At 56.3% G+C, this 55,215-nt stretch carries 58 protein-coding genes and 3 tRNA genes (1 of these 61 only partly in view); 14 read left to right on the plus strand and 47 right to left on the minus strand.

From position 1 onward, the window contains the following. Positions 1-143: 143 nt before the first annotated feature. The 10 genes from KDX30_RS04280 to rdgC form a co-directional block, all read right to left on the minus strand. Positions 144-593: a DUF411 domain-containing protein gene (locus KDX30_RS04280; RefSeq protein ID WP_231675172.1), complete on the minus strand. Its 450-nt coding sequence runs from the start codon at positions 591-593 to the stop codon at positions 144-146. Between the two features lie 191 nt (positions 594-784). Further along, positions 785-2,380 carry a gamma-glutamyltransferase family protein gene (locus KDX30_RS04285; RefSeq protein WP_231675056.1) on the minus strand — a complete coding sequence of 532 codons (1,596 nt, stop codon included), beginning with the start codon at positions 2,378-2,380 and terminating at the stop codon, positions 785-787. Positions 2,381-2,412: 32 nt separating this feature from the next. Continuing rightward, positions 2,413-3,285: an ABC transporter permease gene (locus KDX30_RS04290; RefSeq protein WP_231675057.1), complete on the minus strand. Its 873-nt coding sequence runs from the start codon at positions 3,283-3,285 to the stop codon at positions 2,413-2,415. Continuing rightward, a complete protein-coding gene (locus tag KDX30_RS04295) occupies positions 3,285-4,229 on the minus strand; it encodes an ABC transporter permease (protein WP_027898078.1) in 945 nt (314 codons plus the stop codon). The genes KDX30_RS04290 and KDX30_RS04295 overlap by 1 nt, the downstream gene beginning before the upstream one ends. 28 nt (positions 4,230-4,257) lie before the next feature. Further along, a complete protein-coding gene (locus tag KDX30_RS04300) occupies positions 4,258-5,760 on the minus strand; it encodes an ABC transporter substrate-binding protein (protein WP_122708430.1) in 1,503 nt (500 codons plus the stop codon). After that, the gene (locus tag KDX30_RS04305) at positions 5,757-6,890 is read right to left on the minus strand and encodes an ABC transporter ATP-binding protein (RefSeq protein ID WP_027898076.1); all 1,134 of its coding nucleotides are present in this window, start codon (positions 6,888-6,890) and stop codon (positions 5,757-5,759) included. Before KDX30_RS04305 ends, KDX30_RS04300 begins: the two co-directional genes overlap by 4 nt. Then, entirely contained in the window at positions 6,887-7,894 is a 1,008-nt protein-coding gene (locus tag KDX30_RS04310) for an ABC transporter ATP-binding protein (RefSeq protein ID WP_231675058.1), read from the minus strand. The genes KDX30_RS04305 and KDX30_RS04310 overlap by 4 nt, the downstream gene beginning before the upstream one ends. After that, entirely contained in the window at positions 7,891-8,628 is a 738-nt protein-coding gene (locus tag KDX30_RS04315; RefSeq protein WP_027898074.1) for a FadR/GntR family transcriptional regulator, read from the minus strand. Before KDX30_RS04315 ends, KDX30_RS04310 begins: the two co-directional genes overlap by 4 nt. A gap of 429 nt (positions 8,629-9,057) precedes the next feature. Further along, positions 9,058-10,020, minus strand: a complete 963-nt coding sequence (locus KDX30_RS04320; RefSeq protein ID WP_122397385.1) for a bile acid:sodium symporter family protein — start codon at positions 10,018-10,020, stop codon at positions 9,058-9,060. 146 nt (positions 10,021-10,166) lie between these two features. Continuing rightward, complete coding sequence (gene rdgC, locus KDX30_RS04325; protein ID WP_027901105.1) at positions 10,167-11,087, minus strand: recombination-associated protein RdgC; 921 nt, start codon at positions 11,085-11,087, stop codon at positions 10,167-10,169. A 161-nt stretch (positions 11,088-11,248) separates the two neighbouring features. Between rdgC and KDX30_RS04330 the strand changes: the two genes are divergently transcribed. The 4 genes from KDX30_RS04330 to KDX30_RS04345 all read left to right on the plus strand — a co-directional run bounded on the left by KDX30_RS04330 (position 11,249) and on the right by KDX30_RS04345 (position 13,017). Then, positions 11,249-11,324, plus strand: a tRNA-Val gene (locus KDX30_RS04330). A 20-nt stretch (positions 11,325-11,344) separates the two neighbouring features. After that, positions 11,345-11,421 (plus strand) — tRNA-Asp (locus tag KDX30_RS04335). Between the two features lie 233 nt (positions 11,422-11,654). Then, positions 11,655-12,968 (plus strand): tyrosine-type recombinase/integrase, encoded by a 1,314-nt coding sequence (locus tag KDX30_RS04340; RefSeq protein WP_108574516.1) that lies wholly within the window; start codon positions 11,655-11,657, stop codon positions 12,966-12,968. Beyond that, a tRNA-OTHER gene (locus KDX30_RS04345) sits at positions 12,931-13,017 on the plus strand. The genes KDX30_RS04340 and KDX30_RS04345 overlap by 38 nt, the downstream gene beginning before the upstream one ends. Positions 13,018-13,669: 652 nt before the next feature. Here KDX30_RS04345 and KDX30_RS04350 read toward each other — a convergent pair. Next, positions 13,670-14,152 (minus strand): hypothetical protein, encoded by a 483-nt coding sequence (locus tag KDX30_RS04350; protein WP_231675059.1) that lies wholly within the window; start codon positions 14,150-14,152, stop codon positions 13,670-13,672. 230 nt (positions 14,153-14,382) lie between these two features. Between KDX30_RS04350 and KDX30_RS04355 the strand changes: the two genes are divergently transcribed. Genes KDX30_RS04355 through KDX30_RS04375 form a run of 5 tightly spaced genes read left to right on the plus strand, consistent with a single transcriptional unit; the run spans position 14,383 to position 21,369 of the window. Continuing rightward, positions 14,383-15,387, plus strand: coding sequence for a DNA adenine methylase (locus tag KDX30_RS04355; protein WP_231675060.1), 1,005 nt, complete (start codon positions 14,383-14,385; stop codon positions 15,385-15,387). Then, the gene (locus KDX30_RS04360) at positions 15,365-16,312 is read left to right on the plus strand and encodes an HAD-IIB family hydrolase (protein ID WP_231675061.1); all 948 of its coding nucleotides are present in this window, start codon (positions 15,365-15,367) and stop codon (positions 16,310-16,312) included. Before KDX30_RS04355 ends, KDX30_RS04360 begins: the two co-directional genes overlap by 23 nt. Beyond that, complete coding sequence (locus KDX30_RS04365) at positions 16,309-18,849, plus strand: GGDEF domain-containing protein (protein ID WP_231675062.1); 2,541 nt, start codon at positions 16,309-16,311, stop codon at positions 18,847-18,849. Before KDX30_RS04360 ends, KDX30_RS04365 begins: the two co-directional genes overlap by 4 nt. Beyond that, the gene (locus tag KDX30_RS04370; RefSeq protein WP_231675063.1) at positions 18,849-19,619 is read left to right on the plus strand and encodes a class I SAM-dependent methyltransferase; all 771 of its coding nucleotides are present in this window, start codon (positions 18,849-18,851) and stop codon (positions 19,617-19,619) included. Before KDX30_RS04365 ends, KDX30_RS04370 begins: the two co-directional genes overlap by 1 nt. Then, positions 19,612-21,369: a DNA adenine methylase gene (locus tag KDX30_RS04375; RefSeq protein WP_178087840.1), complete on the plus strand. Its 1,758-nt coding sequence runs from the start codon at positions 19,612-19,614 to the stop codon at positions 21,367-21,369. The genes KDX30_RS04370 and KDX30_RS04375 overlap by 8 nt, the downstream gene beginning before the upstream one ends. A gap of 25 nt (positions 21,370-21,394) precedes the next feature. On the opposite strand, the gene mobH is transcribed toward KDX30_RS04375, so the two are convergent. Further along, the gene (gene mobH, locus KDX30_RS04380) at positions 21,395-23,122 is read right to left on the minus strand and encodes a MobH family relaxase (protein WP_231675064.1); all 1,728 of its coding nucleotides are present in this window, start codon (positions 23,120-23,122) and stop codon (positions 21,395-21,397) included. A gap of 221 nt (positions 23,123-23,343) precedes the next feature. On the opposite strand from mobH, the gene KDX30_RS04385 reads away from it, so the two are divergent. After that, positions 23,344-23,541 (plus strand): DUF7740 domain-containing protein, encoded by a 198-nt coding sequence (locus tag KDX30_RS04385; RefSeq protein ID WP_046035945.1) that lies wholly within the window; start codon positions 23,344-23,346, stop codon positions 23,539-23,541. A 131-nt stretch (positions 23,542-23,672) separates the two neighbouring features. Here the strand turns inward: KDX30_RS04385 and KDX30_RS04390 are convergent, their stop codons facing one another. Further along, the gene (locus KDX30_RS04390; RefSeq protein WP_231675065.1) at positions 23,673-24,632 is read right to left on the minus strand and encodes an ArdC family protein; all 960 of its coding nucleotides are present in this window, start codon (positions 24,630-24,632) and stop codon (positions 23,673-23,675) included. A gap of 131 nt (positions 24,633-24,763) precedes the next feature. Beyond that, entirely contained in the window at positions 24,764-25,093 is a 330-nt protein-coding gene (locus tag KDX30_RS04395) for a hypothetical protein (protein ID WP_231675066.1), read from the minus strand. A 454-nt stretch (positions 25,094-25,547) separates the two neighbouring features. On the opposite strand from KDX30_RS04395, the gene KDX30_RS29645 reads away from it, so the two are divergent. After that, positions 25,548-25,913 carry a DUF3742 family protein gene (locus KDX30_RS29645; protein WP_406643721.1) on the plus strand — a complete coding sequence of 122 codons (366 nt, stop codon included), beginning with the start codon at positions 25,548-25,550 and terminating at the stop codon, positions 25,911-25,913. 8 nt (positions 25,914-25,921) lie between these two features. Here KDX30_RS29645 and KDX30_RS04400 read toward each other — a convergent pair whose 3' ends face one another. The 5 genes from KDX30_RS04400 to KDX30_RS04420 form a co-directional block, all read right to left on the minus strand. Continuing rightward, on the minus strand, positions 25,922-27,478 hold the full coding sequence (locus KDX30_RS04400) for a conjugal transfer protein TraG N-terminal domain-containing protein (RefSeq protein WP_231675067.1): 1,557 nt from the start codon (positions 27,476-27,478) through the stop codon (positions 25,922-25,924). A 10-nt stretch (positions 27,479-27,488) separates the two neighbouring features. Then, entirely contained in the window at positions 27,489-27,797 is a 309-nt protein-coding gene (locus KDX30_RS04405) for a hypothetical protein (protein ID WP_231675068.1), read from the minus strand. A 4-nt stretch (positions 27,798-27,801) separates the two neighbouring features. Then, on the minus strand, positions 27,802-29,184 hold the full coding sequence (locus KDX30_RS04410; protein ID WP_231675069.1) for an integrating conjugative element protein: 1,383 nt from the start codon (positions 29,182-29,184) through the stop codon (positions 27,802-27,804). Continuing rightward, complete coding sequence (locus tag KDX30_RS04415; RefSeq protein WP_231675070.1) at positions 29,181-30,137, minus strand: TIGR03756 family integrating conjugative element protein; 957 nt, start codon at positions 30,135-30,137, stop codon at positions 29,181-29,183. Before KDX30_RS04415 ends, KDX30_RS04410 begins: the two co-directional genes overlap by 4 nt. Before the next feature lie 105 nt (positions 30,138-30,242). Beyond that, entirely contained in the window at positions 30,243-30,497 is a 255-nt protein-coding gene (locus tag KDX30_RS04420) for a helix-turn-helix domain-containing protein (protein WP_231675071.1), read from the minus strand. A 169-nt stretch (positions 30,498-30,666) separates the two neighbouring features. Here KDX30_RS04420 and KDX30_RS04425 point away from each other — a divergent pair, with 169 nt between their 5' ends. After that, positions 30,667-30,924, plus strand: coding sequence for a LasR-specific antiactivator QslA (locus tag KDX30_RS04425; RefSeq protein WP_198798827.1), 258 nt, complete (start codon positions 30,667-30,669; stop codon positions 30,922-30,924). A 37-nt stretch (positions 30,925-30,961) separates the two neighbouring features. On the opposite strand, the gene KDX30_RS04430 is transcribed toward KDX30_RS04425, so the two are convergent. From KDX30_RS04430 to KDX30_RS04470, 9 genes are read right to left on the minus strand one after another with little or no spacing between them, the layout of a single operon-like run. Then, the gene (locus KDX30_RS04430) at positions 30,962-33,715 is read right to left on the minus strand and encodes a conjugative transfer ATPase (RefSeq protein WP_231675072.1); all 2,754 of its coding nucleotides are present in this window, start codon (positions 33,713-33,715) and stop codon (positions 30,962-30,964) included. Continuing rightward, positions 33,715-34,131: a TIGR03751 family conjugal transfer lipoprotein gene (locus KDX30_RS04435; RefSeq protein WP_231675073.1), complete on the minus strand. Its 417-nt coding sequence runs from the start codon at positions 34,129-34,131 to the stop codon at positions 33,715-33,717. Before KDX30_RS04435 ends, KDX30_RS04430 begins: the two co-directional genes overlap by 1 nt. Then, the gene (locus KDX30_RS04440; protein ID WP_231675074.1) at positions 34,094-35,611 is read right to left on the minus strand and encodes a TIGR03752 family integrating conjugative element protein; all 1,518 of its coding nucleotides are present in this window, start codon (positions 35,609-35,611) and stop codon (positions 34,094-34,096) included. Before KDX30_RS04440 ends, KDX30_RS04435 begins: the two co-directional genes overlap by 38 nt. After that, entirely contained in the window at positions 35,601-36,413 is an 813-nt protein-coding gene (locus KDX30_RS04445; protein WP_231675075.1) for a TIGR03749 family integrating conjugative element protein, read from the minus strand. Before KDX30_RS04445 ends, KDX30_RS04440 begins: the two co-directional genes overlap by 11 nt. Next, entirely contained in the window at positions 36,410-37,051 is a 642-nt protein-coding gene (locus tag KDX30_RS04450) for a PFL_4703 family integrating conjugative element protein (protein WP_231675076.1), read from the minus strand. The genes KDX30_RS04445 and KDX30_RS04450 overlap by 4 nt, the downstream gene beginning before the upstream one ends. Further along, positions 37,048-37,461, minus strand: a complete 414-nt coding sequence (locus tag KDX30_RS04455; RefSeq protein WP_231675077.1) for a TIGR03750 family conjugal transfer protein — start codon at positions 37,459-37,461, stop codon at positions 37,048-37,050. The genes KDX30_RS04450 and KDX30_RS04455 overlap by 4 nt, the downstream gene beginning before the upstream one ends. 7 nt (positions 37,462-37,468) lie before the next feature. Continuing rightward, complete coding sequence (locus tag KDX30_RS04460) at positions 37,469-37,840, minus strand: TIGR03745 family integrating conjugative element membrane protein (protein ID WP_046509162.1); 372 nt, start codon at positions 37,838-37,840, stop codon at positions 37,469-37,471. 17 nt (positions 37,841-37,857) lie between these two features. After that, on the minus strand, positions 37,858-38,097 hold the full coding sequence (locus tag KDX30_RS04465) for a TIGR03758 family integrating conjugative element protein (RefSeq protein ID WP_231675078.1): 240 nt from the start codon (positions 38,095-38,097) through the stop codon (positions 37,858-37,860). Further along, a complete protein-coding gene (locus tag KDX30_RS04470; protein ID WP_231675079.1) occupies positions 38,094-38,429 on the minus strand; it encodes an integrative conjugative element protein, RAQPRD family in 336 nt (111 codons plus the stop codon). The genes KDX30_RS04465 and KDX30_RS04470 overlap by 4 nt, the downstream gene beginning before the upstream one ends. Positions 38,430-38,727: 298 nt before the next feature. On the opposite strand from KDX30_RS04470, the gene KDX30_RS04475 reads away from it, so the two are divergent. Further along, positions 38,728-39,309 (plus strand): hypothetical protein, encoded by a 582-nt coding sequence (locus KDX30_RS04475; protein WP_231675080.1) that lies wholly within the window; start codon positions 38,728-38,730, stop codon positions 39,307-39,309. A 20-nt stretch (positions 39,310-39,329) separates the two neighbouring features. On the opposite strand, the gene KDX30_RS04480 is transcribed toward KDX30_RS04475, so the two are convergent. The 12 genes from KDX30_RS04480 to KDX30_RS04535 form a co-directional block, all read right to left on the minus strand. Beyond that, positions 39,330-40,061: a TIGR03747 family integrating conjugative element membrane protein gene (locus KDX30_RS04480; RefSeq protein ID WP_231675081.1), complete on the minus strand. Its 732-nt coding sequence runs from the start codon at positions 40,059-40,061 to the stop codon at positions 39,330-39,332. An 89-nt stretch (positions 40,062-40,150) separates the two neighbouring features. After that, positions 40,151-42,256 (minus strand): type IV conjugative transfer system coupling protein TraD, encoded by a 2,106-nt coding sequence (gene traD / locus KDX30_RS04485; RefSeq protein ID WP_231675082.1) that lies wholly within the window; start codon positions 42,254-42,256, stop codon positions 40,151-40,153. 9 nt (positions 42,257-42,265) lie between these two features. Continuing rightward, positions 42,266-42,781, minus strand: coding sequence for an integrating conjugative element protein (locus tag KDX30_RS04490; protein WP_231675083.1), 516 nt, complete (start codon positions 42,779-42,781; stop codon positions 42,266-42,268). Beyond that, complete coding sequence (locus KDX30_RS04495; RefSeq protein ID WP_231675084.1) at positions 42,778-43,326, minus strand: lysozyme family protein; 549 nt, start codon at positions 43,324-43,326, stop codon at positions 42,778-42,780. Before KDX30_RS04495 ends, KDX30_RS04490 begins: the two co-directional genes overlap by 4 nt. Beyond that, positions 43,308-44,027: a TIGR03759 family integrating conjugative element protein gene (locus tag KDX30_RS04500; protein WP_231675085.1), complete on the minus strand. Its 720-nt coding sequence runs from the start codon at positions 44,025-44,027 to the stop codon at positions 43,308-43,310. Before KDX30_RS04500 ends, KDX30_RS04495 begins: the two co-directional genes overlap by 19 nt. 9 nt (positions 44,028-44,036) lie before the next feature. Continuing rightward, positions 44,037-44,708 carry a chemotaxis protein gene (locus KDX30_RS04505; protein ID WP_231675086.1) on the minus strand — a complete coding sequence of 224 codons (672 nt, stop codon included), beginning with the start codon at positions 44,706-44,708 and terminating at the stop codon, positions 44,037-44,039. Further along, positions 44,705-45,247 carry a PFGI-1 class ICE element type IV pilus protein PilL2 gene (pilL2, locus tag KDX30_RS04510; RefSeq protein ID WP_231675087.1) on the minus strand — a complete coding sequence of 181 codons (543 nt, stop codon included), beginning with the start codon at positions 45,245-45,247 and terminating at the stop codon, positions 44,705-44,707. The genes KDX30_RS04505 and pilL2 overlap by 4 nt, the downstream gene beginning before the upstream one ends. Positions 45,248-45,353: 106 nt before the next feature. Next, on the minus strand, positions 45,354-46,100 hold the full coding sequence (locus KDX30_RS04515) for a DUF5983 family protein (protein WP_231675088.1): 747 nt from the start codon (positions 46,098-46,100) through the stop codon (positions 45,354-45,356). Between the two features lie 52 nt (positions 46,101-46,152). Further along, positions 46,153-46,647, minus strand: coding sequence for a JAB domain-containing protein (locus tag KDX30_RS04520; RefSeq protein ID WP_231675089.1), 495 nt, complete (start codon positions 46,645-46,647; stop codon positions 46,153-46,155). Positions 46,648-46,747: 100 nt separating this feature from the next. Next, the gene (locus KDX30_RS04525; protein ID WP_231675090.1) at positions 46,748-47,005 is read right to left on the minus strand and encodes a hypothetical protein; all 258 of its coding nucleotides are present in this window, start codon (positions 47,003-47,005) and stop codon (positions 46,748-46,750) included. Positions 47,006-47,075: 70 nt separating this feature from the next. After that, positions 47,076-47,657: an STY4534 family ICE replication protein gene (locus tag KDX30_RS04530; RefSeq protein ID WP_231675091.1), complete on the minus strand. Its 582-nt coding sequence runs from the start codon at positions 47,655-47,657 to the stop codon at positions 47,076-47,078. An 868-nt stretch (positions 47,658-48,525) separates the two neighbouring features. Next, on the minus strand, positions 48,526-48,867 hold the full coding sequence (locus KDX30_RS04535) for a helix-turn-helix domain-containing protein (protein ID WP_231675092.1): 342 nt from the start codon (positions 48,865-48,867) through the stop codon (positions 48,526-48,528). A gap of 203 nt (positions 48,868-49,070) precedes the next feature. Between KDX30_RS04535 and KDX30_RS04540 the strand changes: the two genes are divergently transcribed. Then, positions 49,071-49,334 (plus strand): hypothetical protein, encoded by a 264-nt coding sequence (locus tag KDX30_RS04540; RefSeq protein WP_231675093.1) that lies wholly within the window; start codon positions 49,071-49,073, stop codon positions 49,332-49,334. Positions 49,335-49,377: 43 nt separating this feature from the next. On the opposite strand, the gene KDX30_RS04545 is transcribed toward KDX30_RS04540, so the two are convergent. From KDX30_RS04545 to KDX30_RS04575, 7 genes are all read right to left on the minus strand, one after another. Continuing rightward, positions 49,378-51,345, minus strand: a complete 1,968-nt coding sequence (locus KDX30_RS04545) for a DNA topoisomerase III (protein WP_231675094.1) — start codon at positions 51,343-51,345, stop codon at positions 49,378-49,380. 221 nt (positions 51,346-51,566) lie between these two features. Continuing rightward, a complete protein-coding gene (locus tag KDX30_RS04550) occupies positions 51,567-52,037 on the minus strand; it encodes a single-stranded DNA-binding protein (protein ID WP_231675095.1) in 471 nt (156 codons plus the stop codon). After that, positions 52,034-52,552 (minus strand): DUF3158 family protein, encoded by a 519-nt coding sequence (locus KDX30_RS04555; protein WP_231675096.1) that lies wholly within the window; start codon positions 52,550-52,552, stop codon positions 52,034-52,036. The genes KDX30_RS04550 and KDX30_RS04555 overlap by 4 nt, the downstream gene beginning before the upstream one ends. Next, the gene (locus KDX30_RS04560) at positions 52,549-53,304 is read right to left on the minus strand and encodes a PFL_4669 family integrating conjugative element protein (RefSeq protein WP_231675097.1); all 756 of its coding nucleotides are present in this window, start codon (positions 53,302-53,304) and stop codon (positions 52,549-52,551) included. Before KDX30_RS04560 ends, KDX30_RS04555 begins: the two co-directional genes overlap by 4 nt. Before the next feature lie 144 nt (positions 53,305-53,448). Further along, on the minus strand, positions 53,449-54,636 hold the full coding sequence (locus KDX30_RS04565) for an STY4528 family pathogenicity island replication protein (RefSeq protein ID WP_231675098.1): 1,188 nt from the start codon (positions 54,634-54,636) through the stop codon (positions 53,449-53,451). Next, entirely contained in the window at positions 54,633-55,181 is a 549-nt protein-coding gene (locus tag KDX30_RS04570) for a DUF2857 domain-containing protein (RefSeq protein ID WP_231675099.1), read from the minus strand. The genes KDX30_RS04565 and KDX30_RS04570 overlap by 4 nt, the downstream gene beginning before the upstream one ends. Then, positions 55,178-55,215: the end of a ParB family protein gene (locus KDX30_RS04575; protein ID WP_231675100.1), read on the minus strand. 1,546 nt of this gene lie beyond the right edge of the window; 38 of the gene's 1,584 nt are visible here — the last part of the coding sequence; its start codon lies off the right edge, out of view — the gene reads right to left on this strand; its stop codon occupies positions 55,178-55,180. The genes KDX30_RS04570 and KDX30_RS04575 overlap by 4 nt, the downstream gene beginning before the upstream one ends.

The following is a 55,215-nucleotide window of genomic DNA, read 5'->3' on the forward strand; positions in this document are numbered from 1 at the left end:
AAAAAATACCATGTTGGGAGCCGAGCTTGCTCGCGATAAGGCTGGACGCGGTTCACTTTAGATCGCGTCCAGCCTTATCGCGAGCAAGCTCAGCTCCCACAGGATGTCTGTTTGCCTCAATGAAGTGTCAGTCAGGGGACTACTCACTGCGCCGGGTAGTCCGCCACGACCCGCTCTTCACCCGAAGCCGTCAGACCAATAATCTGATGGGCGCTTCTTCGATTACCCGACTCCATACCCGGCGAACCCATCGGCATGCCGGGTGCAGCGACGCCGATCAGGTCTTTCTGGGCCACGAGTTCACGGATCTCTGAAACCGGCACATGACCTTCGACAAACTTGCCATTGATCACGCCGGTATGACATGAGCCCAGTTTCTCGGGCACGCCGAGTTTTTCCTTCACCGCGCTCATATTGTCTTCAGGATGATCATTCACGGTAAAACCGTTTTCCTTGAGGTACGCCATCCACTTGGTGCAGCAACCGCAATTCGGGTCGCGGTAGACGTCGATGGTTTGCGGCGCGGCATGCAGCAGTGCGCTGAAACAGAGGAGGGCGATCAGGCTGGCTTGTTTGATCTTCGAAAGCGTCATGAGAGATGTGCTCAAGGATGTTCAAAGTGCAGAGGCTACACGGGTTGTGAGGGCTGGAAAATACCTTGGTCCGCAGCACCCTTATCGCGGGCAAGCCTCGCTCCCACATGAAAATAACATTCTCCTGTGGGAGCGAGGCTTGCCCGCGATAAGGGCTACAAAGTTTTCAGCTGGATTGCGTTAGCTTAGGCTCAATAAGCCGCCACCAACCCATCCTTCCTCGGATCAGTCCCGCCCACATACCCATGCGCCGTACGCTGGATGATCTGGGCGCCGCCAAAGGCAAACACGCCACTTGGCTCTTCGACATCAATGTCATGACCTTTGGCGCGCAGGGCTTTGACCACTTCAGGGTCAAACGCACGCTCCACGGCAACCTTCAGACCAGATTCGATCCTCCAGCGCGGGGCATCGGCAGCGGCCTGCGGGTTCTGTTTGTAACGCAGAATGCGCATCATCATCTGCAAATGACCCTGCGCCTGCATTGGACCGCCCATCAAGCCGAAGGACATCAACGGCGTACCGTCGGCGTTCATCACAAAGCCGGGGATGATGGTGTGGAACGGGCGCTTGCGCGGTGCCACGTAATTAACGTGCTGCGGATCAAGCGAGAAGCCTGCGCCACGGTTCTGCATGCTGATGCCGGTACCTGGCACAACAACACCGGAACCGAAGCCCATATAGTTGGACTGGATGAACGAGATCATCATGCCGCTTTCATCGGCTGCTGACAGGTACACCGTGCCACCCGGTTTTGGCGAGCCGTGCCCCGGATTCGCAGCCTGATCAGTCACCAGTCCGGCGCGCTCCATCAGGTAGGCCTTGCCCAGCAAATCCTCGGAAGGTACACGCATGTGATCGCTGTCGGCGACGTGTTCGTCCAGGTCAGCCAAGGCCAGTTTCATGGCTTCAAGCACTGGGTGAACGGTTTCAAGGCTGTCCACCGGATGCTCGCCGACACCCAGCGCTTCAAGCATGGTTAAACCGGCAAGCGTTGCAATGCCCTGGCCATTCGGTGGCAGTTCATGAACGACGGCACCGGCATACGGCACTGACAGTGTTTCGATCCAGTCCACGGTGTGCGTTGCCAGATCGTCGAGGCTCATGACGCTGCCATTGGCGTTGGCATGGGCAATGATTGCCTCTGCCAGTTCACCACGATAGAACGCTTCGCCCTTGGTTTGGGCGATCAGTTCCAGGGTGCGGGCGTGGTCCTTGAGTTTGATTTTCTCGCCAGCCAGCGGCGCCTTGCCATCCGGCATGAAACACTCGGCAAAGCCCGGTTGATCCTTGAGCAACTGCGAGCCGCGCTTCCACAGCTCGGCGATGATAGGCGTGACCTGATAGCCATCGCGGGCATAGCCAATCGCCGGTTCAGCCAGTGTGGCGAACGGCAGTTTGCCGTAACGCTCGGACAACTCGACCCAGGCTGATACCGCACCCGGCACGCTGACCGCAGGCCAGCCACGTTGCGGCATCTGGCTCTGGCCAGCGAAATACTCGGGCGTCCAGGCCTGCGGTGCGCGACCGGAAGCGTTCAGACCTTGCAGCTTGTTGCCGTCCCAGACAATAGCGAAGGCATCGCTGCCAATCCCGCAACCAGTGGGCTCGACCACGGTGAGCACCATGGCCGCAGCGATAGCGGCGTCGACCGCGTTGCCGCCCTTGCGCAGCATGTCCAGCCCGGCCTGAGCGGCCAGTGGCTGGGAGCAGGCGACCATGTTGTTGCCCATCACCGGCGAACGTGCCGAAGCGTAAGGTTGGCTGTAATCCAGATCATCGAACATATGCGTTTCTCTTTGGCAGAATAACGAAAGGTTTAGCCTTTGGGGTCCAGCGCATCGCGCAGGCCGTCACCCAGCAGGTTGAAACACAGGACCGTGATGTAGATCGCCACGCCGGGCGCAATCGATATCCACGGAGCCTGCTCCATGAAATTCTTTGCAGTATTGAGCATCGAGCCCCAGGACGGCGAGGGTGGTTGCTGGCCCAGGCCGAGGAACGACAGGCTGGCTTCGGCCAGAATCGCCGAAGCAATGGTCAGCGTTGCTTGCACCACCAGCGGCGACATCACGTTGGGCAGCACGTAACGCAGGATGATCCAGCGATCCGGCAGGCCAATAGCGCGTGCACCTTCCAGATAATCCTCGTGCTTGATCGACAGCACCTGACCGCGGGTCAGCCGGGCGAAGATCGGCATGGCGGAGAGGCCGATGGCGATCATCGCGTTGGTCAGGCTTGGGCCGAGAAACGCGCCCAGTGCGATGGCCAGTACCAGAAACGGGCAGGACAGCAGCGCTTCCATGACCTGGGAAATGATCATGTCCAGCTTGCCGCCGAAGTACCCGGCCAGCAGGCCCAGGGGCACGCCGATAAACATGGCGATGGCCACCGAAACACCACCGGCCAGCAGCGAACTGCGAGCGCCAAACAGCAACCGCGAAAACAGATCCCGGCCCAGTTCGTCGGTGCCCAGCCAGTACATCAGCGAGGGCGCTTTACGCACGGCGAGGAAGTTGGCTTTCAGCGGGTCATGGGGAGCAATCCAGGGCGCCAGAAGGGCTGCCAGGACAAACAGCAGTAACACCGCCGCGCCAATCACCGCGCCTTTGTTGGCGAGGAATTTCTTCAGGAACGGCGAGCGGCTGCGGGGCAGGATCGCGCTGTGCGGGAGGCTGGCAATAGCGGTCATCAGGCAGTCCTCAGGCGCGGGTTGATCAGACGGTAAAGCACGTCGGCCAGCAAGTTCAGCATCAGGAAGCCAATCGCGACACACAACACCACGCCTTGCACCACGGCGTAATCACGATTGAACACGGCATCGACGATCATCTTGCCGAAGCCCGGAATACTGAACACCTGCTCGGTGAGTACTGCGCCGCCAAGCAGTTCACCGAACAGCAACGTGGTCAGCGTCACGATGGGCATCAGCGCGTTGCGCAGCGCGTGTTTGAGAATCACCGTGCGCGGGAACAACCCTTTGGCCCGGGCAGTACGGACGTAGTCGGTACGCAACACTTCGAGCATGGCGCTACGGGTGTGGCGCATGAGAATCCCCGACAACCCGGCACCCAATACGAAGGCTGGCAAAATCAATGTCTTCAGGTTTTGCCCGAAATCCTCGCCCATGGGCACGAAACCAGAGGCGGGCAGCCATTGCAGTTTCACCGCGAAGATCATGATCAGCAGGATGCCTAGCCAAAAGTGCGGAATGGAAATCCCCGACAGTGCCACCACGTTGGCTCCGTAATCCACGGCGGTGCCTTTGCGCACCGCCGAGATAATCCCGGTGGGGATGCCGATCAGCAACGCAATCAGCAAGGCCAGCACCGCCAGCTCAATGGTCACCGGCAACTTGGACGCCAGCAGCGTGGTCACCGGTTGCTCAGTGCGCAACGAGGTGCCGAAGTCGCCGGTCAGCACGTTTCCGACCCAGTTCAGGTACTGCAACGGGATCGGGTCATCGAGCCGGTACTTGTCGCGCAGGTATTCCATGACCGCCGGATCGCGTTCTTCCCCGGCCATGGCCAGCACCGGGTCACCCGGCAGCAGCTTCTGCAGGGTGAAGACGAACAGCGAAACCAGAATCAGCGTCGGAATTGAGCTGAGCAGGCGTCGCAGGATAAACATCAGCATGCCGGAACCTCGCAGGTGCGTCCGTCAGTCATGGTTTGAACGCGACGTTAGCCAGACGAATCAGGCCGTCCGGGTTTGGCACGAAGCCAGTCACGTTGTTACGCATGGCAATGATGCGTGGGTCGAAATACAGGTACGCGGTCGGCACTTCGTCGGCCAGCAGACGCAATGCTTCGTTGTACAGCGCCTGACGTTGTGGAACGTCGTTGACGGTGCGCGCCTTGTTCAGCAGTTCGTCGAGCTTGGCGTTGCAGTATTTGCCGTCGTTCTGGCCACCTTTGCAGGTCACGAACTGGTGAATGTCGCCATCAGGATCAGGACGGCCCGACCAGGCGCTCATGCCGATCTGGAAATTGCCGCTTTGCTGTTCGCTAAGCATCGTGGCGTATTCAGTGGCAATCAGATTGACCTTGAAGCCCGCTTCTTCAGCCATGGCCTGAATGATCTGCCCGACCTGCTGCGCGATAGGGTTGTTGGCCACTTTCAGGTCTACCGCCAACGGCAGCTTCACACCGGCCGCGGCCAGCAGCGCCTTGCTTTTCTCGACGTCCCGAGCCGGGATCGGCAGTGCCTGATCGTAGTACGGGCTGTTTTTCGGGAACGGTTGGGCGCTTGGCGCGTAGAGGCCTTCGAACACCACCTGGTTGATCGCATCGCGGTCGATGGACAACTCGAATGCTTTGCGGACGCGCTTGTCTTTGCCCATCGGCGTGTTGGCTTTTTCGCCGTTGCCGATGTTGAACATCAACTGCATGTAGCCCAGGCCAGGCGTGTTGTAGATCGCCAGCTTGCTGTCGCCCTTGACGGTTTTCACGTCGGTCGGCGCGACGCGCTCGATGATGTCCAGATCGCCAGAGCGCAGGTTGGCCAAGCGTACCGAGGTATCAGGAATCGGCAGGAACACGACTTTGTCGAAGTGATACGCCTGCTTGTTCCAGTAGTTGTCAAAACGCTCCAGCACGATGCGATCCTGCTGCACGCGCTGGACGAATTTGTAAGGACCTGAGCAGACAGGTTTGGACGCGAATTCGCCCTGAGCGGCTTTTGGTGCGAGCATCATCCCGGCCCGGTCCGAGAGCTGTGAAACCAGCGTGGCATCGGCTTGCTTGAGTTTGATGGCGACGGTTTTCGTGTCGATCACTTCAACGCTGTCCACCGACGCCAGCTCGCTTTTGCGCAGGGAGTCGGGCAGGGTGCGGGCGCGGTCCAGGTTGAACTTCACCGAGGCCGCATCGAAAGGTTCGCCATCGTGGTAGGTCACGCCTTCGCGCAAGGTCATGGTCAGGGTTTTGCCGTCCTCACTCCAGTTCCAGGCGGTGGCCAGCTGTGGCGCGTAGGTCAGGTCCGGGTTGACGTCCACCAGCTTGTCGCACAACGCGGTGTACACCAGACGGCCGGAATAGGTGCGTGAACGATGCGGATCCAGCACATCGGGATCGTCCTGAATGCCGATGCGCAAGGTCGATTCGGCAAAGGCGGCGTTGGCGGCCAGCAATAACAATGTTCCTGTCATGACGCGTGCGATTTTCATGGCTGGCTCTCCACTGCAAGGGATTGATGGTTCTTGAACAGATTCAGGCGCTGGGTGTAGGCAGCGCTGGGTGTCGGAAGGATCAAGGTGCCGCTGCCCGCGTTGGCGATTTCACGCCAGAAGTGGCAGGCCACCTGGCGCTCCGCCTCGACGGTTTCCATGACCGGCACGGCCTCTTTGCACAGCGCGCGGGCATGGGGGCAACGGGTATGAAAACGGCAACCGGAAGGCGGGCGGCTCGGGCTGGGCATATCGCCGCCGAGCAAAGGGCGCGGCTGACGCAAATCCGGGTGGCTCACCGGTACGGCGGCCATCAGCGCCTGGGTATAGGGATGCAAAGGGTTTTCGAACAGCGCGTTGACCGGCGCCAGCTCGACGATTTCACCCAGATACATCACCGCGACCCGGTCGCTCATGTGGCGGATTACGGCCAGCCCGTGGGCGACAATCACCAGGGTCAGGCCGAACTGATGCTTGAGGTCTTCCAGCAGGTTGACCACTTGCGCCTGCACCGAAACGTCCAGTGCCGACACCGGCTCGTCGCCGAGGATCAGCCGCGGCTCGGAAGCCAATGCGCGAGCAATACCGATACGCTGGCGCTGACCACCGGAGAATTCGTGAGGATGGCGACCGCCGTGTTCCGGGGCCAGACCAACCGTACGCAGCAGTTCGGCGACCTTGGCCTGACGGTCGCTGCGACTGGCTTCGCTGTGCAGCCAGATCGGTTCGCCGACGATGGATTCCACCGTCATGCGCGGGTTCAGCGATGCGAACGGGTCCTGGAAAATGATCTGCAAGTCGCGGCGTACCTGACGCAGCTTTTCCGCCGACAGGTTGGCCAGGTTTCGGCCTTCGTAAATCACGTCGCCCGCAGTTGGTTGCAGCAGGTTGAGCAGCAAGCGGCCAAGGGTTGATTTGCCCGATCCGGACTCTCCCACCAACGCCAGCGTTTCGCCTTTGCGAACCGACAGGTTTACCTGATTGACCGCTTGCACGGGTGGCTTCTTTGGCTGGAAAAGACCGCTTTCCACCGCGAAGTGCTTGCTCAGGCCGATGCCTTCCAGAATGGGTTTCTGCGTGCTGCTGTCGGGGTTGGTACGCTCGGCGATGTCTCGTTCGGAAAGGCTCACGCACTGACTCCCACATGCTGTTCCAAGGGGGCGCGGATGCACGCGGCGAAGTGTCCGGGAGACAGTTCAAGCAGCGGCGGTCGCTCTTCCCGGCATCGCTGGATGACAAAAGGGCAGCGCCCGGCGAAGCGGCAACCGCTCGGCATTTCTGCCGGTGTCGGTACGCGACCATTGATCGTTGCCAGGCGACCTTCACGAGGCCCAATCGATGGCATCGAACCCATCAGGCCAATGGTGTACGGATGCTGCGGATCGTCGAACAGAGTCTTCACCGGGCCGCTTTCCACCACGCGACCGGCGTACATCACCATCACGTCGTCGGCGACTTCGGCGACCACGCCCAAATCGTGGGTGATCAGAATCATCGCGGTGCCGGTTTCGTTCTGCAGGTTGGCGACCAGCGAGAGGATCTGCGCCTGAATAGTCACGTCCAGTGCGGTGGTCGGCTCGTCAGCAATGATCAGCGCTGGATCGTTGGCCAGCGCCATGGCGATCATTGCCCGCTGACGCATGCCGCCAGAGAGTTCGTGAGGGTAGGCATCCAGTCGCTGGCGGGCGTCCGGTACGCGGACTTTTTCGAGCATTTCCAGCGCCCGCTGCCGGGCTTCCTTGTCCGAAAAGCCTTGATGGCGAATCACGCTTTCGGCGATCTGCTCGCCGATAGTGAAGACCGGGTTCAGTGACGTCATCGGCTCCTGAAAAATCATCGCCATGCGATTGCCGCGCACGTCCAGCAAGCGCTCTTCGGACATGCCCAGCAAGGCTTCATCAATCAGCAACGAATCGCTCGCGGCAACTTTTGCGGTGGCGGGTAACAGGCCCATCAGTCCCATGGAGGTCACGCTCTTGCCACAGCCGGATTCGCCGACGATGGCCAGGGTCTTGCCGCGCTTGACGGAGAACGACACGCCGTCGACCACATTGGCGGGCGCACCGGCGAAGCGAACGGTCAGGTCGCTGACGCTGAGGACTGTGTTATCGGTGGTTGAGGCGGTGGCGCTCATAAGCTGGCCTCCAGGTCTTGATTGATGACGTTATCCAGCGCCTGTTGCAACGCCCGCAAATGGCCGCGCATGGCGGTAGCGGCCTTGATCGGGTCGCGGGTTTCGATGGCACTGACGATGTCGTCGTGATCGTGGCTGTAAGTGTCGAGGCGGTCGGCGTTACGCGCCCGTTGACGCAGATCGCGCCAGGCCGGGTCCAGACGAATCGCATCGAGCATTTCGAAAATATCCAGCATCAACCGATTGCCCGCCGCTTCAGCAATGGCGCGGTGCAGGGAGCTGTCCCAGAGCTCAATGCCTTCGGCATCGGGATGCTCGGCTTCCTGCTGGCGAGTGGTGCGCTCGGCAAGGCGGCGCAGGATCGCCATCTGCTCGCCATTGGCCCGCACTGCGGCGAGTGAGGCCAGCGCGGGCTCCAGATGCAGACGCGCTTCCATAACCTCGCTGAAATTGGTCCGCCCGGAAAGCCGGGCAAAACTCATGGCCGCGCTGGGTGGCGTCGGGCCGACAAAGGTCCCTTTGCCTTGCCGCCGCCAGATCTGGCCTTCGGCTTCCAGCACTGCCAGCGCGCGACGAATCGCGCGCCTGCTGACACCGAAATCGGTAGCCAGATCGCGCTCGGTAGGCAGCGCCCGTTGGGGGAACGCCGCATGCTGAGCAACGATCTGCCGTAAGGCATCCAGCGCCAGTTTCGAAGAGTTATCGATGGGCGTGTCAGGGTCGAACCTTTGCATCGTGGTACTCGCGCCAGACCAGAAAAAGATGCCCTGAGCTGCCTGTAGGCAGTGATTCGAGGCAAGAGGGCTGGTGCAAGAGCGATGCCAATGGAAATTGGTTCGATAGTTTTTCAGGCTCTATATGCCTGGAGATTGCTAGCGATCAGCGTTGTCGGGCCAATGTGCAAAGGTTCGGCGGGGTGGTTCAGGGGGATGAACGGTAATTGGTTCGCGGGTGGGTGAACCAATTTCAGGGGAGGTTCAGATTTTGTGCATCAATGCGGGCGTGGTGCGCCGGGGTGGTGCCTGATGACCCTGTGGGAGCTGGGCTTGCCCGCGATAAACGATAACGCGGTATGTCTTCAAGTCGCGTCTCATGCATCGCGGGCAAGCCCAGCTCCCACAGGGGTTACATTTCAATCCACAGACATGTGAATTTTTGCCTGATCAATTAATAGCCGACCCAGTCTTCACCGGCTCATCTTCATCCTTCATCTTGCGGAAGTACGTCGACAACAATGCCCCGGAGATGTTGTGCCACACGCTGAACAGCGCGCTCGGCACAGCCGCCAGCGGCGAGAAGTGCGCACTGGCCAGTGCGGCACCGAGACCTGAGTTCTGCATGCCGACTTCAAGTGCCAGGGATTTACGCTGAGGCAGCGGCAGTTTGAACACCTTGCCGGTGAAGTAACCCAGCAGGAAGCCGAAAGTGTTGTGCAGGATCACCACAGCCATGATCAGCAAGCCGGACTCAGCGATTTTTGCCTGGCTGGCTGCAACGACGGCGCAGACGATCATCACGATGCTGACCACGGAAATAAGTGGCAGCACGTCAATCGCGTAAGCGACGCGGGCACCCAGCAGGCGTTGTGCCAACACGCCAAGCACGATGGGCAGCATGACCAGTTGCAGGATCGACCAGAACATATCCATGAAGGACACCGGCAACCAGGCCGAGGCGAGGAACCAGATCAGGGTGGGCGTCAGCAGCGGAGCGAGCAGGGTGGTGACCGCTGCAATGGCCACGGCCAGCGCCAGGTCACCCTTGGCCAGCCATGCCATAACGTTGGACGAGGTACCGCTCGGGCAGCAACCCACCAGAATCACGCCGACGGCGATTTCTGGCGGCAAGCTAAACACCTGACACAACAACCATGCCACGCCGGGCATGATCACGAAGTGCGCAACCACACCCAGGGCTACACGCCATGGATTGCGGGCCACTTCGGAAAAGTCTTCAAGCTTCAGGGTGAGACCCATGCCGAACATCACCAGACCCAGCAACGGGACGATGAGGGGCTTGAGCCCGATGAACGCTTGGGGGAACACGAAGGCCAATATGGCGAACAGAAGCACCCAGTACGCAAAGGTATTACCGACAAAACGACTCAAGGTTGCCAATGCACGCATGGCGGGTTCCTTTCTTATTAGGTTGGGGGAGGGGGCGTCATCTGGCTGGATACGTAAAGCTGTAGGAGCTGCCGAAGGCTGCGAAGCGGTTTAACAGGTAAATTGCTTCGCAGCCTTCGGCAGCTCCTACAGGTGACCAGTGGTGTTTAAATCCCCTGCGGAATCTCTTCACCGCCCAGTGCTTCAAACAGCTCTGGCAGGAATTCACCGAAGGTCAGCATCATCAGGGTGAAGCTGGCGTCCAGTTGACCCAAGGCCTCGTCGCCGCCGTCCTGTTCCGCTTGATCCTGCAACAGGTCTTCGAACTTCAGACGCTTGACGGTCATCTTGTCGTCAAGCACGAAGGACAGTTTGTCCTGCCATGCCAGGGACAGCTGGGTCACGACTTTGCCGGTGCTCAGGTGCAGCTGGATTTCATCGCTGGTCAGGTCCTGACGTTTGCAACGCACAATCCCGCCATCTTCGTGGGTGTCGCGCAGTTCGCATTCATCCAGCACGAAGAAGTTGTCGGCAGCCTTCTGCGTGGTGACCCAGTCGGTCATCACAGCGGTAGGTGCGGTTTTCACCGTCAGCGGACGTACCGGCAGGGTGCCGATTACTTCACGCAGGGTCGACAGCAAATCCTCAGCGCGTTTCGGGCTGGCCGAGTTGACCAGAATCAGGCCCTGTTTCGGCGCAATAGCGGCGAAGGTCGACGAACGACGAATAAAGGCACGCGGCAGGAACGCCTGGATGATTTCATCCTTGATCTGCTCGCGTTCCTTCTTATAGACCTTGCGCATTTGCTCGGCTTCGATCTCGTCGACCTTCTCCTTTAATGCATCACGCACAACGCTACCCGGCAGGATGCGTTCTTCTTTACGGGCAGAAATCAGCAGGAAGTCGCCGCTGACGTGCACCAGAGGTGCGTCTTCGCCTTTGCCGAAAGGGGCGACGAAACCGTAAGTGGTCAACTCTTGGCTGGCACAGGCACGGGCCGGTTTGGTGGCCAAAGCGGTTTCCAGTGCTTCGGCGTCAAAAGGCAGATCCTGGGTCAGGCGGTAGACAAGCAGGTTTTTGAACCACATGAGGTGAATCTCTCCTTCGGTAAAAAGTGGGGCATTATTCGCTGCTATTACCTCGCGGCCAACCCTGTGCTAAGCCTTTGGAAGGATTATAAAAATTATTTAAAAAAGTGCTTGCCAGAGGTTAGGTCGCTCCGTAGAATGCGCGCCACACCGAGAGTGAAGGGTGATTAGCTCAGCTGGGAGAGCAGCTGCCTTACAAGCAGCGGGTCGGCGGTTCGATCCCGTCATCACCCACCAACTCGCTCTAAGTGTTACGCGCAGCGGTAGTTCAGTCGGTTAGAATACCGGCCTGTCACGCCGGGGGTCGCGGGTTCGAGTCCCGTCCGCTGCGCCATATTTGCTTCCACTAAGGCCCACTGAACGCCTGGAAGCTACGGAAATAGCGGCCTTGAGCCGCTTTTTTCGTTTTCTGAATTCCACTGGAATCCATCTTCAGCCACGGTTTTTAAGTACACATTTAAGTACACCGCTGGCACAGCCTTTTACGATTCCTTGCGCATCAATTTTCGTATTGGTCCGTCTACCGCTGGGTTGTATTCCCCTCCTTGATCCAATAGGAGGTGTCTGATGGCTCTGACAGATACAGCGATCAAGCAAGCCAAGCCCGCCAGCAAGCCTTATACGTTAACTGATGGGGATGGCTTATCTCTGCAAGTGCCTACGACGGGTTCGAAACGCTGGCATTTCCGTTTCTATTGGCATGACAAGCAATTGCGCATTTCCCTCGGCACCTATCCTGACGTTAGCCTCAAGGAGGCTCGCCAGCGGAGAGAGGCTGCACGTGCGCTGGTGGCCAACAATATCGATCCCCGCTCACATCGTCGCGCCGAGCGCCAAAAAGCCTCTCACGCCGCCAACAACACGTTTGAAGCGGTTGCTGGTCGCTGGCATGAGTTCCGAAGTAAAAAGCTGACGAAAAGTAAGAAGGGCAGTGCAGGGCAAGCCAGTAAATACCTGAAGAAGGACATGCTGCCGTGCTTGGGCGATCTTCCGATCTCAGATATTTCTCGTGGTGACGTGCTGGAGCTCATTAGGCGAATTGAGCGTAGAGGGGCGCTGGTCTCTGCTCGAAAGGTGCGCACCTGGCTCAACCAGATCTTTCGTTTTGCTATGGCGGAAGGGCTTGTTGATGTGAACCCAGCAGCAGACCTTGATATCGTTGCCGAGACGCCGCGACCAGTTCGCCATAATCCCTTCCTCCAGGTAAATGAACTTCCAGGACTACTCAGGGCCGTAGCCCACTATGGTTGTGCAGAAGCGACACGGCTTGGTATTCTTCTATTGCTGTTGACAGGGGTACGTACAGGAGAGCTAAGGGCGGCGAGGCCAGATCAATTCGACCTCGACAAAGGGATCTGGTTGGTGCCGCCGGAGGGTGTCAAGCAACTCCGGAGCCGTGTTCGAACCCAGGGGGATGAGATCCCACCTTATGTGATTCCACTGTCTACCCAAGCAATTGCAATTGTGCAGCGGCTAATGCAGTTAAGGGCGCGCGGTGCGCGGTACCTACTGGTTCACCGATACGAACAGCAGGAAATGATCAGTGAAAATACCCTTAACACTGCGATCAGTCGCATGGGGTACAAAGGAAGGCTCACCGGGCATGGCATCAGGGCCACCATTTCAACGGCGCTCAACGAGGTTGGCTTTGTAGAAGAGTGGATTGAGGCGCAGCTTTCACACGCTGATACCAACCAAATTCGGGCTGCATACAATCATGCAGAATACGTCGAGCCGAGACGTAGGATGATGCAATATTGGGCGGATTTAATAGATGCGCTAGAGGGCGGCGTTTCTCCGCCTACGCCCGAAGCATACATGCCGCATACCGGGCGAATTTCAACGGGGTGTCTGAGTGCGCAGTGGAAGTCGGCTGATTAATAGCGTGGGGTGCTAGGGGGCGAGTGTTCGAATCACTCCGTCCCGACCATATTTTTCAATGAGTTAGCCCAATTTTCTTAGGTTGGGCTTTTTCATGCCTACAAAACCACTCCTACATTTACTCCCGCGGATATCCTGGATCTCGGTAGAGTTGCTATCTGATAGGTATTCGAGTCTTGTGTATACGGGTAGCTAGTACCAGTGCAAGAACCTAAAAAAGCGAAGATGATCGTTCTTGGGGTGCAGATCTGGAAAGTCCGCGAGGCATGGTCCGGACGATGAATATAGGTAGAGCGGAGCTCTCTGTTGCTAGTGTGTTGATCCGGGCGTTCACTCAAACTCCGGTAGAGTCATCGGATATCACGTATTTCCAGTGGTGGAGGTTCGGTCGATGGAGGCTATTAACTTCCTGCTGATGGAAGTATAGGGCCGATCAAACGCAGTAGTCTGATTGTTATAACTATCGATGCCGTGCTTGCGTGCTTGCGGTTGACGCTTAGCTGCGCCGAAAAGCGTGGTTAGCCCGAAGCCTGTAAATACAGTTAAGGTTGTTCTCCCCTCAAAAACATTCGCCATGGCTCTAGCCTGGCTTTACAGGCAGTCGAGGCGCAAATTCTGCCTCGGTTGCGCCCTCTGTCGTACCTCATGGATGGGACATCTCAATTCGAGATTTGAGTTGTTTTGAGAGTAGCCTCAATGAATTAGTCGCAGCGTAGCCAACCAAGCTCCTTCTCAATCGCTCGTCTGTAGATAGTATCGATTTGAGTAGGAGTGTTACGGACGTAGCGCTCCGCAACCTCTCGATTGGTATCGTCCAGAGAGCGCAGAAACGTAATTACCTCGGTTTCGCTGGGTAACACATGCTCGTTGTTGAATTTGTGAGATAGGTTCGTCCAGACAACGCCAGCGAGCCCCATGTGTGCCGCCCAAGACGTAATGGTGTCGGCTTCCATGCCTAGCGCATGATCATTGAGAAGATCAGCGAAACCGATGTCTGTTTGCCAATTCTTGGGAATACCCTCGCGCTTAGCTAGGCATATACGCGCTGTACCCATGTCCGGAACGTCAAGAACTGTCCAGTAAGCCCTTAACCGTGCGCTACCGGGGCATATGACCAACGACATTTTGTTACCTCGTTGGTTTTTCATGGCTCCGGACTCGCGCCCGAATTCGATCGGCAGCATAGGCCCATCGTGGCGCCAGCCTCCCCTGGAAGGCAGCTCGCGCGGATCCCACACAAGTGAGCCCCATCCTAGACAGGCAATCACGCTAACGGTTGGCTTCATCGTACGTGGACCTCCAAGTTGTCGCGTTGGCCTCTGGAGACAGGGAGATGGCCGTCGTGCGCTATGGTACGATAGCTGATTTTTGGGTCGCGCTGCCGCCTAAGGGCCTTTGATGATCGAGTTTGATAATGTTTAGATATTTTGGCTCCAAAGCATCGACAGCTTCGCTAGTAGCCGATTTGGCTTTGGATGATATGGGTCAAGCAACCGCAGCAGATGCTTTTGGGGGCCTTGGTAATATAGGCGCCGAATTTAAGAAGCGAGGTTGCGCGGTCACAACATGTGACGTACTAAGCTTTCCTAATGCATTTCAGCACGTGCGGATCTCATGCGTGTCTGAACCTGATTTCACCTGTCTTAAACAAAAATTGAGCGTCTCAGACAACTTCGATCTATTGACGCTACTGAATAATACCGCATCTACATCGCCTTGGTTCGTACGAGAATACTCTTCAAAGAGAGCCTTCTTTACTGCAGCTAATGCCGCGAAGATTGGCGGTGCGTGGCGACAGATTGGGATTTGGAAGAAGATGCAGTGGATCAATCTTAATGAGGAGAAATATTTAGTAGCGTCTCTTCTTAATAGCATGGATTCCGTTGCAAATACGGCAGGAACTTACTATGCCTATTTGAAGGGGTGGGATCGGAAGTCTCTTAAGAATTTTTCTTTTCAATGGTTTGATGGTATTACTGACGGGATTCCAGGTACAGCTGTACAGGCGGATGCTCTGAGTTATTTGTCAGGGAAAAGTTTTGATGTTTTATATCTTGATCCTCCTTATAATAATAGGGACTATTCGAGATACTATCATCTGCCAGAGACACTTGCTAAATTGAAGCCTGTTAAGATTGATGACGCCAGTAAGTCGGGGCTTCCCTTGATTCGATCTTCTGAGGGAAAAGAAATAAGAGATGCTATGAAGTTGCCGTATCTACTTGAGTTGATAGATTCAGTTTGTTGGTCTCGTCTTGTATTGCAGTATGCAGACGGTGCTTACATATCTATTTCAGATTTGGAAAAATCTTTATCAAAGCTTGGGGATTTAAAGGTTCATCAAGTTCCAGCTCTTGGTTATCAGTCAACTAACGGTACAAGGCGGCAGGTTCATCATGTGTTCGTTATTGATAAATAATCCCAAGCCTTTGCCTGGGGCCCTGTGTGACCCAAGCGAGTTGTTGCCATTCGCTAAGGTGAAGCTAATTGCCTTTGATTTGGATGGCACGTTGATATTGCGGCCTCAGGATCCGCTTGGAAATCGATTAATAAAGTTATTCTCGTTGCTAAGCGGTCCTGGTCGTAATTTACATTTAACATTAGCGACAGGGCGGACCCTGACAGGAGTATCCTCAACGGTAAAACAACTCGGCGGCTTCAGTAAGGTTCCTCTTGTTTTATATAACGGGAGTGTCGTAATGCAGCCTGAAAAACAGGCGCTTGTCGCCCATGAAGTAATCGCCGAAGATGTGGTGGTTGATGTTATTAACTTGCTTTCTGAATTTTCTAGTGCGGGACTTTTTATTTACACGGTTGATCCTGAAGCGAAGCTTATAAGTGATTATTCATCTACGGAAAGTGTTTTCTTCAAAGGTGAAACTCGCAAGCCTGAGCTGGATTTTAACGGGATGATGGTGAGAGATTTTTCGGATATAGATCTCTCTGCTGATAAAGTGGTCGCTATGTTGGTAGCAGTACCATCGCCCGAAGAAAAAAAATGCATTGTATCCCGATTGAATCTATTACCAGGCGTTTCAGTCACGGCCAGCGGTTCCGTATATATTGAATTGCGACCTATGAGATCCTCTAAGGCGCTGGGCCTGAAGGTTCTCTGTGATAGATACGGAATATTGCCTCAATATGTTTTAGCTGTTGGGGATAATGATAATGACGTGGAGTTGCTAACTTGGGCAGGACTTAGCGTCTGTGTAAAAGATTCGTCTGATGCGGCTAGGGCTTCGAGTAAATTTTACTCTACGCATGGCGCAGGAAAGGCTGCAATTGATGTACTGGAAATTGTCCGTCGCGCTCAGCGCTTATTTGGAAAGGCAAGGAAAGCATGATTCTGAAAAGTCGTGGATCAAGAGACCCAATCGCGAAGCTGAAAAGCGACGCAATAAACTATTTTATTTCTCCCGCCGAGCTTGAACAACGCCTAAATGAGGTAGAACAGGCGTTTGGCTTATCTAAGCTAGGACTAAAAGTTACCATTCAAGACGTATCTCATGAATGGGGGCAGTGCAGTGGTGACCCTTTCGTTATAGATCGCATAAATAGCGCTGGCGTCACTATTGAATTGTACATCACTGATAAGTCCCAGTCAGCCGATCTCAATGTACAACAGAAACTGCATCAGCTATTTGCTTCTCTGGTGGAGGTTTGGGGTAGCGAGTACAGGAATAATCATGGCGGCCTTTATTTAAAGGCTGCCGGTGCAGAAGAGATGTTTAAAAACTCTATCGTGCCTATGTCCAGTCTTGATAACATTCCTCAGCTATCTGTGGTCTATATTGATTTGGATAAGTTTAAATCAGTTAATGACCAATGCGGCCATGACGAAGGTGATAGAGCAATACGTCAAGTGTACGCTGAGATGCACAAATTGTGTCGGGTGCTGGGCGGATTAGCGTTCATTGACGGAGGTGATGAGTTTATTTTAGTGTTGCCGTGTGATAGACCTATGGATATCAGTGCGCGGCTATGGGAGTTAAGAACAAAAATACATGGCTTATCTTTTGGCGAGAAAAAGCTGCGTATTGGAATGACCGCCGGAGTGATTACTAAAAGTATCGATGATGTTTCTAAAGATATTCATGGTATTAAAAAAATGTGTGAGGCTCTAACCAAGTCCGGAGACGAGCATAAAGAAAAAAAACGAGGGACCGTTAGTTTTCAAAGTTCAGAAGATCAGTTTGACTCAGTAAAGTATCCAGTCTCACTATCTGATTTTTTTAAGCTCGGTTTGTGCTTTTCAAAAAGCCGACAGTTTTTTGAGAATTGCTTTGTTGACGAGCGACTTAACCTCATAGTGCATCAAGTGTCTTTGCTAACGAGTTTTCCGCCACAACCTGAGGAAGTCGAGGCAGCAGTCGCTGATGTCATCTCCTGGTTTGGGGTAGCGATCACAGATGAGTGTGACGAGCGATATTTGTTGAATCGCTCGGGGGACGGGCTTTGTATTTCTAAAAGTTCTATTACCCTTGCAGTGATGCATGCCTTATCTAGAGCAGCGATAAATCACAAGTGGCCAGCGAGTGCGGCCGAGACTTTATCAGTGATGTTTGATGAGTCCTCCGTACAATGTGCCGTGTATATCGATGAGATAAAGGTGTGGGGAGACTTGGATGAAAGAGGCCATGGCAGTATTTCATTCGGAAGTCTGGTAGGAAAGGGCTCGGAAAATGAAAAGGAAGGTGTAGCCGTGGGAGTGCAAATCGGCTTTGACCAGAAGCCGCGGACTCCCGGCGGAGCTAAACTACCACCTGACTTTTTAATTGACCATGTCAGAGTTGATATTAGGCCCCGAACTGGTGGAGGACTGCCAGATTTTTGGCAGGCAGCCCTTGCACAAGTAGTATCAGCTTTAAATAAAGCTAAAAATCCTGCGCCTGTCTTGGTGTGGGGAGATACTCCAGAAAGTACTGAGGTTTTTAAGCGACTTACTGATCTTGGAGCTTGGTCGAATGATGAGATTGCCAATCTGACCGGTCTTACAACCAATCAGGTTGCGAAAATAAAAGAGCAGTTGAATGGCAAAGTATTGATTGTCAATAATAGTGATGCGTTGCTTGATGCCTTGTATAATTGCTATTTGTCGTTTTCTGGTGATGAACGTTCAGATGATACGGTTGCGCATCGAGACGACTACTCTCTCAAGAGGCCAATGATTTCTGCCGCGGCGCTAGACCAGAGTGAGGGAATTGTTTGTAAGACTTCACGTGAAGCCTATCCGATTATTATTGATACACTTAGAAAAGCCGAAAAAATTCGTTTCTCAATAGATGATTCAGGGCAAGAACAAAGAGAGCTAATAGCCTTTAAGCTAAAATTGATGTCTCCTCTTATTGACCGCGTTCCGGATTACTTAGCCGATCAATTACCAAATTTGGAGCAATATGCGAGCACCGTATTGTTGTCTGATGATGGAATCATCCGTAAGGGGCTTGAAAGTGCTGGCCAGATTGATGCTTTCGTATCTTACTCAGCCCGCTACGTTGGCCACCACAAAAAATCCAGATCCACTCGACGTGCTTGCTTAGTAGTTCCTCACGTCCCAGATGAGCATGGTGAGCCTAGGCCTCTTGGATTGATCTCTGTCTGGGCCACGCCACGATTTGCTTCTCCATCGGCTACATTCTTAGATTTTGTTTTTGTTTGGAGAACGGTAGAGGCATTTATCGGATTTCCTTACAGTCTATATGGCTCGATTAAATTGGCTGAAGACTTGATAAATAAAATAGCGAATATTGCCGGAGTAGCGGTGTCGCCAGACGGCCTTCAATTGGGTGAGCTTAACTATGTCGCTTTGAGCCTGCACATAGGTAGCGATGAGTTCCATACCCGTGTGGCTAAACAGATTGTCGACTCCGCGAGTGACTAATGGTGGCTTTCCTTGGTGTGCGCAAAAGTAGAGTTCCACTGCTAGAGTGGATTGCCTTGTTCGGTTTTCAAGAAGTAGGCCAAAGCAAAAATTTTTACCTCTATGAGATTCCAGCAACTAAAGATGGGTTGCCCGTGGGGTGTCTCGTACAAGTAATAGAAAGTGGGTTTTTAAAGATATTTGAATCCTGCTATATAGATTGCATGGGTGAAATCGACCTGCAGCAGGAGGTCGTTCATCTGCTGTTTTCTATAGTTGCAGGTGATGTCTATAACAACCTGATTGATGCTGGTAGGAATATTTCATGCTATCACGCACTTTTCGAAGGTGCACAGCGGAGGAGTGAAAACCCTCTGAAATCTATATTAGATTTTGGATGTGGACCTGGGACAGTGATGGCCAGTTCTCTTGCGCGCGAAGGGATCTTGTTGCGAGGTTACGATTTTGTTGCTGAAAATAGAGAGTTGGCCAAAAAAAATGGTCTTGACGTCTTTGAGGATGGAGAGCTTCATGACATATCAGTTGAAAAATTTGATCTGATGTTGAGTTGTTATGTCATGCATTATGAAACGATTCCTCATGATGAGCTTATAAAGCTTTCCGAGTTGATTCGCAAAGATGGCCTTTGGGCGGCGAATTTTCATAAGTCAAAAGGCTTCGCGGCTTTTCAGAAAGCACTGTTGGCAACACATTTGTATAAAATCGAAACTGAGATGTCACCTTTTGGTTTATTGGTATTTGCGACTAAAATAGGTGATAAAGATGAGTGAATACCAACGTACTTCCCCCGTCAAAGTTAAATCGCTTGAGTCTACTCTCACCGAGGATGAAAGTATTTGGCTGTCGAAAAAAATACTTTGCGCCATTTCGGGTGCTGATAAGGCGTTGTACTCTGCGACGCAGGTTAAGATTTTGTCAGCGCTTACTAATCATGCAAGGTCATTGAATTATACAAATCCGCATCCCACAAGTCTTTTTCCGTCTACTGAAGATTTGCCCCTAGGGGCGGGCACAGTTATAAGTGCGGGGTTAGTTGGAGAAGATGTTGAAGTAGAAGGTAATGAGGTTTTTCTTCAGCTTCTTCCTCATTGGATTGAGCAAGCTGAGAAAAGTAGCAGTGACGTTGAGTCCGATAGTTGGCAGCAAGAGTTGCTGGGTGCTGTTGAGGTGACGACCAAGTCGAAAGAGTTAATAAAACGAATCCGTCTGGCAAAGTCACGCGCGTCCTCATCACTTAGCTCGCGTGTCACTCAGTTTTCAAGATCAGCACACTATATGGGGTCAAAAGCATTTTTAGGCCCATACCTCTCTGAGATAGTGCATACTTTCTTTCCCCCAGAAACTATAGTTTTGGATTTGATGTGTGGGTCCGGCGCTACTTCTGGGATTTTCAGTAGAGAGTGGCGTACATATGCTTCTGATGCTCAGAGTTTTTCTACTCATCTAGCGATGGTACAAGGCGGTGGCCTTGGCGCGGACGACGCCACAGTCATTGCGGAAGGTGTATTGGGTGCGGCTAGAGCGCACTACGAGTTAATGCCTGAATATATCAAAACCCAGATTGATTTGGAGAATGATTTTTTATCATCTGAGCTTTCCCCAGAAATGCTGGATGATTTCGGTCGATGGATAGTTAGCTACCCTCGTATAAATAATGCTGAAGCAAAGTCTGATGAGTATTTGGATGCGTTAATTGATGCTCGTAAAGTTGCGCCAGGCACACATCCGTATCTGCTATTTAGTATGTATTATGCCAATCTTTTTTTTGGTGTGCGTCAGGCGGCTGAAATTGATAGTTTACGATATGCTATCGATCAAATTCTTGATGATTCGCAAAGATCTTGGGCGTTAGGCGCTCTAATTTGTGCGGTGAGCTCTTGTGCTTATTCTTATGGGGGACATTTCGCTCAACCTAAATTTGATGGTAGTTCATTCGAGAGGCTTGAAGCTTTGGCGCCTGACCTTGTTGTTTGTCGAGGGTTGTCGGTCGCACACGAGTTTTTCATTCGACTTACGAGTCTTGGGGCTGAGAGTTCAAATATAAAATATCCAGTTGTTCCAATTTTGGGACCTTGGCATGAGGCTGTTGCTACGGCGGATGAGCTTTTCCGAGGGGAACAGGTTTGCGTATATCTGGATCCTCCATATACCCGTGACGAATATAGCAGATATTATCATATTCTGGAGACTTTGGTTCGTTATGATTATCCTGAAGTTAGGGATAAAGCATCTATGCCTAAAAGAGGTGATCCTGGACGTTTTGCATCGGCATTTGCGACAAGGAATACTTCGCAGATAGACGTTTTGATCGCGGATATAATCTCTGCTTGCTTAAATAGGGGTTGGAGTTGTCTTTGGAGTTATTCAAGCACTGGGGTAGCCTCGATTGAAACAGTCATAGATTTGGTTTCTCCTTTAACCAAAGAGGTTGAATTCTTTGCTGTCAACCATGTTTATAAAGGTCAGGGTAAGCACAAGTCTAAAGGCGTTAGAGAGTATGCATTGTTGCTCAGACCGTAAACTCCTGAACAAACGTTGCTTCGCATCATTCATGGTTTTTATGAATGCTGAGAAATGGATTGTCAGGATGTGGTTCGTCTAGTAAATAATCGGGACGCTCAAGTATGTATCCTTTGAGCGTCGATTTTTTGCGATTACCTGCTACTTGTAAAGTCCATATGTTCTGCCCGTTTTCGGTCTTCCTGTGGATTTTTAACTTTTCAAACTGTTTTTGAACGCGGCGCCATCCTTCGCTTACACCTTGGATGCCTGGAGCCTTCGGGAACTCTTGGACGTAGCATTGAAATAGACTAGGGCTTACCAAAAATACGCTACCACTCGTTGTATGGATTTTAGCCTTACTGCCGTTGATGATTAACTTGTGACTGCGAATGCCTTCTCTGACCCAATTCAGGAATGCCTGGCCAAGGTTATTCGAAGGATGATCTGAGATTTCGAGAGCATTTTCCGACGTCATATCGCGCATATCGGGCTCTCCCATTTCGAAAATGTCCAACAATGTATCGAGGTAGCCGGCATCCTCCATCGCCATAGCACCTTCCAGCGATTGGTCTTGATGCGATCCTGTTCCGCCTGCCTTAGGGGCTGGTGGGGATGTCGAAGTGTCAGTCGAGTGATCATCGGCTGCAACGCTCACCGTTCCGTTGAAAGCCTCAGGCCGGTCTTCGCTCCCCCAGATCAATGTCGGTTGAAGGCGCAGAAAGGTAAAGCTCTGCTGCCAGTTCCCCTGCGCGACAATAGCGGTCCAGATGGCTTTACCTTCCGGGGTCGACTCGACCAGCCCATGCGATTGCAGCTCGTCGAACACAGCGATGTTGGATGAGGGAATGCCCTCAATCGATTGCGACAGCAGATAGGCTCGCAGCTTGTCCGTGACCGTCTTGCTGACCAGCCAGAGCGCGTCCTGGGTCAGCCATCCCGCGGCACCCGGCTGATTGAGTTTCAGCTCGTGCTGAACCAGGTGACGCAGTCCGCTGATCAAGTGATGTTGCAGCGAATGAATCGGCGCTTGCAGCGCCTTGCTGGGGTTACCACCGATGTTCTGTGCGGTGGAGACGCGGTCGGCCTTTGTCACTAACTCGCCGAGCACGCCGGCACGTTCGTACTGACCCGCCAGGACATACAGCAGACTGGCCCACAGTGAAGGGAATCCACTGAGCCAATCGAGGATGGAGCGGTCGAGAATCTGGGTGTAGAGCAAACCTGCAGCTGCGCCGTGCAGGTGATAGTCGCGACCCTTGATGTAACGAAAACGATAGGGCTGATCCAGCGGACCCTGCCAAGGGTGCCAAACACGACCATCTTGGAGTTCAACAAGCAGGTCCACGGCGATCTTGCCGATGTCATGCAGCAGGGCGCCATAGGCGATGCCAGCCGACCAGGCATCGGTCTGGGCGGCTTGGTCTTCGGGCGCGGCGCCGGTGGGAAGCAGATACGATTGCCGCAGTTTCAAGCTGCAGGCGACCAGTTCCAGTCCATGGTCGAGCATGCCTCCGAGATAAGCGTGGTGGTGTGTCTCGCTGGCCGGGAGTTGCTGGACCTGTTCGGCGTAGCGATGGATCGGATTCAAATAGAGCTGGATGAACTGCGCGTGGGAGAGGGCGGTGTACTGCCATATGCGATCGAGCAACTGGCGGCGGTGCTCCGCGGCTAACAAGCTTTGAGCCGATTCGATGGGCAGGTAACCTTCGGCGACGTTGACGGGCGGTGGCGGAGTGGGCTTCTGCCTTTTGCGGCGAAATAGGCTAAGCATCGTAATCTCCGTGATGTGGCTGGGTCAGTGGCCTTTTAGCCTTTTCGGATAGAGCTTTTACCCTTGAGCACCCATTCCCTTCCAACCCTTATCCGTCCTTTTGGCTCGTATCCCTTTGTATAGCAATTGGAATATGGATACGGCTAGGCATCGTTTTGTTGGGGGTAGTATGGAAAAGAAAAGAGTCGGTACACTGCGGTGCATATTTTTTGGGGCTTGCCATGAACCTCACTGACGCCACGCTCGTGCTGCTGCTCGCGGCACGTATCCATGGAACCGACGAAGCTGTCAGGGCCTCGGCCAAGAGCGTGGTCAAGAAGTTACCGCGTAGCAAACGCGATCTGATCTACAAGGTGATCGACAGTCGGAGTCCCCTCGAGCTGGTGGATTATCTGGCGCAGAACCTGGATGAGGAATGACGGGTTGCGGGGATGTGCCCATCCCTGACTCTTTGAATTAGAGCCCAACGGAATGGGGTTTTCTGGGCGCAGAAAAAAAGGGCACAACTTGCGTTGGGCCCTTTGATGCGATTGCAGCGGTGAGGTAATGATCAAACTCCATCGTTCATGCATCGTGAATCATCCATCACCATCCGCTTCCGTTGCTGCTCCAGGGTGAGTACAAACTCCGAGGCGCTTCGGGCCTGACCGCTGGCGCGAAAGATCGCGCGTTTGTCAGCTTTGAGCAGGCCGAGCCAGGAGTCGATGTAGCCCTCGTGCCGCAGCTCCCCCTGTATACCGGCGTAGGCACATAAAAAAGCAGCGCCCATCTCTGCGATCAACTCCTCAAACGCGTAGCCTGGCGACCCGAACGGACAGGCAGAGGTCACGCCTTCGCGCTGCAACCGAGCGTGATGCCCGGTCCAGTGCGTCAGTTCATGAAGTGCCGTGGCGTAGTACCCGCCTTCATCGTGAAATTGTGCTTTTGTCGGCAGTTGGATGAGATCCTTAATCGGGTGATAAAAGGCTTCGTCGACGGGCCGATGAACGATGCGTGCACCTGAACTTAACAGCAGATTTTCCGCGGCGCTGTTGGGTTGGAAGGGATCACTCTGTTCCGTCTCGAGCAAGGCGTCATTGAGCATTTCGAGCCCGTCCGTTTGCTCGATGTTGAACAGAAAATGCGTCCTGAGAATGCCGAAGTGAGCGACCTTAGGCTGACCTTTTTCATCGAGTACGGGTTGGCCTGACTCGGTCTGTTCCTCGCGCTCCATCGGCTTGTAGAGCACCGCCAGAGTGCTGTGCTCACCCTTACGAATGTGCCCGCCAGCTTTTTTGGCTTGATTGAAAGTCAGCCAACGATCTTGAGTGAACCCCTGCAACCTGGCCTCGGTCCAGAGCAGCGGTAAATTGATGCCCGAATACGGACGTCGCGTGATGGCGTTGACGGGGTAGGGTTGATGACTGATGCAAGCGGAACCACTTGAGTACCAGGGTTTGATCCAGGGTGCAACGCCTTGGTCTAACGCAGTAACGAGCTTGTCTGTCACGTCTTGGTAGATATCGCGCATGGCAATTTCCTCGAGAGAAAAACGGAGGAACGCCGTGCCCGTCGGGGAGGGTTCCCCGTTTGGGTGATGTGCTGGATTGATGCAGGTCTTGCATGCCGTCCGAATGTGGAGTTGAACACCGCCAATTGCGCTTAGCGCTGGTGTTCTCCTGCAAGCGCTATCAGCAATGCGCCGGGCTGATCCGGTTCTTGGAGTAAGCTCAGACTCAATTGCAGCAACGGGTCGTGGCCTAAGTGATCGGCTGGTTCAATATGCATTACCTCGAACAGCACGTAAGGCTTGTGTGGAAAGGCCAGGTGGGCCTCGAAGGCTGCGCGCAATACGTGGCTCAACCGATCGACCTGCAGCTTCTCAGCGTGATCGGATTGATCGAGCAGTACTGCGCGTTGCCACGCGCCAGGAGTGAACACGATGGGCAGCCGAAGGGTGTTCAGTGTTTCCGGTGTAAGTGAGTCGGGCATGGTATGTCTCCGTTGAAAACGCGAAGAAACCTGTCCCGTGCGGAGAAAGATTTCCCCGCAGTGGGTTGAAGAAAATCAAGAGGGCTTACCCCACGAGCAGAGCTCGAAAGGCGCTCATAAGAGCAGTAGGCGTTCATTACCGTAGAAACGGTCATCGTGCGAGCCACCGAACGCTAATCGCACTTGGGGGGAACCATCATCGAAGTGACGTAGCCTTGAAGGTTCTGGCTACCTGGGAAAGTGCTGTCGATAACAGCGATCCGCACCTTGTATTTAGCCGGACGATTTATCTGGGTCAATAGCTGTAGAGACGATGTTTCGCGGAGCTTTTCTTCTGGCTTCCAATGAGGATTTTTCGACCGGGGAAACTGATAAACGGTCAGGCATGGGCCGTTTTCGGTAGTAGGCTATTCCTCTAAGCTCAACCATGAAACGCTCAGAAGAGGGCGAGACCATGCCAACTCAACAACCTGTTCAGAGTTCACGTGCCCACCGCTGGGCGTATGCCTGTGGTGTGTCGGTGAAACGTGGTTATAGTAGGCTAAAAACTTTTGAATCCCACGTGGTTGAGCGTGCGGAGACCGCAGGTGTGCCCGCAGGTGAATTACTTGTTCGTGGGAGTTTTCTGACTGCTAAGTTCGCTCTGTTCGGAGCAGTTCTTTTTGTCAGCTTCTGGTTGTTTGTGCTGATGTGCACAATTGTCCTATTAGCAGCTATCCCATTTCAGGGTTCATGCACTTCAGGTAGTGACGGTCTCGATGATCCAATGCATAGAACGTCTTGGCCTGAGCGTTACGATAAATGGGGTTCTCTGAAGTAGGCTCCTGGTTATTTTGAACTCGATTTACCCGAAACAATTCTTGCACCGCTCATCAACTGAGAGGTCCCGTTAGAGCTCGCTGTCTGTGCTGCGTGGGTTCCCCTGCTGAGCATTCCTTCTACGCCTGAACCTACGCTATATCCGGCCCAACTCATTGCCCCGAGAAACGCCATTGGTAGCACGATGAACATCGCCCCCATCACATACTCGATCACCTGCGCGGTGACAGTCCCATCCATGAAGCCGGATGTGGGCAGCGACAACAGTACCTGATTGGAAGCCGAAACCTGGTTGTACAGGGTATCGAGCATGCTGGAGTCGACCCAGCGCGCCAGTTCCCACCAGAAGCTCAGCATGTGTAAGGTGAACAGCGCAAACGTCACCGTCATGACGGTCTTCAACTGGTAGGTACTGACCAGCAGGATCAGCGGCAAGCTGATGATGACGCCCATTATCAGGAACGCCTGCACCATCGGCAAGGCTGCGCGTAGTGCATTCATTGCCGGGAAGTTGCTGAAAGAACCGAGGGCCAACCCGGTATTGGTGGCCAGGTTATTGAGTCCCTGATTGATCGAGCCGCCACGAGCGCTGGAGCCATAGTCCTGATACACCTGTCCGGGCGACATGGACATCGATTGCTGGCGCGGGCTGACCAGCTCGCGCAGCGTGGCATCCTCGATCTCGTTGCTCGAACGGCCAGTCAACCAACCTTTCAGCTGAGTCAGCAGCGAAGGATCGACCTGTGGGATCAAGCGATCGCGCAACCCGACACCGCTATCGCTCCACCACTGCTTGCAGGTGGGGTAGCCCGCGCCATTCTCCAACCGCGGCAAGGAAACATCGCGGCTTTCGTCATAGGGCCAGCTGACTCGCGGCGTGCGTGAACGATCCGTATCGTAGTAGCGGGGCGTATCAAGAAAATAGCTTGAGCCGATCCAGGACGCATCATGACTTTGAGCCTTGTCCAACTGGGGACGGTTGGTAAACAGCCGAGAACGGGAATAGCCGTAGCAGTCGCGGGTAAAATCGGCGACCTCCTGCAACAGCACCTGGCTGTCGATGCGCGAGCTGTCGATCTCCATGCGCATTTGTCGGATATCCGGTGCGCAAGGGATGGAGGCGGTGGCTGCCGCAGTCACGCCTTTGCTCAAAGCATGCACCAGAAACCACCAGATCGGCACATTGGCGGAGCGCCCGCCGATGGTATTGAACGTCGTCCCCCAGGCAGTTTCCGCTGGCTTGGCCACACTTACGCCGCAGCGCTGACTCGCCGCATCATCGAACGTCATTGACGAGAGGCTCAACGGAAAGACCGGCGCGCAGCCGAACAACACGATGATGTAGGCCAGCCACAACCGGTTCTCGATCCGTGGCACCGAGAGCAGTCCCTTGTTGCCCTCATCCGCACCTTGCTGACGGGCAGACAACCATTCCTGCAAGATGATTGCACCAAAGGGCGCGGCGAATAGCCCGGTGTCGGACAGAACACTCCAAAGGCCGTTGTTGATGATCCAGGCGAGCAGAGAGAGGTAAAACTCCAGGTAGCTGTTTGTGCTCATGAGCATGGTAATGACCTCACAGTCGGGTGAGTTCGACGCAGATAAAGAGCACGAGCCCTAATGCTCCGATGTGCTTCACACGCAGTCGATCCTGTGGTCGATGTCGGTAGCGCCGAAGCAGATCCCACCAGAGCGCAAAGAGGGCGCCGTAGAGCAGGGCACGCCAGCACCGCAGATAGGGCCGTGCGGATTCGAATGCCTGCTGCCAGGCCTCGAAACTACCCAACGCAGTGCGGCCGATCCAGGCGACCAATGCGGCGGTGAGGATCATCGCCGCTGCAAATCCCAGACCTGAAAGCAGAGTGAACAGCAGTGAGCGTTTCATGGCTTCACTTGCGCCGGGCGTCAGCGTCATTGAGTCGGCCGGGCTCGGGGTCGCCTTGCTCGACGGTACGCGAAGCATCGGCACCACCGGCATGCCGATCGAGTACTAGGCTGGCGGTATTGGTGGCCAGCATCTGCCGGACCTGCAGCTCGGTTTGTAGCAGACGTATTTCGCGCTCCAGGGCGTCGATATTTTTTGTCAAGGCGGTTTGGGCCGGCTCAGCGGAGGCGATGTTTGGTTCGTGACTACCTGCTAGCAGCGTGCGCAGTAGCAGAAGCGCTTTGTCGAGCACGCTGGACAAGGCCGTTTCACTGGCCAGGCGCCGTGCCAACAGATCCTGGTCAGGGTCGTCACGCAGGGCTTCGATCACGCCACGGGTCACCGTCAGCATCGGGCTCGAGGCTTTAGTCAGATTGTCAGGGGTGGGCGAAAGTGAGCCGGACAGCAGCCCTTGCAGGGCTTTGAGACGTTCGCTGTAGGCCTCCTGGATCAGCGGCGTCAATCCACTGCCGGCGGTGGCACGCAGGGTTTCGCAGCTGTCGCAGGTCGAGACTTCGCTCTCGCCCAGTACGCGGACGGCCCATTCGGATTCCTCTTGCGGCGAGGTCCAAGTCTGGCAAATAGCCCCGCCTAAGCAGTCGCTGCTACTGATCGAGGCGCTGTCATCCATCGACCGGTTATGCAGCAGGTTGTAGCCTGCTCGCACTACGTCGGAAGTCACCCGGATGGGGGGCTGCCCACTACCTCCAGCCTTCTGGCCGCCGACCCAGGAAACCCCATTGCTGCCGTTACGGGCCTCGGTGTTTTTCACCGCGGCCACAGCATCACCGCCGGTTTGCTCCAGATTGCCCTGCATTTCCTGGTTCTTCGCCAGCGCGCCCCAGTCGGCTTGACCGACCTTGTCCGCCATCTTCTCGGCCATGGCCTGGCAGGTCAATTTGGAACGATCGAAGTCGATACGCCCCTGCATCACCCCGTTACTCAGCAACTCATAGAGTCCGGGGTTAGCGCGCTGGATGATCAAGGCCGGCAGCGACATCACCGCTTGGGTCGCGTTCTGCACGATGCTGCCCATGATCTGCTGGAAACCTTCGGTGACGCCGTTCAGCTGGTTTTGCAGGGTATTGGTGAGGCTCATGTTTCCGCACATCATGTTCGCTCGCCAGGACCCCCCGACTCCAAGGCCACTGGGTCGGTAGAGCGAACTCGGTGAGCCGACTGCCGAGCCGCCACCAATGGTGTACATCACTCGGTCGTCGAGTACTTCGCCTTGAGTACCCAGGCGGTAATCGTCCTCGGCGGCGTGGGCATGAGTGGCCATGGCGAGCAGTCCACAGAGCAACAGACTCATCACGTCCAACCATGGTCGTGCGAGAAGCCGACTCATGAAGCACCTCTTTCGAAGTCGATGCTGAACAGAAAGGTTTGCCCCTCACGTTTGCAGCAACTATAGGGACGCCACAGCGACCAGGTGTAGCCGCCATCCGCGCTCTGCACCGGATCGCTGGGGAAGATGGCGCAAGTCGGTTGAACCTGGGGGTAAAGCAATTGCCATTTGTGGGTCGAAGCGTCGTTTTCAACGATCGGGCCGGGGGGCCAGTAGCCGTCACGTTTGGCGGGCATGAGCGGTAAGTACACATGCGGTTGTCCGTTACGGGTGATGACATCGCCGGCTCGTTGCGTCATGACCGCGGCCGCCTTGAAATCGTCGGGCTGTACCAGAAAGCCCTGCCGGGGATAAACGTTGCCCCACATGTTTCCCGAGGCCTGACTACCGATTTCACGGAGCCCCGGCATGAGCGACTCGGGGTAGAAACCTTCCGGGATGCCATGGCGCCAGGCCAGTGAGTCGAGGGTACTCAGGTAGTAAGGCATGAGTGCAGTTGCACCGCTGGCGCAGGCATAGCCGGATTGCGAAGCCAGTTGCGTGGCGATCCAGCCACCGGGGTGGCCGATACCATCGACGTTCTTAAAGCGGGGCAGGTTGTCGCGGTGGGTGTTCGAGGTGATCAGGTTACCGCCGCCTTCCGCACCGCGAATGGGCGAGGAGAGGGTGGCCATCTCGGTCCAAGGGTTATTGCCGGTGGTGGCGTAGCTCGAGACCACCAATTCAGGAGTGAAATGACGAACCTTGGTCGAGGTTTTGATTGTGCAGCCGAAGGGCGTGCAGAGAAGCCAGAAACAAATACCGACGACCCTGTAGTCGAGGCAGTTTTGCGAAAGTACGGAGGACGTGATGCTGCCGGTGTCCAGCGCCACGCTTGGGCCGCACGCCAGCAGGATACTCATCGCCAAGGGCCGTAGCTTTGTGGGCGGGATTGACAAGCAGGCAACAGGCATGATCCTGGCTCTCAGTGTATGGCCTGGGCAGGTTCGATTACGTACTGAAGACTGTCAGTGGAAATTATGAAGGCGGATCTATCGGATTTGTGAGCCGTGAGACTATTATTTGACGTGAAGGTCGCTGCGCAGAGCATCGGGTTCTGCAAGTAGCTGATCTGTGGTGATTTCGAGAATATTGGCGAGCTTGCACAGGACCAATAGCGACGGATTGCCCGTGCATCGTTCGATTTGACTGACGTACGTGCGATCCACCTCGGCCATGAGCGCGAGCTGCTCTTGGGTAAGGTTTTTCACGCGTCGCATCAAGCGGATGTTTTCCGCCAGCTGCAGACGAAGCTGTTCGTAGTCTTGAGTCATGCGCGCAAATTGCGCCTTGAGGGACTCTCAATCCACGGGATATAGTCTACATTTGCACTGATCTAGGCCATTTGATGCTCATGCCTGTTATCGAGCGTTCATTTGGCTTCGTTAAGTTTTTCGAAGCTGGGCCCAACGTCTAACAATAAATCAGAAATCTAGGGTGTGTATGGACGAAAACTACATTTCAATTCCTGCGGCGGATGGTTGTCCAAGTCTTCTGACACCTTGGGGCAACGAGTTTGCCTCGATGATCGAACGTGGCGTGCAATGTGCTCAGGCTTGGCTTGATACGCCCGGCGAGATTCCCCTGTGGTGGGAGCTGGCGCAAACCCGTAAGACATTTCCTGTCGGTGACTGCCAGGATGCCTTCGAAGCCGGATTCCTGTTGAGGGTTCAGCAGCGGCTACGGGGCGTACCGCAATAACTGGTCACTCGATTTAGAGTGCGAGTAATAGATTCCCCTAGGCGGATTCTATTCCTCGCGCTATATCGATCCGTTCAGCTACCCTATATGCCGCTTCCAGTTCTGAGCAGCGGTTCTGTTGCATCAGGGTCCAGCGCTGGGCTTTTTCCTCGGGCTCCGTCATGGCCAGGGCGAGATAAAGACTCGGCGGCACGGCCCGAAACAGCGTTTCGAGCTTCTTCGAAAGCACGACCCCCTCAGTGTATTTACCCGGCTCCTTACTGGCGGAGAGCAGCAAGGCTTTCTGTGCCGGCGTGAGTTTCTTGAACCGTGCGATCTCTTCGATTTCTGCGGGCGGCATGTTCAAACAAATCCACCATTCGATCATGTTGAGCATGGTCTGCGCGGCAGTGGGAAAGTCGGCAAGGTTTTGCGTCGCCAGCCAGAACCAGGCGCCAAGTTTGCGCCACATCTTCGTGCCCTTGACCACGAATGGCGCCAGCAACGGGTTCTTGGTGATGAGATGGCCCTCGTCGGTGATCATGATGATCGGTCGGCCCAGGTACTGGTCGCGCTCGGCGAGGTTGTTCACGGTGTTCATCAGGCTGATGTAGCTGATGGACATCTGTGCCTCGTAGCCTTCGCGAGCGTAAGTGGCGAGATCAACAATGGTTACATCACTTTCTGGCCAAGGCGTGCCCACGCGATCGAACAGCTCACCCTCGAAACCCTGGCAGAACAGGTCGATGGACTCGCCCATTTCCTGGGCACGCTCACGACGCGTCTCCGGCAAGTGCGGATCAGCTGCGACGCGCAGCAAGGCGTCGCGCACGTCGCGGGTCAGTACCTGGCGGCCGGCGGCAACACAGGTCTGCGCCGCATCGAGAATGCACTCGCGAATCAAGCTGCGATCGGCTCGACTCAGTCGCGCCTCTTCCTTGGCCTCGCCGCCTGTGATCATCAAGCGGGCGGTGATTTCCAGTTCGCCGAGAACATCACGCTGGTCTTCGCGACTGGTTACCACCTCATCGTCCAGCTCATCGATAGACAGAGTGGCTACCTGGTCGGGCTGCTCGACCAGGCGCCAAGCGGCGGCGAACGGTGCGAGGCTGACCGAGGCGCCAGGTTTCAATTGGACCTTGTTGACCGACAGGCCCTGTGTCGCGAAGTAGTCGCCCTGCAAGCCGAATGAGTTGCCGGCCTCGACGATAAACAGGCGAGGGCGGTAAACGGCCATGACCTGCATCAGTAGGGTGACCAGGGTGGCCGACTTGCCGGCACCGGTGGGACCGAACAACAGCAGATGACCGTTCATGGCCCGGTCCAGCCGTGATAACGGATCGAAACTTAACGGTGAGCCGCCGCGATTGAACAGGGTGATACCCGGGTGGCCGGTGCCCGTGCTGCGGCCCCAGACTGGAACGAGGTTCGCTAGGTGCTGGGCGAACATCAGGCGGGTGTACCAGTTACGCGTGTCGCGGGCCGGGTTGTAAGCCATTGGTAACCAACGCAGGTAGCTGTTGCAGGCGGCGACTTCATCGCTTTCGCGTACCGGTTGCAGCCCCGCACCCAGCAGCGCGTTGGCCAGGCTGACGGAGTGCTGGTGCAGTTGCTGTTCATCATGACCGCGTACGTAAAACGCCAGGGTGCCGCAGTATAGCTTGTGCTGGCGACCGATGATCGCACGAGCCTCTTCAACATCCTGACGAGTCTGGGTCGAGGCCAGGTTTTCACCGATGGCTTTACGGGACAGGCGGTTCAACTGATCCTCGAGTACATCCTGTGGTTTGACCACTAAAGTCAGACTCATTACCGTACCTTCGGGTAACTGGTCGAACAGGGCATTCACCGCGTCGCCTTTGCGGGTTTCGCCAGTGAGTTGACCAATCAAGGGCGCTCGGCGCAGCTTGTCCACTACCATCACGCGGTGGGGCTGCTCATCGAAATACCAGAGTCCGCGATGCACATCCGAACGCGGCTCATTGAAAAATAGCCGCTCGGCGAAGTCATGATCGAAGGGCAGTTCCAGCGACTCACCATCGCCCGATTCCGGATAGGCCACGCGGCGGTAGAAGTCCTCAGGCTCTTCATCGCTAAGTTTGGGGGCCGGATTGAACCAGGGCAGCAGCCAGGCATACAGACTGCGGCCATCGACTCGCGTCGATTGCACCCCGCATGCCTGCAACGAAGCCGCAATACGTTCGCAAGCCTGTTGCAGGGCTTGTACCGGGAGGAGTCCCGTCTCTTCAGCGTCAGACTCAAGCCAGCGATAGACCACCAGGCGCACCCGTCGGTTGTTGCCGCGCCAGGGGAGGCGTGCGACGGCCTTGTCCTCAAACAGCCCACCCGGTTTGGCAATGGCCCTCAGATGACGGCGAGTGAGTTCCAGGTACGCTTCGGTGAAGACCGTGCCTCGCGCGCTGTCCTGAATATAATCGGTGAGCCGGGTCAGGTAGGCAGTGAAGTCGTTGTCGTCCTGACAGAAAAACTGCGCCACCCACGGAGCTTGGTCCAGCTCGTCAAAGCTATCCTGCAGGGCATCCTCGAGGGCATCGCGGGCGGCCATCAACCAATCGGGTTCGCGCCCCTCAGTGCCAATGGGCAGCAACTCGAACACGGCACCCACCGAGCGGTTGTCATCCAGTAGAAAACACTGCTCGGTGTCGAGGTATTCGACCCATGGCAGGTGATCGGTGAAGCTGGGGTTATGCGCATAGAGTGCAGCTTCATCGGCCAAGGTGGCGCGAGGGCGCAATGGGTGGCGCCAGGCTTTCCATGCAGAAGTGCGGTTGCCCGCATCGCTGGTACGCACTACAAGTCTTCCTGACGCTCACCGGGTAATGCGTACTGCACCCGTTGGTAGAACGGAAAGACGGTCGAGTAACCCGGAACCGGTGCCTGCTCGGTACCACTCAAATGCGGATACACGTACAGCACCAGATCGGGATTGGGGAGGCGCGGGAACAGGTTGCGGATCTCGTTCGCCGCTGTGCGCGTGTACGGTTCCTGGAGAGCCGCGGAGACATCTGCCTGAGCCAGCGGGCGGCGTAACTGCTGTCGAGCATCCAGCAGTTGCTGCTGAGTGCCTTGCGAACCGGCGCCGTTCCAGATATCCATCATAGTTTGCTCGCCATGGGGCAGCAGCGTGTCTATGTCGGTGGAACACCCCGACAGAACCCAGCAGAACACGCTAATCCAGGTCAGGTAGAGAGGCATGGTCTTTTTCATGGCGAACGCTCCGGCCCTTGGGCTCGTAGTCGATGGTGATCTCATGGTCGAGGTGCAGCGCGACCTGTGCGGCCGGTGGCACGTACACGGCAGCGAAGGCTTCGCCATATAGTTTGTTGACCCACTCGCGGATGTCGCTGACCCCACCACTGAGAATTGAATTCAGCGCGGTATTGCCACTGCTGCTGGTGACCCCGAGCGTACTGCCGCCCGAACTGATCACGCTGCTGTTGTTCTGCTCATCCCCGAGCAAGGCGGCGACACCGGCGCCGGCCGCCGTGATCAGGCTCTGGCTGCCGAGGTATTGCTGGGCGTTCGAGCGGCGCTCGCCGGCAATGCACGGAATGCCATACGGATCGGACAGGTAACCGAGTCCTCCACGAATCTTGTCGGTGTTCGAACTCTGGGTCGTGGAGGCATTGCGGCTGGCCACCGCCTTCGGCTGAGGCACCGTGCGGATGGTGCCATCGGTAAACACAAAGGTGATTGACTCCACCTGTCCGCGTACGCACGACAGGGTCCAGTCACCGGATGCCGTGCCGCTCATCACGGCACCCGCGACGTCCGGCAGATCGATGCCATTGGCCGTCAGGTTCTCCGGACCAACCAGCACCTTGAAGGGATAGGGATCATTTACGGTGCCGTCCACCGGGACCCGGCCGATTAGCGCGGTCATAGCGACCGAGCCCATCAATGTCGCGTTTTCGGGAATTGTGTAGACCGGCTTCGCGCCTTCGGTACGATCAGCGGATCGTATCTGGTCACGCTCACCCTTGGTAACCTCGCGCAACTGCTTCTGGCTGCGGTCGATGGCATCGTCCTTCAAACCCTCCATTGAGTTGAAGGCAGTCGGCAGACTCAGGGCGGACGCGGTTTTGGTTTTGCCCCGGGCGTCGGTGGACGGAGCATCCGAGGGCTCAATCCACTGCAGTGCATCATTGGCAGAATGCTGCCCTTCGAACTGAGCGCCGTCGCCCGGCTCAAGCCCCAGTCCGATCGGCATATCCTTGCCCTTGCCGGTCAGCCCCGATAGCTGTTCCTGCAATTGCGTTAGCAAACCGCGGGCCTGGCGACTGTCCTGTTCCGCTTTGAGCCGGGCCTCGTTAGCTTGTCGGCGGCCTTCTTCGACTTGCTGTGTAACGCTGCCAAGCGCTGTCTGGATACGCGAATCGACACTGTTTTCCCGCTCGCGCAGACGGTTGTTCTCGGTCTGCAGCGAATCATTGTGTTTCTTCAGACCGAGCATGTCGCTGCGCATGGCCTTGACCTGGCCGACCAAGGTGGCAACCGTGTCGCGTGGGGTATCACCCGCAATACCGAGCGACTTGGCCTGCTCGGCGGATAATTGGAGGTTGTCCTGAGCCGTCGGACTTTCTGGCGAAGGCGTGGTACCACCCGCGACCCAAGACTTCAGGATGATGAACACCACGCCGAGCAGCACAGCCGGTACCAGCCATTTGAGCAAGGCGTTAGCTTTCATCGTCAGTACCTCGCGCGATGGGCGGAGGCAGCACGGCGCGTTCGAGGCCGGCACCGTGGGTGACAAGGTAGACAACCGTGGTGTCTTCAGGGCTGCCGATAGGCCCAAGGAAATCATGTTGGAAGGTCGCGGCGAACAACTTGGCCTGAAGCTGGCGCGGATCGAGTTGCACCGTCATTGCACCACGGTTGCGCAACTTCACCGCCGTCACCCAGTACTCCCCGAGTCGCCAGGCGGCGATGGGTGTGCCGGACATGTTTTCGGTCGGCAGCAGGTTTGGCAGTTCGGTGCGCAGCTTGAGCGGGACGCGGCGTACGCCGGGCAGGGACTCTACGGTGCGCAACGGCGCGTACAGGCTCTGTGCGGCGTAGCGCGTCAACGCGACCGGGATCGGCGTGCGTTTTTGAACAAGGGCGGTGCTAGATTCAGCCTCAGTAGCTTGCACCTGAGCATTCTTGAGAATACGCAGGGGCTCCAATGGTTGATCGCCAGGCGTGGCCGCGATGTCCAGGAGGATGATCTCGCCCGTCGCGACTGATTGCAGTTGCAGTCGGGTCGGTGCAATGGCTTCCGACGCCCGCAGGTACAGCGTGCCACCGGCTGATTGCACGCGTAGCTTGCCCGTCAGGGTTGAGGGCACACCGACGCGAACAGCCTCATCGACAAAGATCACCCGCTCCTGATTGATCACCAGCGGGACCGCGAGGGGGAGGCGTTCCCAGTGCATCAGTTCGACGGCCTGCGTTGCCGCTCCCCATAACATCAGTGCGACGGTGAGTCCCAGTGTAGACATCCGCTTCATGGCTCACCTCCAGGCAGGGAAATTTTTTGCGGCGTGCCCTGATAACAATCCAGTGCCATCCCCCACCTATTGCGTTCGGGGTCCAGATCAAAACGCACCACACGCAATGGATAACGCACCACCACCCGTTTCACCGGTTCGGCGGCGTAATACTCATCGGCGTTGAGGTCGAGTTTGACCAGCCAGCTGTCTCGGTCGAGTTGCTTGACCCTGAGTTCCGGATCCTCGCTATAGCCTCGGCCCAAAATTTCGTAGACGCCACGCACCCGCTGGCGCAGTTCGCCGGCGGCCTTGCGGTACTCGTAGTCGCCGTCGAGGAAGGCCTTGCAGGCGGGGGTCAGGTAGGACTGCAAGCTGTAGATAGCGCGGCGGTAATCCTGTTCGCCATCCGAAGGCCAGCGGTTAAGTTGACCGAAGATGTATAGAGCGAAGGCATACACATTCTCTGAGGGGATGTCCCACCACTTGCGCGTGCTGCCCGAGCGCAGATCGGGGGGGACATGCACGGTCAGGTCGGTAGGTGCCGAGTGCCAGCCATACCAGAGCCCGGCGCAGACCAGGGCGAGGATCGCTACCGCCGCACGCAGGCTGAAGATATGGGCCTGTTGGGCATCGACCTTGTTCCGAAATCGGCTCATAGCTGCCACCGTGACAAGGCAGGACGCAGCCGACGTGAACGGCGGACCGTCCAGGCACCGGAGTGGAGGATCAGACTGCCGCGACCCAAGCGCCAACGGTTGGCGAGCATCCATTCGAGCTTGCGGTACAACCAGGTCTCGGGACGGGCCCGTTTGGCCCGGCGCAGTAGCGTGCCACCGGCCAATAATACCAGCGCCATGCCGGCGATCATGCCGGTCGGCGCTATGGCAATGGACGCGGTGGCAATCGCTAGAGGGACGCCCAGCAGCAGACCAATAACGGCGCCGGTGCCGAGTGCTATCCACATCTCATCATTGGTCAACCCTCGCAATACGGCAGGATCACGATTGAGTCGCTCTGGAAGAAAGACCAAGGTGCCGTCGGCAAGGCGTTCGATAGTGTCGTTCATGCCGACCTCACAGAATGGCGGCCGCCTTGGTCAGGAACCAGATGATGATCACCACCAGCAGGGCACCGATGCCGACCACCGCGCCGAGGTCCTTCCAGGTCTTTCGTTGGTTTTGTACGTCGGCGTACACGGTCAACGAGTGCCACGCCACCCCCAAGAAAGCGAGTAGGGCGATCAGCAGACCGAGCAGGATGCCGCCGTCGTAGGCATAGTTTTTGATCGTCTCGATCAACCCGGATCCTTCGCCGCGCGAAGGGGCTTCCATGGTGGGGAGCTCGGCAAAAGCCAGGCTTGGGCCGAGCACCAGCAGCAGTCCGATCAGGCGCTGGCTCGCACGATCACGCAGGTTGTTTTTCAGAGGGGCAAAGCACTTGAGCATGGCGGCGATCTCCTGGGTTAGGACAGGGTGAAGAACATCAAAACCAGCAAAGTGAGAAGTACGCGCGCGGTGCTGCCACCAAAGGCACCGAAGCGCACACTGCCCGCGGCCCAGCCCCGGTAAGCCGTCCACATCACCCAGGCACACCACAGCAAGGCCAGGGCCAGAACCATGGAGACCCACAGCGTCGAACTGCTCTGTGCCGAAAAGCCGGAGGCGTTATGGAAGGCAGCCGTTTGAGCGTCAGTCATGCTCATGGCGAAGCCTCCGCTTGTGGGATATCGAGGCGGTAATCGCCGACCATTTCATGGGTGTCGCGGGGTTGAGCGCGAGAGGGGGATAGATAGTCCTTTACGCCTTGACGAATGCGCTGGATGTCTTGAATTAGGCGGGGATAGTCGAAGCGATAACGCTCGATTGATTCAGTCGGGTTTGCCGTCGGGGCTTTTGTGACAAGGCGTTCGATAGTGTCGAATTGCTGCAAAACCAGACTCAACTGATCTTGTTCATGAGCAGATGCAGCATAGCTGCCACTATTGAATGTGATCAGTAGGAATAGAAAGCAGCTTCGGCAAAATGTATATGGCATGACGACAGCCCGTTTGGTTGTTGGTGTCAACATTCAGCTAACGGCCCGGGCCCAGCAGTAAGAAACACGAAAAAAGCTGCGTCGTATTATTTGAATGCTCCCCTGACCTTGCCGCTGACTCGGATATCGTATTAAGGGCCATGAAACGAGGGGAAATGAAGGGATGGGACAACTGGCACGATCTCGACTGCTTATGAAAAACAATTAGCGGCCGTTAACGTTTGGTTCCGCTAACAACTCGTTAGCGGGGCACAGATAAGCTTCGACGAAATCAGTTAACAAAGAGTGAGTGCAAAGAGTGAACATCCAACAAGCAATTCGGCGGTATCGTATTCGACAAGGCGTAGGCCTCTCCATGATGGTCTTCGGTGCGTTATTTTATTTTGTCTCGTTGTTAAGTTCTCTACACCGTCAAGCGGAGAAACTCGCTGAGTCAGAGATTTTTGGGCATTTGGGTGGGCTGATGCAAAACTTGGTAGCCGACATTTACCAGATCACATCGCCCTTCATCGGTTTTGTATGGAGCAACGCGCCTGCTCTCAGCCAAGAAAAACCACTCAGCTACGGAAATTTGCTGTTTCTCGGCTTGCTGGGCGTAATGATTATTGGAAAGCAGTTGCTCCTTTCCGCTAGACAACTCAGAGGGCGTGTTCAGGTCCAGCTCGAACGTCTTGAGGAAGCCCAGTGGCGCAGCTCGATGCAGAATGGGACCGCAACCCAGGTCAACGCAAACCAGATCGGCCAAATCAATTTTTATCAGCAATCAATGCCGCCATCCCCTAGCGGTGATTGGTGGCAACGGCCGTGGGGTATTGTTGGTTTGTCTATTATTGGTGGTTACATTGTTGCGGTGTTCGCTAAATTAACCGGAATGGTTTAACACGCCAGCAATACGTTCTATCAGATGTATTTTTTAAACGTCGCCGCGGTGATAGCTGTCGTTACTCCGAGCATCACCGCGCTAGGCAAAAAAACGGCCATGGGATTGAGCGAAAAGGGCAAGGACAGGTAAACTATCCAAGGCACGATCAGCATAGGTATCACTGCTCGTTTAGCGCGGTGATAAACAAAACTGCTTTCTCGCCCAGCTCCAAATTTGCGCAGGTCGCGGCGCATCAAGCCATCGACAAAACCAGTGAGCATGGCCAACAATAATAGGGGTGTTGCCAGGACTAGAATGGTCAGGCGCACCACGAAGGTAAAGGTCACATACACCGCCGCCAGCACGAAATCCTCAATGATCACGTAGAATTGATTGGTCCAGCTCCAGAATCCGTCGCCTTGGCTCGACACCCGCGCCTGCAGTGCAAAATCCACAAAGCCTGTCTTGACCAACAACCATTGATTGAGGAAATCCAGCAACTGAACGATCGTTTGCCCGGGCTGTTGGAGGATGAGTGAAGCTTTGAAGTGCTCACTGAGCCATCCCAGTTCATTAGTCAGCATGGCCTGGCTATGCCGCCAGCCCTGACCACCCCAGAACAACAGCAAACCGGCGAACTCGATAAAGATCGAAAACAGCAACGAGGCGATCAGCAAACCGATAATGCGTAAAACCAAGCCAATCACCGAGACGATCAATCCCGGGCGCTGGATCGGTTGTGGCGGTGTGCTGTGTACGGAAGTCGCCATCCTTTACTCCATTGCGCACCGTTAAGTTGATGCTGCCACGGCGCTTGCCGAATACGCGTTTGCTGAATCGAAACCTGTGGTGGGCCGGGCTATCCCACCTGATCCACATCGAAGTTCGTGGTTGGACCGCCACCGCTTGCGCTCCACCATTGCCCCGCTTGCTCGTTGTAGGTGGCCCGCATCCGCAGGGTAAGCTCGTGCAGATTTCTGGGCATGGCATCGTCGTAGGAGGGTTTTGGCAACGGCATGCGGACTTTCCAGAGCTGCCCACCGGCCTGGAAGGAGAACATTTGCCCCTTGGGTAAACTGACGATATGAGCAGGCTCGATCAGCGGCACACTGGTGCTACTGACACGGTCCTGTGAGGACGAGGTGAAGTCGGTGTTGGCCTCAGGATCGGAGGTGTCGGTGGCGCCCGAGACCAGGGTCTTGCTCAGTACGTTGACCTTGGGCAACTGCTGGGTTAGTAATTCAGCGGTGGCGGTCTCGCGCACGCGGAGCATCTGCAGGGTGTTGAAGTTGCCGATCACTTGGCCAGCTTTCGCCCGGTTACCGATACGCGCTTCGATATCGCTAAGGGTCTGGGTGTAGGCGGTTACCTGGATGCCGGCGCCACCTCCCTTGTTGATCAGCGGAATGAACTCGTCGCCCATCAACTCGTTGAACTCATCAGCGTGCAGGTTGATCGGCAGCTTGCCAGCGGTGCTACCCGATGGCGGCAGGCCATGGTCAATGCCATGTTTATAGATATGTCCCGCCACCGAGACCAAGTCGGCAAACATGGAATTGCCCACAGCGGCGGCCACCTCGGCGTCGGTCAGCGCATCCAGACCGATGTAGACGATGCCGCGTTTACGGATGATTTGCATCCAGTCGAATATTGGCCGCGGGTCATCTAAATCGGTGTAGTTGGGAGCCAGTAGCTGAGCGGTCTTGCCGGTGGTGAGTTTCTCCAGCAGCGGCAGTAGCGAAGCCACGATTTTGTCGAAGTAAGTACGGTCGTAGCGTACCGCCGAACGCAGTCCGTCCAGTACCGGATCAAATACCCGTTTCACCGCTAGGTACTGCTCGATGGCCACCACGCGCTTTTCGCGCCCGACCATATGCCGGGGAATGTTCTTCTCGGTCAGCTTGCCTTCAAGCTGGACAATCACTTCCCACGCTTTTGGGTCGGTCTTGGCGAAAAACTGCTGGGCGTATTCGATGAACAGTGCGTCGATGTTGACCACATGTCTTTGGATTTGCAGGTAGTCCGGGCGTCGGCCCAGTTCAATCAGGGCGCGGGCGATTATATTGACGAAGCGCCAGGCGAACTCGCGGAAGGCCGCCGAGTTGCCTTCGCCACTGAGCTGCCCGGCGATGCGTGAGGCCACTTCCGAGATGCGCCCGAAGCGCCCCACGGCGTTGTAGCGCGCGGAGATCTCCGGCCAGCCCAGATGGAAGACATAAAACTCCTTTTCCCGACCGGCGCGTTTGGCTTCGACGTACATCCGTTTGAGCAGGTCTGCATCGCCCTTCGGATCGAAGACGATGACTACCTCATGTTCGATGCGATGAATGTCCTGGGTGATGTACACCTCGGCGAGCCGCGTCTTGCCGACACGGGTCGTGCCCAGCACGAGGGTATGTCCGACTCGTTCACCCAGCGGCAGACTGACTTCCGTTTCGTCGGGCTCAACCCCATGCAACAGCGGTGAGCCACCGACTGGGGGTAAAGGGCGCAATGGATTAAAGGCGCTGTCCCAGGCCGTGACACGGGCCAGTGTCGAGAACGGAAACGGTGCATGCTCCAGGCGCTGTTCGAGTGCTCGGGCCAGGCGGTAACGGGTCGGTTGGTCGACATAATGAGCGACCGCCGGATCCTGAGCGTCGACCAAGCGCTGGGTGTGCAGGCGGGTCCAGCGAAAGCCGCGGCCCATGAACAGACGTTTGCGGCTGACCGGAATCTGCCGGCTGGTCAGTTCGTAGCGAGGCAGCCGGCGGATATTGCGCCGATAGCGCAACACCTCCCAGGCTTGTCGGAGGCGGATCAAACCGAACAGGGCATAGGCCAGAGCCGCAATCAGACCGATCTCGGGTGATAGGGCCACGGCCCAGGGCGAATACACGCATAACGCCGCCGCGGCGGCGCAGATCGCCACGGTATACAGCTCGACTGCGGGCCGGAGTTTGGACTCCATCGCATGCTCGGCCATGACCCAGACTCACTGTTCCAGTGAGGTGGCTGTGATTAGGACAGGGTAGTGCTCAACTTTCAGGCGAGAGGCGATGTCGTTGCCGTTGACCGGCAGGATGGTGATGCCCGGCGCGGCTGCTCGAATTCGGGCCAGGGCTTCAGTATCGGTCACTTCGACGGCGAGACCGGCCGCCCCAATTTCTTGCAGTTCAGTCGCACGCTGATGCAGCCAAGCCAACGATTGGGGATCCTCCCCGACAAGGAAAAATGGCTGCAAGCCCGGCATGTCCAGGGTGCGAGTTGTGATTTGGCCTGGGCTCAGGTGAGAGCTGCGCACGGGCAGTATCCAGGTTTCATCGGCAAATGCAGATAGGTCTGCATGTATGGCCCGAGCAGGCTGGGTCTTGTTGTTTATTGGCGGCCTTGAAGCTTCAAACTGGGGGCGGGTGAAACCGCCAGGCTGAACTTCTGCAAACGACAGTCTCGGCTGGGTGAGCGCAGCCAAGAGCACGGCGAAGTAATACGCACTGGGAATTCGCTTCATGGTGGTGTGCCCTGTTTAAAGGAAACCCGCAGTCGTTCGAGTTGTTGAGAAAAGCCGGCGCGGTAACGCGCGGCCGGCGTTCCTCCTGCCGGGCGGTGATATCGGCCAGCAGCTGACACCCAATCACCGGTGACGGCGTGATGCTCTTGCAGCAGTGCGGCAGTTACGGCCAGATTGCGGTAGGGTTCGAGGGCTTCGCAGGGACTGGAAAAATGCTGTCCGTGATAACCCAGGTTGATTTGCCCAAGCCCGGCATCGACCCGCTTGGCGTCATACCGAGCAAGCGCCTGAAGCAAGGCGTGACAGGCGGTCTTACGAGTGGCGAAACGGTAAGGGCTACCGGCAATATTCAGCGTCCAGGGCCAGGGCAGCAGTCGACCACGGAGGCGGGCGCCACTCTCCTGCAGGGCAATCGCGAACAACACCGTGGAAGGGACGTTGGCGTCATGCGCTGCCAGTTGATAAGCCGGAGGCGGAAGTTCGTCTGCCCGGACGGAGTGCACCGTCAGCAGGAGCGCAATAGCAATCAATCGAGACGTTGCCATTGTCCGTTCACCTGCTGAAATGTAACGGGTAGCGGTCTCGGGGCACCCAGGCTGAACCAGCGACCACGATCATGGTTCAGGGTGATTTTCCGGCGTTGAACCTTGCTCGGATCAATGCCTGCTTGCGTCGCCCAGCGCCGGACGTGTTCATCCTCGCCTTGGCTACCCACCACATAGATATCGAACGCTGTATCACTGTTTTGCAGACGCTGCGCTTCAGCGGTGCACGCTGGGCAATGGTCTTCGACAAACAGCGCTTGGCGCGGCTCTACCAAAGAGCTGGCAGGGGACGGGGATGCCATACCCTGGATCGGCAACAGTCCCGGAAACAGCTTGGCCCAGGCCGCGGTGTAAGCGTTTTGGTAGGCCAACTCGCGCTCGGCACGTTTAGCTTCTAGCGCTACCTGCAATTCGGCATAGCGCTGACGCTCCTGGTCGGTCTCTGCTTCGACGCCGAGCGCAGTCAGCGGATCGAGATTGAGGCTCCAGTAACCACGCGGGCCGGCTTGGATCTGTTCGAAGCGTGTCCACTCCTGCTCCGTCAGACCCCAGCTTGCCGCCTGTTCAGAGTGCGAACGCTTCAGCGGAGCAGACTGCGTGTCCTGGGTCTGTGACGGTGTCGTGACGGGGTTGCCCAGCGCAGCGCCCGTGCTCAGCAATGAAATGAAACAGACGATGGGGCTCAGCGGAGCTCTGTTCATGATCGCTTCTCAAGGGAGGTGCACGGTCTGGTCTGGGTGAGCGGTCACCGCGAAGATAGCCGCGTTCGGCTCCAGCACCTTCAGTTGCCATGTGCCGAACTGCTCGCCGTTGTGCAGCAACTGGATATCATTGAGCGAGCGACTGTCAGGAGGTGCAACCGCCAGAAAGCGCTGGCCACCGCGGTACTCGACGCTCAACACCGAAAATGGCGGCAGGAGCGGGGCAGGCTTGGGCTGAGCGGTTTTTTTCAGCTTGGCCGAGGAAGGCGTCGGTGGTGGGAGTGGTGGCTGGCTTTTGAGGTCCAGGAGTTGCTGCTCGACGTGCTCAAGTCGTGCGCGTAGCGCGATCATGTCGGCTTCGGTAGCACGGGCTGTCAGACCATCGCGCAGTTCCTGTATCTCCTGCGCCCATTGATCCAGCATCGGATCGAGGGTATTAGCCTGTTGCTCACCGGAATCGACCATCTGCTTCAGGTCTTTCAGTGCATACTGCAGCTTCTCCTGTGCATCCAAGAGGGTGCTTGAATCACGTTGCAGGGTATCCAGGGTCTGTAGGCGTTGGGCGTTCGCATTTTCCAGCTCGGTCACGCGTTGATACTGGTTATACAAACCACCACTCAGTCCGGAGACCGCCAGGCAAAGTGAGCCGACAATGAGGGTTTGAAACGTCGAGGCTTTCATGGGCGTGCCTCCGACTGATGGGACGAGATTGATGTGACCTGCACGGTGCCAGCGTCATTTTTCTCCCGTTCGAAGCAGACCGAACGGTTGACCTCATCGGTCGTGAGTTGCCAGGCGGGGCCAGCCAGTACCTGCAGTGCGCTGCGTAATGGGATCGGGCCGAGCCGGTAATGGGCGGCGGGCAGAGGCCGGGTAAACAGTATCTTTACTGGTTCGGCAGCAGGGCAGAGCGAATAACCTGAGCGCTGCAGCACGTAGTGCATCGCCTCCTGTACCGAAGGATTCAGGTTGGACGGAATGCTCACGTCAACGATTTGAGCGAGAAGATCACGTTGTTCCGTGGTGGGCTTGGTGCTGACCAGCGTATAGCGGCCATAGCGGAGCTCTGACGGATGGCTTTCGTGGGCCGGGCTCCTCGATAACTGGGGCCGATTGGAGCTACCGTCAATCTCTAGATGAGTCGGCAATGGGTTTGGGACTTGCGCGGCGCAGGCACTCAACAAACCCAGCAGGCAGACAGGCGTGAAAAAACGCTCCATGGAAAAAACCTCATGTCAGATTCAGTGCAGAATCTGACATGAGGTGAAGGAGCGATTCAGTGAGTAAGTTGATTCAAGACGGGTCGTGTTTAAGTTGAACGCGTTGCTATTCGTCATAAATGGCGAGCCCATCCAAGACGGCAGCGTCGGGGTCGAAAATCAACAACCTCACATCCGCCAATGCCGCCAGATACAGTACGTTGACCAGGGCTTCCGGTGTGCCAGCGTCGAGCTGCTCCTGCCTCAGCGATGTGTAAGGACTGTCCTCAATCTTCATCAGATTTTCGTCGGTCCAGGGCGTGCCGATCAGCTTACACCCGAGGCCATTGCAGTCTCTCAGGGCGAAGGGTTCATACAGCAGTCCGGTTGGCTTGGAGTCGACATTGCCAACTCGGCTTTCCAAGTGGCGCAGTGCTTCGTCAGTGAGGTGTGCGGTACTGATCTCCCAGGCTCGACTGTAGTGTCCGGTGTCGAAGCTCAAACGATGGACCATGGCTTGGGCTTCTTCCAGGGAGTACAGGTCACCGAGGTGATTTCGCTCATCGAGCATTTCGCCAGTCACGGCATAGACTACTTGCCGCACCAGTCCGGTGGACTGGAAACATTCTTCCAATTCATCCGGAATGGATTGGCCTTCGCTGATCAAGGCGGCGTCGTCTTTGAACACGCAGGGAAACAGTTCTAACGCATCGTCGAGTAGATGAGCTTGTGACTCGTGTATGGAGCGAAAGCAGGGAGGGCAGTCGTTTGCGTAGGTGATCAGTAGCAGCCGTTCGATAGATAGATTGTCATAGCCGCGAACGAATGGGTTTGAGGCCCCTAGCATCGCTGGGGTTTGGGTAGTGAAATTCATGAGTATTCTCCAGGATGAAAATGAACAAGTCGCCCGAAGGCGCCTGTAAGGGTTAAAGCCAACCGTATTCGGCAAGAGAAAGTGGGCGACCTTCACCCACGATGAAGTGATCCAGTACACGAACTTCGATCAAGTCCAACGCCGCTTTCAATCGTGCGGTCAAGGCGCGATCCGCCAGGCTGGGTTCCGTGCAACCGGAGGGGTGGTTGTGAACAACAATGGCGGCTGCTGCGTTATGTGCGAGGGAGCGCTTGACGACCTGGCGGGGATAAACGCTGGCGCCATCGATGCTCCCGTGAAAGAGGATTTCGAATGCCAGAACGCGATGGCGGGCATCGAGAAAAATCAGACCGAAAACCTCATGCTCTTGTGGCGCAATATGCAGTTTTAGGTACGAGGCCACGGTGTCAGGTGAAGTCAGGCCGGGGCCGCGGGTGAACAGCCGACGATCCAGAATGTGCAGCGCTTCGTTGATCAGCTGGTTTTCCTGGGCGATACGATCAGCCTCGACATCCGAGGTTTCAATCAGGGTGAGTGGGGTGCTCATGGGGTACCTCCGAAGGGGACAATCCGGGGGTACACCCCCGAGGGGAGTGGCGTCCCCGAGGTGGATATAGAGTCACGGGCATTGCCCGATGACGCGCTGTTTACAGCCGAGTGAATCGGTGGCGTTGTCCGTGCAGGTGAGAATCACAACCGTCGCAGGGCAATGGGGAGAAGGTGCTTATTCCACGGCCAGTTTCGGGGTCGAAGTCGGCACTGATGGGCATTAGCCGAACCAGCCCGCGATGGAGGCCGGCGATGCGTTTCTCGATTTCATCCGTCGTGTAGTAGAGCGATAACGTGCTGTAGTCCTCGTAAGCCGCAGCGAACATGCAATCGTCGCAAAGCCAGAAGGATTCCATGTTGGTTCTCCTGTGCTGGTTGAAGAAAAGGCGCTCGATTGAGCGCCTTGATGTAAACATCGTGAATTGTTCAGGCGGACTGAACAGTACGTGTAGCGACACGGCGGGCCGTGCGGGGAGTGGGTGCAGATTCAGGTTTGATCCTGGTCTCTGTTGGGTTGTCGGTATCCTCAGCTTCGGCATCAGCCGACGTTGGGGATGGCTCACTGTTTGGCGTTTGCTCAGCAGGTGCTGTTGCCTCCTGCCTGGCAGGCGCTTTGTATTCGAACGTGCCGTTGACCTTGATCCAGTCGATGTACAGCAGACGACCTTTCAGGCTGGCACCCGGCTGGCCTTGTTTATCGCCTTTCTCATAGAGAAATGGGTCAATCCACAGATCGCCGATACGGAACGACAGCAAGACCTTTTTCTCGGCTCTGACGGCGTCCATATAGAGACGAATCAAGCGTTCAGCTTCCCCTCCAGCGACTTTGCAGTCGAAGCGGGTGTACTCGACCGCATCAGTGGCACCGTGCAGAGCCGCGATATCGCAGGCCATGAACGGCTGACCGCGGCGGACTTGTACTTCACGAACACGGTTGAGGTAGCCGATACCGACAGTGTGCAGATTGAAGTAAGTGGTCGCTTCTTGGGATTGGTTGGTGTGGGCCATGGTGGTTCTCCTGTTTCAAGGGAAAACGGCGACGCACAGCCCCTGACGGGGAAGTGAGTCCCCGTCAGGGTGGGTTAGGTGAAGGCAAACGATGAACGACTCGTCACCGGCAAGGCGATGACCATCAGATCGATGCGCCTGGAGAATAGGGGGCAGCAGAGGAGAAATCCGCAGCATATCTGCGGACCTAGGGTAGTGGGCATTCATCACCGCTGAAGCGGTAATCGTGCGAGCCTCCGAATGCTGATCGCACTTGGGTAAACCACCACAAGCGTGGCGTAGCCTTGAAGGTTCAAGCTACCTGGGCTGGGCTGTCAACGACAGCGAACCACGCCCTTTGTATAAGCCTGTCACAGGGGAGCGTCAAGACGCCGTAAGCTGATTCTTTATAGCCGGAATACAGTGGAAATTATTGGACTGAAAAAAATGAAGAGCGGGCCTGACGGGGTGCCAGGCGAGGAAGAGAAAAGCCACCTTTGGCGGTCTTACGCAGTCGACAAGCTCCTCGCAAAACTTGATTTAACTGCGCCATGATTCGCCAACCGACCCTTATCGTGGCCTGGGTCGGAATACGCTGGCACGCATCCGCGCACAAAGGGTACCCAGTGTTTCCCCGGTGGGCTCCGGGACTGAATGCGATCGCCGTAGCGGATGACCGCTGCTGCCTGGCAGAGGCAACAGTGGTCATCCGCCACATTGATCCGGTCGAGCACAAAACGGGAATGAAATTCCGCAGAAGAGAAGGCTCCGAACTCAGGGAGTCCGACCGAGCTACCCGGAGCGAATCGGTCTTGGGTCGCCGTAAGCGATGATCCTGAGGCACTACAGCAGAGCGGGTGTGACGAAGTCAAGCCAGTGGACGAAGCGGTTATTTGCTACTGAGATGAGCGGCCAGCTGTTCGACGGTCGTCAGGATGAAGGCACGGTCGCGTTCTTGAAGACCGCTCAGCAGGCCCGCGATCATCTGGCCCTGGTCGTTGGGGCGACTGCTCGACGCCGTCAGCAGTTCATCCATCCGGCAGTCGAAGATGTCCGCCAGTTGCATCAGCTTGACCACGGAGAGCTCCACCACACCCCGCTCCAGGCGCGAAATGGCTTCGCTGCCGATCCCCAGGCGTTCAGCCACCTCTTCCTGGGTCAGATTACGCTGAGTGCGGTGTTTCGCGATCATGCGCCCGATTTGGGCTTGGGTTGGATGTTTAGGTGCCAAGTGATGAGTTCTCCAATTCAACCCGAATGGTTGAGCAAAGACCCATTGACATGAACATCCTTAACGGTTGAGTATCGACTTAAAGAGTTGTTATATTGACTGAAATAGCTGTTTGTCGTGACGTGACATCTAGTCCTTCAGGAATCAGAGGCCGAAGTGACCAACGAGACTGAGCGGCCTGATAGGAACAAATGGAGGAAAGGATGAGCATGGATGAGCAGCGAGAGAACGTCATGGACCCGATCTGGGATCGAACACTGGAGCTGTTCATCAAGATTCATGACTGCCCTGATAGGCCCGAACATCTCGAAAGCCTTGTTCATTGGCTCAACGAAGATCCTGCTAACCTGAAAGCGTTCAATGAACTGGGGCAGATATGGATCGCGACAGGCATCGCTTTGGCCCGTGAAATCGGACAACCGCTAAGTGACTTGGAGAAGGAGCAGGCGCCGTTGATGATGCACTGACCCGCATATCACCCCAAAAACTCATCTAAACGCCCATGGCGCCTCATGGACGACGCGGACCTTTGCTGATCGGTAGAGTGCCTTTGCAGTCCGGATAGTGGGAGCATGACCAGAACGGTCCTGATTTTCCCTTCCGCCTGAGCATTGAGGCGTTGCAAATGGGGCAGACAGGCCCGGCTTCGACCGGTACCGACAAGGTGAGTGCTCCGCAGTTTGCGATCAGCTGCGTAATCCAGTGCGCCTGCTTGGCAACAAATGCATCCAAGGTCAGACGTCCTGCTTCGATTTCATCCAGAGCTTGCTCCCAGATTGCTGTCATACCCGGATCGGCGACTGCTGCGGGTACGGCTTCGATCAGCGTATGTGCCGCTGCGGAGGCCGTTAAGGCACGTTTTTTCTTCAGCAAGTAACCGCGATCAATCAACCCCTTGATAATGCCGGCTCGCGTGGCTTCGGTGCCGATACCGGTGGTGTCCCGAAGTTTCTGTTTCAGGCGTGGGTCGTTGACCAGCTTGGCCACATTTTTCATCGCCTTAATAAGGTCGCCCTCGGTGAGCGGTTTGGGAGCAGCGGTGCGCATGGATTTGAGTTCGACGTTGTCCACTGCGCATCGCGTACCCTGCTGTAGGACGGGCAACACCTGGGATTTTTGACTGGGTTCATCGTCTTCGGCGCTGTCGGAGAGCAAGCCTTTCCAGCCTTGGACGAGGATCTGTTTGCCGACAGCAGTCAAACACTCGGCGCCGCACTCCAGTTCGACCTCGGTTCGATCAAACTCGTGATGCGGCAGGAATTGCGCGAGGTAGTGGCTACGAATCAACTCGTAGACTTGGCGCTCTTGTTCGGACATCCGCGTGAGATTCGCCGGCTCGGTGGTGGGGATAATGGCGTGGTGCGCAGTGACCTTGCCATCGTTCCATGCTCGTGAGCGCAATGATCGATCGACGCTTCCGAGCGCTGGGCGCAATGCGGAATCCATTCTGAGTAGGGCATCGAATACCGCGGCTACCTCGTTGAACATGCTCTCTGGCAAATAACGGCAATCGCTGCGCGGATAGCTTGTGGCTTTGTGGGTTTCATACAAGGCTTGGGCGATGTTCAGTGTTTCCTGAGCGCCGAGTCCCAACTTGCGTGAACAGACTTCCTGCAGTGTGCTCAGGTCGAAGGGCAGGGGTGGCGCTTCGCGCAAATGCTCAGTCTGCAGCGAGACTACGGTGGCGGTCTTGCTGCTAAAAATCGCTTGGACGGTCTGACTGGCAAGCGCCTGCTGCAGGCAGCGACCGGCTTCGTCACGTCCTGAGCTTGGCGGTATCCACGACGCGATGAAAGGTTGCCCCATTGAAGACAGGTGCACATCCACCACCCAGTACGGCACAGAGACAAAGCTGGCAATCGTGCGGTCTCGTTCAACCACCAAGCGCAAAGTGGGTGTTTGCACGCGTCCAACCGACAGCACGCCGTCATAGCCCGCCCGCCGTCCTAGGAGGGTAAACAAACGACTGAGGTTCATACCAATCAGCCAGTCGGCGCGGCTGCGGGCGAGGGCTGAGTGATAGAGTGGGAAGGTCTCCTGACTAGACTTCAGCGACGACAGTGCTTTGCGAATCGACGCCTCGTTGAGTGCGGATAACCAGAGGCGCTCAACAGAGCCACGGTAGTTGCAGAGCTCCAGTAACTCGCGGGCAATCATTTCACCTTCGCGATCGGCGTCGGTGGCGATGACGACGGTGGTAGCTTCGCTGAGCAGGTGTTTGATGATTTTGAACTGCGCGACAGTCTTGGGTTTGACCTCAACTCTCCACTGCGCGGGAATGATCGGTAGATGATCCAACGACCAGGTTTTGTACTGATCGCCATAGGCTTCAGGTGGGGCCGTTTCCAGCAGGTGACCGATACACCATGTGACGGTTGTCTCGGGACCAATCAAGCAACCATCGCCACGTCGGCTGGCTCCGAGAACCTTGGCGATGTCACGACCTTGGGAGGGTTTCTCGCAGAGAAAGAGACGCATAGAACTGCTCCGGGTTGAGTTCGGAGCAGCGTTGTTGGAAACAGCAGTGGCAGCTATGAGAAACCTGAATGGCAGGCCTCTCATATTAGTCGGTGAGGGCAGCCTTGAATGGGGGCGAGGCTGCTAGGTTGCAGTCAGGTGGACGACAGTGCTTCACGAGCAGCGAGTAATGACAGGCCAGGAACTTCGCGCAAACGCGCAATTTTTATGCCTCATGTCAGTCACGCCGATGGTGGCTGCCCTCTGCGCTTTTTGGACTTCGATGCAGGCGAGCTGGCCTGGTCTGTAGCCTGCCCGACGGGAGCCGCAAACGATGTTGATTCACTTGTGCGCTCCCGCATGACCACGTTCTGCACGCGATGAGGCAGGATGCCGACACGACGCGCCTCGATCTTGAAGGTGACCCGGGCATTGTCTTCACTGTCCTCCCACTCATCGCGCACGGTACGGCCCTCTACCAACACGCGCATGCCTTTCTGGTACAGCGTGCTCCAGTGTTCAGCCTCGCGGTGCCAGAGCTCGACCGGCGCCCAATAGCCGCCTCGATCCTCATAGCTGCCATCGCGTGGCACGGGGTTGTCGAAGTACACATTCAGGCGCAGCAAACGCCGTGGCTCGTCATTGCCTGACGGGAACTCCTGGAATTCTGGCGCACTGCCGATGTTGCCTTCGCCGACGAAAAAGGTACTCATTGTGATATCTCCGCTGCTGGTGTGAATTGGCGCAGCAGCCGTTCGGCGCTCGCCATTTTGATCGCGCAGGTTGAAGCCTGACGGTAAAGCGAATGCACCACGCTCATCTGCAAGTTCAGTGCAATGCGCTCGCATTCGAAACGGTGCAATTCCTCGCGTACGGCTTGCGGCAAGGCCTTGTTGGAGACCTGGCGTTGCCAGACCGCAACGCCCATATGGGCGAAGTCACGGGTGCGCCATCGCAAAAAGGTGCTGCCCGCACTGGTGTTCTGCAGCACCAATCGAATATCCAGCAGCGAGTAAGGGGGCTGTCCGGCTTGCTGCACCACAGCTTCCATCAGGCGACGTAACTGCGCCTCGGTTTCCCTCGCCACCTGCGCCAGGTATTCCAGCTCCCCCTTACCCTTAAAAGGTTTTAAAAGGCCTTTTAGGGAGCCAGCGTGTTCGAGCTGTCGATAGGCATCCGGTGTTAGTGTTTCGAGGGGCATTGGTTGAGCCGGTATCATGGGACTCATGCTTCGCCCTCCGGCTCATCGACTGTCGCAGATGGCTCTACCGCTTTCTCCGCCGACGCGTCAGTGTCATCCACCGCCAGGGCACCACGACGAACGATGGGTGGCGCGAACTGGGAGCGGCGATGCCCCTCAAGGATGTCCATAGGGGGGAGCCCAAACTTCTCCATGGCCGCCAGAGCACGAGCGTTATTCGCCGCCATGTCATCACGGGTGACACCGGCAAGTCGATAACGCTGCGCCTGACCGAACAGGCTGCGCAGCAGATGGGCGCCGTCGTCGATCCAGGCTTCCATGTCTCGGCGACCGATCAAGGCGGTGTGATGGGCCAACAGGGTATGCCTCACCAGCGTGTCGTAGTCAGTCAGCAGGTAGACGGCGAGAAACCCCAGTTGGCTGCCGATGTACAAGGGTAAGGTGACGGGGTGGATATTCAGGTTATCGCTCATGTCGATCTGCGTCGGCAGGTCCTGTCGGATCCGATCCAATTGCTGGGTCAATTCCAGCATCCCAGCTTTGGCCTGCATCAATTTTTCTTCGAGCTGCACGATCGCCCAATCGGCATAAGGATCGTCCTGCGTTGCGGCTTGTTTGATCAGGTTAGTGACGCTGATGTAGCCGGCCATACCCATAATCGAGTGGACGCCTTCGCGTGCGGTTCGACCTTGCCAGATTCGGGCGGCATGGTGGGTATGCAGTGTCAGGGTGATGCTGCTGCGTAATGAGCCCAGGTTGAGCTGATAGTGATCGGCCACGGTGTCGTCCTCGCATAGGCTTGGACGGGTACGTTGCGACAGACGAAGGTAAGGGACATCCGAAAAGCTGAATGCTGTCTGTTCGATTTGGTTCGACACGGTTGATTTTCGAGACGCTCGTCAGTGATGCCAGTGGCATCAAATCTACTGACGTCCAGGACGTTTGCTACGCAGCTGGCGTAGTTCATCCAGGCACGCTTGGGCGAGGGCAGAGGCGGGTTCGCCCTTTTTCCTAAGTTGGCGCGGGGGAGAGGGTGGCGGCTCTGTCATGGGTAACGATTCAGCCTGACCTGCCCAAGGGCGGAAATCGCCTTTCAGCGCCCGCTGGATCAGGCCCATCAGATACGCCGCGGGTTTGCGGACGCTTCCTGCCGCACAGCGCGCGCCCGCTTCGTTGAGCACCGCCTGCCGATCTGCTGGTTTCAGCTTGTTCAGCGTCACGGTGACGGCCTGCCGCTCGCTCGGACTCAGGTGCAGCGGATCGGGCCAGTGCAGGTTATCCACTGCCGGGGTCGCGCGCGGTACAGTACATATACTTTCTTTTAATACAGTACAGGCGGCATTCGGATTCCGAACGCTGCCGGAAACATGGGCGTTCAGACCCGGTTCGGAATCCGAACGACGTACCGCACGATTCCGAACGGGGTGGTCGTCACCCAGTTCGGAATCGTGTAACGCTTCATCGGTAGCCTGATCCAATCCTTGTTGTGTCCAATGGTCGCTCCAACTGTCGAGCCGGGTGGGGAGTCGACCCAGATCGATATCGGTGTCTTGGCGGACTTCTTCCAAAACATGCTGAGCGACAATTCGCACAGCCTTGGTCGCATGAGAGAGGGCATGTCCGACCAGCTCCAGATAATCCTGATCCAGCTCCATCGCTTCGGCGGGAGTTAACGGCTCATCGTGCAGGACATACAGAGAACCTTGAAGGCGCCCGCTGAGCTGATCGCGGCCACGACTTACCAAACTGAGCCAGCGAGTCAGCCTGAGCATCGTCAAGACGCGAGCGATTGTTTCACGGGAGGCTGACGCGCCGAACGGCACGCTTGACAGATAAGGCTGCAGATCTTCATAGCGCGGTGTGACCACGCCCTGACCTTGCAGCATGAGTCGAAATACTTGCCAGGCATTCCGTTCCAATGGCGTCAGCCGACTATCCAGCAGCAGGCGGCGCGGCACGACTTCATGAGATTGACCACTGAACAAAAAGCCCGCCTGCAGGGCCTGGTTGGAAGGAGGTTCAGTGGTGGGGCGTGCAGGCCAACGTTCATTTAATTGCTGGGTGCATTGCCGCAGGACACGTTGCCAGCGACCGGACGGGGCAGTGTTCATGTTCCGTTGCTGTAATGGTCGATCTGCTGCCAAACGATGGTCAAACTGATCTGTTGCTCCTCCGCCAACATCATCATGGCGTCGAGCTGATTCTCAGAACCGTCCTGGTCGCGTAGTTGGCACCAGCGCTGCCAGAGCGCATGTTCCTGCGCTTCGCTCAAGTTCTGGGGGCGGCCCTTATGGGTTTTCATCTTGAGCAGACGTCGGCGCAGGGCGGTTTCCGAATGCGCCAAGCCAAAGCACCGATACATGATGGTACTGCTGGCACCGAGCTTGAGCGCTCGGTTGATCAAGCGCTCATTCTGTTCGTCGCGTTCGGCCTGGTCGATCAACCGATGCAGCACCGGCGAATCAATCTTGACCTCAACCCAGGGGACGGTGGCATGGGCCAGGCGTGACAGCGTGGTAGGCGGCAAAGATTGCAGCAGGTAGATGTCCTCTTCACCTAGTCCGAGTGCCTTGCAGCGTTGCAGGTTGCCCAGGCGCACCTCGTGAAGGACCTGGGTCAGCATGGCCTGGTTGAGCACATTGAAGGACTGGTTCATGGCAACTCCTTCGGTGAATCGTCTTCATGAGTAA

This window comes from Pseudomonas quasicaspiana, from assembly GCF_021147825.1.
Classification (GTDB): Bacteria; Pseudomonadota; Gammaproteobacteria; order Pseudomonadales; family Pseudomonadaceae; genus Aquipseudomonas; species Aquipseudomonas quasicaspiana.

What these genes read in the sequence shown, in the direction of transcription:
- KDX30_RS04400 (WP_231675067.1), bottom strand. Translation starts at nt 27,478, where the DNA reads ATGCTCATGAGCACAAACAGCTACCTGGAGTTTTACCTCTCTCTGCTC.
- KDX30_RS29645 (WP_406643721.1), top strand. Translation starts at nt 25,548, where the DNA reads ATGCCAACTCAACAACCTGTTCAGAGTTCACGTGCCCACCGCTGGGCG.
- KDX30_RS04545 (WP_231675094.1), bottom strand. Translation starts at nt 51,345, where the DNA reads ATGCGTCTCTTTCTCTGCGAGAAACCCTCCCAAGGTCGTGACATCGCC.
- KDX30_RS04315 (WP_027898074.1), bottom strand. Translation starts at nt 8,628, where the DNA reads ATGCAAAGGTTCGACCCTGACACGCCCATCGATAACTCTTCGAAACTG.
- KDX30_RS04520 (WP_231675089.1), bottom strand. Translation starts at nt 46,647, where the DNA reads ATGAGCACCCCACTCACCCTGATTGAAACCTCGGATGTCGAGGCTGAT.
- KDX30_RS04540 (WP_231675093.1), top strand. Translation starts at nt 49,071, where the DNA reads ATGAGCATGGATGAGCAGCGAGAGAACGTCATGGACCCGATCTGGGAT.
- rdgC (WP_027901105.1), bottom strand. Translation starts at nt 11,087, where the DNA reads ATGTGGTTCAAAAACCTGCTTGTCTACCGCCTGACCCAGGATCTGCCT.
- mobH (WP_231675064.1), bottom strand. Translation starts at nt 23,122, where the DNA reads ATGCTTAGCCTATTTCGCCGCAAAAGGCAGAAGCCCACTCCGCCACCG.
- KDX30_RS04320 (WP_122397385.1), bottom strand. Translation starts at nt 10,020, where the DNA reads ATGCGTGCATTGGCAACCTTGAGTCGTTTTGTCGGTAATACCTTTGCG.
- KDX30_RS04390 (WP_231675065.1), bottom strand. Translation starts at nt 24,632, where the DNA reads ATGCGCGATATCTACCAAGACGTGACAGACAAGCTCGTTACTGCGTTA.
- KDX30_RS04500 (WP_231675085.1), bottom strand. Translation starts at nt 44,027, where the DNA reads ATGAACAGAGCTCCGCTGAGCCCCATCGTCTGTTTCATTTCATTGCTG.
- KDX30_RS04420 (WP_231675071.1), bottom strand. Translation starts at nt 30,497, where the DNA reads ATGACTCAAGACTACGAACAGCTTCGTCTGCAGCTGGCGGAAAACATC.
- KDX30_RS04450 (WP_231675076.1), bottom strand. Translation starts at nt 37,051, where the DNA reads ATGAGCCGATTTCGGAACAAGGTCGATGCCCAACAGGCCCATATCTTC.
- KDX30_RS04280 (WP_231675172.1), bottom strand. Translation starts at nt 593, where the DNA reads ATGACGCTTTCGAAGATCAAACAAGCCAGCCTGATCGCCCTCCTCTGT.
- KDX30_RS04455 (WP_231675077.1), bottom strand. Translation starts at nt 37,461, where the DNA reads ATGAACGACACTATCGAACGCCTTGCCGACGGCACCTTGGTCTTTCTT.
- KDX30_RS04570 (WP_231675099.1), bottom strand. Translation starts at nt 55,181, where the DNA reads ATGAACCAGTCCTTCAATGTGCTCAACCAGGCCATGCTGACCCAGGTC.
- KDX30_RS04340 (WP_108574516.1), top strand. Translation starts at nt 11,655, where the DNA reads ATGGCTCTGACAGATACAGCGATCAAGCAAGCCAAGCCCGCCAGCAAG.
- KDX30_RS04470 (WP_231675079.1), bottom strand. Translation starts at nt 38,429, where the DNA reads ATGCCATATACATTTTGCCGAAGCTGCTTTCTATTCCTACTGATCACA.
- KDX30_RS04360 (WP_231675061.1), top strand. Translation starts at nt 15,365, where the DNA reads ATGTGTTCGTTATTGATAAATAATCCCAAGCCTTTGCCTGGGGCCCTG.
- KDX30_RS04555 (WP_231675096.1), bottom strand. Translation starts at nt 52,552, where the DNA reads ATGAGTCCCATGATACCGGCTCAACCAATGCCCCTCGAAACACTAACA.
- KDX30_RS04375 (WP_178087840.1), top strand. Translation starts at nt 19,612, where the DNA reads ATGAGTGAATACCAACGTACTTCCCCCGTCAAAGTTAAATCGCTTGAG.
- KDX30_RS04505 (WP_231675086.1), bottom strand. Translation starts at nt 44,708, where the DNA reads ATGAAAGCCTCGACGTTTCAAACCCTCATTGTCGGCTCACTTTGCCTG.
- KDX30_RS04370 (WP_231675063.1), top strand. Translation starts at nt 18,849, where the DNA reads ATGGTGGCTTTCCTTGGTGTGCGCAAAAGTAGAGTTCCACTGCTAGAG.
- KDX30_RS04395 (WP_231675066.1), bottom strand. Translation starts at nt 25,093, where the DNA reads ATGCCCGACTCACTTACACCGGAAACACTGAACACCCTTCGGCTGCCC.
- KDX30_RS04525 (WP_231675090.1), bottom strand. Translation starts at nt 47,005, where the DNA reads ATGGAATCCTTCTGGCTTTGCGACGATTGCATGTTCGCTGCGGCTTAC.
- KDX30_RS04445 (WP_231675075.1), bottom strand. Translation starts at nt 36,413, where the DNA reads ATGAAGCGGATGTCTACACTGGGACTCACCGTCGCACTGATGTTATGG.
- KDX30_RS04295 (WP_027898078.1), bottom strand. Translation starts at nt 4,229, where the DNA reads ATGCTGATGTTTATCCTGCGACGCCTGCTCAGCTCAATTCCGACGCTG.
- KDX30_RS04440 (WP_231675074.1), bottom strand. Translation starts at nt 35,611, where the DNA reads ATGAAAGCTAACGCCTTGCTCAAATGGCTGGTACCGGCTGTGCTGCTC.
- KDX30_RS04495 (WP_231675084.1), bottom strand. Translation starts at nt 43,326, where the DNA reads ATGGCAACGTCTCGATTGATTGCTATTGCGCTCCTGCTGACGGTGCAC.
- KDX30_RS04530 (WP_231675091.1), bottom strand. Translation starts at nt 47,657, where the DNA reads ATGGCCCACACCAACCAATCCCAAGAAGCGACCACTTACTTCAATCTG.
- KDX30_RS04300 (WP_122708430.1), bottom strand. Translation starts at nt 5,760, where the DNA reads ATGAAAATCGCACGCGTCATGACAGGAACATTGTTATTGCTGGCCGCC.
- KDX30_RS04410 (WP_231675069.1), bottom strand. Translation starts at nt 29,184, where the DNA reads ATGAGTCGGCTTCTCGCACGACCATGGTTGGACGTGATGAGTCTGTTG.
- KDX30_RS04480 (WP_231675081.1), bottom strand. Translation starts at nt 40,061, where the DNA reads ATGGCGACTTCCGTACACAGCACACCGCCACAACCGATCCAGCGCCCG.
- KDX30_RS04425 (WP_198798827.1), top strand. Translation starts at nt 30,667, where the DNA reads ATGGACGAAAACTACATTTCAATTCCTGCGGCGGATGGTTGTCCAAGT.
- KDX30_RS04355 (WP_231675060.1), top strand. Translation starts at nt 14,383, where the DNA reads ATGTTTAGATATTTTGGCTCCAAAGCATCGACAGCTTCGCTAGTAGCC.
- KDX30_RS04465 (WP_231675078.1), bottom strand. Translation starts at nt 38,097, where the DNA reads ATGAGCATGACTGACGCTCAAACGGCTGCCTTCCATAACGCCTCCGGC.
- KDX30_RS04385 (WP_046035945.1), top strand. Translation starts at nt 23,344, where the DNA reads ATGAACCTCACTGACGCCACGCTCGTGCTGCTGCTCGCGGCACGTATC.
- KDX30_RS04550 (WP_231675095.1), bottom strand. Translation starts at nt 52,037, where the DNA reads ATGAGTACCTTTTTCGTCGGCGAAGGCAACATCGGCAGTGCGCCAGAA.
- KDX30_RS04365 (WP_231675062.1), top strand. Translation starts at nt 16,309, where the DNA reads ATGATTCTGAAAAGTCGTGGATCAAGAGACCCAATCGCGAAGCTGAAA.
- traD (WP_231675082.1), bottom strand. Translation starts at nt 42,256, where the DNA reads ATGGCCGAGCATGCGATGGAGTCCAAACTCCGGCCCGCAGTCGAGCTG.
- KDX30_RS04405 (WP_231675068.1), bottom strand. Translation starts at nt 27,797, where the DNA reads ATGAAACGCTCACTGCTGTTCACTCTGCTTTCAGGTCTGGGATTTGCA.
- KDX30_RS04460 (WP_046509162.1), bottom strand. Translation starts at nt 37,840, where the DNA reads ATGCTCAAGTGCTTTGCCCCTCTGAAAAACAACCTGCGTGATCGTGCG.
- pilL2 (WP_231675087.1), bottom strand. Translation starts at nt 45,247, where the DNA reads ATGGAGCGTTTTTTCACGCCTGTCTGCCTGCTGGGTTTGTTGAGTGCC.
- KDX30_RS04285 (WP_231675056.1), bottom strand. Translation starts at nt 2,380, where the DNA reads ATGTTCGATGATCTGGATTACAGCCAACCTTACGCTTCGGCACGTTCG.
- KDX30_RS04565 (WP_231675098.1), bottom strand. Translation starts at nt 54,636, where the DNA reads ATGAACACTGCCCCGTCCGGTCGCTGGCAACGTGTCCTGCGGCAATGC.
- KDX30_RS04490 (WP_231675083.1), bottom strand. Translation starts at nt 42,781, where the DNA reads ATGAAGCGAATTCCCAGTGCGTATTACTTCGCCGTGCTCTTGGCTGCG.
- KDX30_RS04515 (WP_231675088.1), bottom strand. Translation starts at nt 46,100, where the DNA reads ATGAATTTCACTACCCAAACCCCAGCGATGCTAGGGGCCTCAAACCCA.
- KDX30_RS04290 (WP_231675057.1), bottom strand. Translation starts at nt 3,285, where the DNA reads ATGACCGCTATTGCCAGCCTCCCGCACAGCGCGATCCTGCCCCGCAGC.
- KDX30_RS04310 (WP_231675058.1), bottom strand. Translation starts at nt 7,894, where the DNA reads ATGAGCGCCACCGCCTCAACCACCGATAACACAGTCCTCAGCGTCAGC.
- KDX30_RS04350 (WP_231675059.1), bottom strand. Translation starts at nt 14,152, where the DNA reads ATGCTGCCGATCGAATTCGGGCGCGAGTCCGGAGCCATGAAAAACCAA.
- KDX30_RS04415 (WP_231675070.1), bottom strand. Translation starts at nt 30,137, where the DNA reads ATGCCTGTTGCCTGCTTGTCAATCCCGCCCACAAAGCTACGGCCCTTG.
- KDX30_RS04435 (WP_231675073.1), bottom strand. Translation starts at nt 34,131, where the DNA reads ATGAAAAAGACCATGCCTCTCTACCTGACCTGGATTAGCGTGTTCTGC.